General features: G+C 70.3%; 54 protein-coding genes and 1 tRNA gene (1 of these 55 cut by a window edge). 35 read left to right on the top strand and 20 right to left on the bottom strand.

From position 1 onward, the window contains the following. The 6 genes from H149_RS0110130 to H149_RS0110105 all read left to right on the top strand — a co-directional run. Window positions 1–911, top strand: partial view of an efflux RND transporter periplasmic adaptor subunit gene (locus tag H149_RS0110130; protein WP_020649639.1) — the 3' portion only. It extends 286 nt beyond the left edge of the window; 911 of the gene's 1,197 nt are visible here — the last part of the coding sequence; its start codon lies beyond the left edge, outside the window; it ends in the stop codon at window positions 909–911. A 168-nt stretch (window positions 912–1,079) separates the two neighbouring features. After that, window positions 1,080–1,508, top strand: coding sequence for an alkaline phosphatase D family protein (locus H149_RS0110125; protein WP_020649638.1), 429 nt, complete (start codon window positions 1,080–1,082; stop codon window positions 1,506–1,508). A 64-nt stretch (window positions 1,509–1,572) separates the two neighbouring features. Further along, window positions 1,573–2,259: an ABC transporter ATP-binding protein gene (locus tag H149_RS0110120; RefSeq protein ID WP_020649637.1), complete on the top strand. Its 687-nt coding sequence runs from the start codon at window positions 1,573–1,575 to the stop codon at window positions 2,257–2,259. A 70-nt stretch (window positions 2,260–2,329) separates the two neighbouring features. Then, window positions 2,330–3,478, top strand: coding sequence for an ABC transporter permease (locus tag H149_RS0110115; RefSeq protein ID WP_020649636.1), 1,149 nt, complete (start codon window positions 2,330–2,332; stop codon window positions 3,476–3,478). Window positions 3,479–3,488: 10 nt separating this feature from the next. Beyond that, a complete protein-coding gene (locus H149_RS0110110) occupies window positions 3,489–4,667 on the top strand; it encodes an ABC transporter permease (RefSeq protein ID WP_020649635.1) in 1,179 nt (392 codons plus the stop codon). Further along, window positions 4,664–5,614 carry a 2-oxoadipate dioxygenase/decarboxylase family protein gene (locus tag H149_RS0110105; RefSeq protein WP_020649634.1) on the top strand — a complete coding sequence of 317 codons (951 nt, stop codon included), beginning with the start codon at window positions 4,664–4,666 and terminating at the stop codon, window positions 5,612–5,614. Before H149_RS0110110 ends, H149_RS0110105 begins: the two co-directional genes overlap by 4 nt. Window positions 5,615–5,885: 271 nt before the next feature. On the opposite strand, the gene H149_RS0110100 is transcribed toward H149_RS0110105, so the two are convergent. Continuing rightward, a complete protein-coding gene (locus tag H149_RS0110100; RefSeq protein ID WP_154654733.1) occupies window positions 5,886–6,377 on the bottom strand; it encodes a hypothetical protein in 492 nt (163 codons plus the stop codon). Between the two features lie 166 nt (window positions 6,378–6,543). Here H149_RS0110100 and rpoZ point away from each other — a divergent pair, with 166 nt between their 5' ends. The 3 genes from rpoZ (at window position 6,544) to H149_RS22150 (ending at window position 7,891) form a co-directional block, all read left to right on the top strand. Beyond that, window positions 6,544–6,795: a DNA-directed RNA polymerase subunit omega gene (gene rpoZ, locus H149_RS0110095; protein ID WP_020649632.1), complete on the top strand. Its 252-nt coding sequence runs from the start codon at window positions 6,544–6,546 to the stop codon at window positions 6,793–6,795. A 295-nt stretch (window positions 6,796–7,090) separates the two neighbouring features. Then, entirely contained in the window at window positions 7,091–7,306 is a 216-nt protein-coding gene (locus H149_RS0110090) for a cold-shock protein (RefSeq protein ID WP_020649631.1), read from the top strand. Between the two features lie 180 nt (window positions 7,307–7,486). Next, window positions 7,487–7,891, top strand: coding sequence for a hypothetical protein (locus H149_RS22150; protein ID WP_083930917.1), 405 nt, complete (start codon window positions 7,487–7,489; stop codon window positions 7,889–7,891). 248 nt (window positions 7,892–8,139) lie between these two features. Here H149_RS22150 and hmuQ read toward each other — a convergent pair whose 3' ends face one another. From hmuQ to H149_RS22145, 4 genes are all read right to left on the bottom strand, one after another. Beyond that, window positions 8,140–8,442 (bottom strand): heme-degrading protein HmuQ, encoded by a 303-nt coding sequence (gene hmuQ / locus H149_RS0110080; RefSeq protein WP_020649629.1) that lies wholly within the window; start codon window positions 8,440–8,442, stop codon window positions 8,140–8,142. A gap of 354 nt (window positions 8,443–8,796) precedes the next feature. After that, window positions 8,797–10,680, bottom strand: a complete 1,884-nt coding sequence (locus tag H149_RS0110075; RefSeq protein WP_169518337.1) for an esterase/lipase family protein — start codon at window positions 10,678–10,680, stop codon at window positions 8,797–8,799. A 174-nt stretch (window positions 10,681–10,854) separates the two neighbouring features. Beyond that, entirely contained in the window at window positions 10,855–11,085 is a 231-nt protein-coding gene (locus H149_RS0110070; RefSeq protein ID WP_245540497.1) for a hypothetical protein, read from the bottom strand. Between the two features lie 88 nt (window positions 11,086–11,173). Continuing rightward, window positions 11,174–11,668, bottom strand: coding sequence for a DUF2127 domain-containing protein (locus H149_RS22145; RefSeq protein WP_020649626.1), 495 nt, complete (start codon window positions 11,666–11,668; stop codon window positions 11,174–11,176). Between the two features lie 142 nt (window positions 11,669–11,810). Here H149_RS22145 and H149_RS0110060 point away from each other — a divergent pair, with 142 nt between their 5' ends. The 3 genes from H149_RS0110060 (at window position 11,811) to H149_RS20535 (ending at window position 14,926) form a co-directional block, all read left to right on the top strand. After that, window positions 11,811–12,788, top strand: a complete 978-nt coding sequence (locus H149_RS0110060; protein WP_026353059.1) for a ribose-phosphate diphosphokinase — start codon at window positions 11,811–11,813, stop codon at window positions 12,786–12,788. After that, entirely contained in the window at window positions 12,785–13,828 is a 1,044-nt protein-coding gene (locus H149_RS0110055) for an NAD-dependent epimerase/dehydratase family protein (RefSeq protein ID WP_020649624.1), read from the top strand. Before H149_RS0110060 ends, H149_RS0110055 begins: the two co-directional genes overlap by 4 nt. A gap of 150 nt (window positions 13,829–13,978) precedes the next feature. Further along, a complete protein-coding gene (locus H149_RS20535; RefSeq protein ID WP_020649623.1) occupies window positions 13,979–14,926 on the top strand; it encodes a hypothetical protein in 948 nt (315 codons plus the stop codon). Window positions 14,927–15,041: 115 nt separating this feature from the next. Here H149_RS20535 and ytfE read toward each other — a convergent pair whose 3' ends face one another. Further along, window positions 15,042–15,737: an iron-sulfur cluster repair protein YtfE gene (gene ytfE, locus H149_RS0110045; RefSeq protein ID WP_020649622.1), complete on the bottom strand. Its 696-nt coding sequence runs from the start codon at window positions 15,735–15,737 to the stop codon at window positions 15,042–15,044. Between the two features lie 88 nt (window positions 15,738–15,825). Next, window positions 15,826–16,323 (bottom strand): RrF2 family transcriptional regulator, encoded by a 498-nt coding sequence (locus H149_RS0110040; protein ID WP_026353058.1) that lies wholly within the window; start codon window positions 16,321–16,323, stop codon window positions 15,826–15,828. 144 nt (window positions 16,324–16,467) lie between these two features. Here H149_RS0110040 and H149_RS0110035 point away from each other — a divergent pair, with 144 nt between their 5' ends. From H149_RS0110035 to H149_RS0110015, 5 genes are read left to right on the top strand one after another with little or no spacing between them, the layout of a single operon-like run. Continuing rightward, window positions 16,468–18,744 (top strand): nitric-oxide reductase large subunit, encoded by a 2,277-nt coding sequence (locus tag H149_RS0110035; protein WP_039748680.1) that lies wholly within the window; start codon window positions 16,468–16,470, stop codon window positions 18,742–18,744. A gap of 15 nt (window positions 18,745–18,759) precedes the next feature. Then, window positions 18,760–20,262: a copper-containing nitrite reductase gene (gene nirK / locus H149_RS0110030; protein ID WP_020649619.1), complete on the top strand. Its 1,503-nt coding sequence runs from the start codon at window positions 18,760–18,762 to the stop codon at window positions 20,260–20,262. A gap of 10 nt (window positions 20,263–20,272) precedes the next feature. Next, the gene (locus H149_RS0110025; protein ID WP_020649618.1) at window positions 20,273–21,082 is read left to right on the top strand and encodes a formylglycine-generating enzyme family protein; all 810 of its coding nucleotides are present in this window, start codon (window positions 20,273–20,275) and stop codon (window positions 21,080–21,082) included. Then, window positions 21,079–21,633, top strand: coding sequence for an SCO family protein (locus H149_RS0110020; RefSeq protein ID WP_020649617.1), 555 nt, complete (start codon window positions 21,079–21,081; stop codon window positions 21,631–21,633). Before H149_RS0110025 ends, H149_RS0110020 begins: the two co-directional genes overlap by 4 nt. Before the next feature lie 58 nt (window positions 21,634–21,691). Further along, entirely contained in the window at window positions 21,692–22,099 is a 408-nt protein-coding gene (locus H149_RS0110015) for a SirB2 family protein (RefSeq protein ID WP_020649616.1), read from the top strand. A gap of 36 nt (window positions 22,100–22,135) precedes the next feature. On the opposite strand, the gene H149_RS0110010 is transcribed toward H149_RS0110015, so the two are convergent. Genes H149_RS0110010 through H149_RS20525 form a run of 3 tightly spaced genes read right to left on the bottom strand, consistent with a single transcriptional unit; the run spans window position 22,136 to window position 26,318 of the window. After that, window positions 22,136–23,140: an SUMF1/EgtB/PvdO family nonheme iron enzyme gene (locus H149_RS0110010; protein ID WP_026353057.1), complete on the bottom strand. Its 1,005-nt coding sequence runs from the start codon at window positions 23,138–23,140 to the stop codon at window positions 22,136–22,138. Next, window positions 23,137–24,882: a hypothetical protein gene (locus H149_RS20530; RefSeq protein ID WP_020649615.1), complete on the bottom strand. Its 1,746-nt coding sequence runs from the start codon at window positions 24,880–24,882 to the stop codon at window positions 23,137–23,139. Before H149_RS20530 ends, H149_RS0110010 begins: the two co-directional genes overlap by 4 nt. After that, complete coding sequence (locus H149_RS20525; RefSeq protein WP_039748701.1) at window positions 24,879–26,318, bottom strand: UbiA family prenyltransferase; 1,440 nt, start codon at window positions 26,316–26,318, stop codon at window positions 24,879–24,881. Before H149_RS20525 ends, H149_RS20530 begins: the two co-directional genes overlap by 4 nt. 147 nt (window positions 26,319–26,465) lie before the next feature. Here H149_RS20525 and H149_RS0109995 point away from each other — a divergent pair, with 147 nt between their 5' ends. Together H149_RS0109995 and H149_RS0109990 are read left to right on the top strand one after the other, a co-directional pair. Then, window positions 26,466–26,891: a CoA-binding protein gene (locus H149_RS0109995; RefSeq protein WP_020649613.1), complete on the top strand. Its 426-nt coding sequence runs from the start codon at window positions 26,466–26,468 to the stop codon at window positions 26,889–26,891. Then, window positions 26,882–27,409: an AtaL-like protein gene (locus H149_RS0109990; protein WP_051101837.1), complete on the top strand. Its 528-nt coding sequence runs from the start codon at window positions 26,882–26,884 to the stop codon at window positions 27,407–27,409. The genes H149_RS0109995 and H149_RS0109990 overlap by 10 nt, the downstream gene beginning before the upstream one ends. Window positions 27,410–27,524: 115 nt before the next feature. On the opposite strand, the gene H149_RS0109985 is transcribed toward H149_RS0109990, so the two are convergent. Continuing rightward, complete coding sequence (locus H149_RS0109985) at window positions 27,525–27,791, bottom strand: hypothetical protein (RefSeq protein WP_020649611.1); 267 nt, start codon at window positions 27,789–27,791, stop codon at window positions 27,525–27,527. A gap of 94 nt (window positions 27,792–27,885) precedes the next feature. Next, window positions 27,886–28,101: a hypothetical protein gene (locus H149_RS0109980; RefSeq protein ID WP_020649610.1), complete on the bottom strand. Its 216-nt coding sequence runs from the start codon at window positions 28,099–28,101 to the stop codon at window positions 27,886–27,888. A 289-nt stretch (window positions 28,102–28,390) separates the two neighbouring features. Here H149_RS0109980 and H149_RS0109975 point away from each other — a divergent pair, with 289 nt between their 5' ends. After that, entirely contained in the window at window positions 28,391–28,600 is a 210-nt protein-coding gene (locus H149_RS0109975) for a hypothetical protein (RefSeq protein WP_020649609.1), read from the top strand. A gap of 76 nt (window positions 28,601–28,676) precedes the next feature. Here the strand turns inward: H149_RS0109975 and H149_RS0109970 are convergent, their stop codons facing one another. Together H149_RS0109970 and H149_RS0109960 are read right to left on the bottom strand one after the other, a co-directional pair. After that, on the bottom strand, window positions 28,677–29,966 hold the full coding sequence (locus tag H149_RS0109970; RefSeq protein WP_020649608.1) for an O-acetylhomoserine aminocarboxypropyltransferase/cysteine synthase family protein: 1,290 nt from the start codon (window positions 29,964–29,966) through the stop codon (window positions 28,677–28,679). A 250-nt stretch (window positions 29,967–30,216) separates the two neighbouring features. Next, window positions 30,217–30,291, bottom strand: a tRNA-Val gene (locus H149_RS0109960). Window positions 30,292–30,442: 151 nt separating this feature from the next. Here H149_RS0109960 and H149_RS20520 point away from each other — a divergent pair. The 5 genes from H149_RS20520 (at window position 30,443) to H149_RS0109935 (ending at window position 36,583) form a co-directional block, all read left to right on the top strand. Next, the gene (locus H149_RS20520) at window positions 30,443–31,105 is read left to right on the top strand and encodes an ankyrin repeat domain-containing protein (RefSeq protein ID WP_020649607.1); all 663 of its coding nucleotides are present in this window, start codon (window positions 30,443–30,445) and stop codon (window positions 31,103–31,105) included. Window positions 31,106–31,297: 192 nt separating this feature from the next. Beyond that, on the top strand, window positions 31,298–31,840 hold the full coding sequence (gene tadA, locus H149_RS0109950; RefSeq protein ID WP_020649605.1) for a tRNA adenosine(34) deaminase TadA: 543 nt from the start codon (window positions 31,298–31,300) through the stop codon (window positions 31,838–31,840). A 76-nt stretch (window positions 31,841–31,916) separates the two neighbouring features. Then, window positions 31,917–33,059, top strand: coding sequence for a metallophosphoesterase (locus H149_RS0109945; RefSeq protein ID WP_026353055.1), 1,143 nt, complete (start codon window positions 31,917–31,919; stop codon window positions 33,057–33,059). Window positions 33,060–33,431: 372 nt separating this feature from the next. Next, window positions 33,432–36,008 carry a CehA/McbA family metallohydrolase gene (locus H149_RS0109940; RefSeq protein WP_154654732.1) on the top strand — a complete coding sequence of 859 codons (2,577 nt, stop codon included), beginning with the start codon at window positions 33,432–33,434 and terminating at the stop codon, window positions 36,006–36,008. Window positions 36,009–36,052: 44 nt separating this feature from the next. Then, the gene (locus H149_RS0109935; protein WP_083930914.1) at window positions 36,053–36,583 is read left to right on the top strand and encodes a MaoC/PaaZ C-terminal domain-containing protein; all 531 of its coding nucleotides are present in this window, start codon (window positions 36,053–36,055) and stop codon (window positions 36,581–36,583) included. A 173-nt stretch (window positions 36,584–36,756) separates the two neighbouring features. On the opposite strand, the gene H149_RS20515 is transcribed toward H149_RS0109935, so the two are convergent. The 3 genes from H149_RS20515 to H149_RS0109920 all read right to left on the bottom strand — a co-directional run bounded on the left by H149_RS20515 (window position 36,757) and on the right by H149_RS0109920 (window position 40,719). Further along, window positions 36,757–37,410: a thiol:disulfide interchange protein DsbA/DsbL gene (locus H149_RS20515; protein ID WP_020649601.1), complete on the bottom strand. Its 654-nt coding sequence runs from the start codon at window positions 37,408–37,410 to the stop codon at window positions 36,757–36,759. A 202-nt stretch (window positions 37,411–37,612) separates the two neighbouring features. Further along, window positions 37,613–38,965, bottom strand: a complete 1,353-nt coding sequence (locus tag H149_RS0109925; protein WP_020649600.1) for a sigma-54-dependent transcriptional regulator — start codon at window positions 38,963–38,965, stop codon at window positions 37,613–37,615. Further along, window positions 38,962–40,719, bottom strand: coding sequence for a sensor histidine kinase (locus H149_RS0109920; protein ID WP_020649599.1), 1,758 nt, complete (start codon window positions 40,717–40,719; stop codon window positions 38,962–38,964). The genes H149_RS0109925 and H149_RS0109920 overlap by 4 nt, the downstream gene beginning before the upstream one ends. A 67-nt stretch (window positions 40,720–40,786) precedes the next feature. Between H149_RS0109920 and H149_RS0109915 the strand changes: the two genes are divergently transcribed. The 7 genes from H149_RS0109915 to H149_RS0109885 all read left to right on the top strand — a co-directional run bounded on the left by H149_RS0109915 (window position 40,787) and on the right by H149_RS0109885 (window position 46,856). Beyond that, window positions 40,787–41,845: a putative porin gene (locus tag H149_RS0109915; protein ID WP_020649598.1), complete on the top strand. Its 1,059-nt coding sequence runs from the start codon at window positions 40,787–40,789 to the stop codon at window positions 41,843–41,845. Beyond that, on the top strand, window positions 41,845–42,330 hold the full coding sequence (locus tag H149_RS0109910) for a type 2 periplasmic-binding domain-containing protein (protein ID WP_020649597.1): 486 nt from the start codon (window positions 41,845–41,847) through the stop codon (window positions 42,328–42,330). Before H149_RS0109915 ends, H149_RS0109910 begins: the two co-directional genes overlap by 1 nt. A 245-nt stretch (window positions 42,331–42,575) precedes the next feature. After that, window positions 42,576–43,229, top strand: coding sequence for a thermostable hemolysin (locus H149_RS20510; protein ID WP_020649596.1), 654 nt, complete (start codon window positions 42,576–42,578; stop codon window positions 43,227–43,229). Further along, window positions 43,226–44,722, top strand: a complete 1,497-nt coding sequence (locus tag H149_RS0109900) for an AMP-binding protein (RefSeq protein WP_020649595.1) — start codon at window positions 43,226–43,228, stop codon at window positions 44,720–44,722. Before H149_RS20510 ends, H149_RS0109900 begins: the two co-directional genes overlap by 4 nt. Next, complete coding sequence (locus tag H149_RS0109895; protein WP_020649594.1) at window positions 44,719–45,381, top strand: iron-containing redox enzyme family protein; 663 nt, start codon at window positions 44,719–44,721, stop codon at window positions 45,379–45,381. Before H149_RS0109900 ends, H149_RS0109895 begins: the two co-directional genes overlap by 4 nt. Then, window positions 45,378–46,196 (top strand): SDR family oxidoreductase, encoded by an 819-nt coding sequence (locus H149_RS0109890; RefSeq protein ID WP_020649593.1) that lies wholly within the window; start codon window positions 45,378–45,380, stop codon window positions 46,194–46,196. Before H149_RS0109895 ends, H149_RS0109890 begins: the two co-directional genes overlap by 4 nt. 18 nt (window positions 46,197–46,214) lie before the next feature. Further along, on the top strand, window positions 46,215–46,856 hold the full coding sequence (locus H149_RS0109885) for a tetratricopeptide repeat protein (protein WP_020649592.1): 642 nt from the start codon (window positions 46,215–46,217) through the stop codon (window positions 46,854–46,856). A 60-nt stretch (window positions 46,857–46,916) separates the two neighbouring features. On the opposite strand, the gene H149_RS0109880 is transcribed toward H149_RS0109885, so the two are convergent. From H149_RS0109880 to H149_RS0109875, 3 genes are all read right to left on the bottom strand, one after another. Next, the gene (locus H149_RS0109880; protein WP_020649591.1) at window positions 46,917–47,438 is read right to left on the bottom strand and encodes a Dps family protein; all 522 of its coding nucleotides are present in this window, start codon (window positions 47,436–47,438) and stop codon (window positions 46,917–46,919) included. Window position 47,439: 1 nt separating this feature from the next. Continuing rightward, complete coding sequence (locus tag H149_RS23170; protein ID WP_154654731.1) at window positions 47,440–47,616, bottom strand: hypothetical protein; 177 nt, start codon at window positions 47,614–47,616, stop codon at window positions 47,440–47,442. 191 nt (window positions 47,617–47,807) lie between these two features. Continuing rightward, window positions 47,808–50,045 carry an NADP-dependent isocitrate dehydrogenase gene (locus H149_RS0109875; protein ID WP_020649590.1) on the bottom strand — a complete coding sequence of 746 codons (2,238 nt, stop codon included), beginning with the start codon at window positions 50,043–50,045 and terminating at the stop codon, window positions 47,808–47,810. 340 nt (window positions 50,046–50,385) lie between these two features. Between H149_RS0109875 and H149_RS0109870 the strand changes: the two genes are divergently transcribed. The 3 genes from H149_RS0109870 (at window position 50,386) to H149_RS0109860 (ending at window position 55,628) form a co-directional block, all read left to right on the top strand. Next, the gene (locus H149_RS0109870) at window positions 50,386–51,720 is read left to right on the top strand and encodes a ferredoxin reductase family protein (protein WP_020649589.1); all 1,335 of its coding nucleotides are present in this window, start codon (window positions 50,386–50,388) and stop codon (window positions 51,718–51,720) included. Window positions 51,721–51,942: 222 nt separating this feature from the next. Further along, window positions 51,943–53,751, top strand: a complete 1,809-nt coding sequence (locus H149_RS0109865) for an ABC transporter ATP-binding protein (protein WP_020649588.1) — start codon at window positions 51,943–51,945, stop codon at window positions 53,749–53,751. Beyond that, window positions 53,748–55,628 carry an ABC transporter ATP-binding protein gene (locus tag H149_RS0109860; RefSeq protein ID WP_020649587.1) on the top strand — a complete coding sequence of 627 codons (1,881 nt, stop codon included), beginning with the start codon at window positions 53,748–53,750 and terminating at the stop codon, window positions 55,626–55,628. The genes H149_RS0109865 and H149_RS0109860 overlap by 4 nt, the downstream gene beginning before the upstream one ends. Window positions 55,629–55,849: the final 221 nt, after the last annotated feature.

Raw genomic sequence — 55,849 nt, 5'->3', positions numbered from 1 at the left:
AGCTGTACATCGAGGAAGGCCAGCGCGTCGCCGAAGGCGAAATCATGGCGCGCCTCGACGATTCCAACGCCCAGGCGCGGCTGCTGCAGGCGCGCGCCAATCTGGCCGCGGCGCGCGCCGCCGCCGACAACATCCGGCCGATCTACGAGCGCAACCGCCGGCAGGCCGCCGAGGGCTTCATCAGCACCGAGGCGCTGGAGACCAGCAAGGCCAGTTACGACGCGCAGCAATACGCACTGCACGTCGCCGAGGCCAATCTCACCATCGCCGAACGCGACGTCGCCGACACCGTCATCCGCGCGCCGTTCGCCGGCGTCGTCACCACCAAGGCGGCGCAGCCCGGCGAGATCGTCTCGCCGATCTCGGCCGGCGGCGGCTTCACGCGCACCGGCATCGGCACGCTGGTCGACATGGACTCGCTGGAAGTCGAGGTCGACGTCAACGAGAACTTCATCAACCGCGTGCAGGGCGGCAAGCCGGCGGTCGTGCGCCTCAATGCCTACCCGGACTGGAGCATTCCGGCCGAGGTCATCGCCGTGATCCCGACCGCCGACCGCAGCAAGGCCACGGTCAAGGTGCGGGTCGGCTTCAAGGACAAGGACCCGCGCATCCTGCCGGAGATGGGCGCGCGCGTGTCGTTCCTCTCCGAAGCACCGCCGGACGATCCGGGCACACCGCGCGGCGGACTGTCGCTGCCGGCCGCGGCCGTGCAGAGCGGCCCAGAATCCGGCACCGGCATCGTCTACGTGCTGCGCGACGACCACGTCGAGCGCCGCGCCGTGAAGCTCGGCGCCGCACTGGCCGGCGAACAGGTCACGGTGCTGTCCGGCATCAGCGCCGGCGAGCGGGTCGCGGTCGGCGACTTCGCCAAACTGCAGGACGGCGCCCAGGTCCGCATCGCTCCGCCCTGAAGGGCCGCATCGCGGCGGCGCCATCGGCGCGACATCTGCCGCCCCTAGCATCGCCGGCTTGCGAATCGAGAAGATCTCGTTCATGCGCCGGCATGCAGGCCTCGTCGGACACCGGCGTGCGCTGGCGCGTACACGCCGTACAACCCGCTGTCGGCCGCCATCACCGGCGTGCCCGGCTACAACGCGCTGACCGGCCAGGGCGCGGTCGCCGTCGAGTTCACCTGCATGAGCGTGAGCTCCGACAATCTCGCCGACCAGAGCGCGGCGACGGTCGCGCTGGCACCGCTCTACAACGCCGCGGTCGTGCTCGCCAACCCCAACGTGCGCTTCCACAACGCCGCCGCGCGCGGCTTCGTGCGGCTCGACATCACCCGCGAGCAGGTCAGCGGCGAGCACTGGAACGTCAGCACCGTGCTGGCGACGACGACGACGCCACGCTCGACGTCGCGCACGGCGCGGCCGGCGCCGCCGGCACCGACCATCTGCAGCGCCACGGCACGGCGACGGCGCCGCGCGCCGATGCGCCGCCGCCGGCGCCCTGAGGGCGGCACAGCGCTGAGGGAATCACCTGCTGCGCGGCGATCGACAACCGGCTAGATTGCCGGGGCACGGGATCACCGCGCCGGCCGTGCCGGCGTGGTCTACGCGAGGAACGGCAGGCATGGGCAACATCGTTTCGCTGCGCAAGGTCGCCAAGCGCTACACGCGCGGCAAGGAAGTCGTCGAGGTCCTGCACAGTCTCGATCTCGACATCGCCGAAGGCGACTTCGTCGCCCTGATGGGACCATCGGGGTCCGGCAAGACCACGCTGCTGAACCTGATCGGCGGCCTCGACCGGCCCACCGAGGGTGAGGTGATCGTCGCCGGCGAGCACATCGATCGCCTGTCCGGCGCCGCGCTGGCGCGCTGGCGCGCGCGGCACGTCGGCTTCGTCTTCCAGTTCTACAACCTGATGCCGATGCTGTCGGCGCAGGGCAACGTCGAACTGCCGCTGCTGCTGACGCGGCTGTCCGCCGCGCAGCGGCGCGCCAACGCGTTGACCGCGCTGACCATCGTCGGCCTCGCCGACCGCGCCCGGCACAAGCCGAGCGAGCTGTCGGGCGGCCAGCAGCAGCGCGTCGCCATCGCCCGCGCGCTGGTCGCCGATCCGACGCTGCTGGTTTGCGACGAGCCGACCGGCGACCTCGACCGCAGGACCGCCGACGAGATCCTCGGCCTGCTGCAGGTGCTCAACCGCGAGCACGGCAAGACCGTCATCATGGTCACGCACGATCCGAAGGCCGCCGAGTACGCGCGACGGCAGCTGCACATGGACAAGGGCGCGCTGGTCGACGGGCAGGTGTCATGAACGGCGCGGGTCCGCAGCGCGCACGCAACCGCGCCCGGGCAGGCGCCTGCGGCGCATCGAGGGGGCGGCGATGAAATACTTCCCGCTGCTCTGGGCGACGCTGTGGCGCAAGAAGACGCGCACGATCTTCACGCTGCTGTCGATCGTCATCGCCTTCCTGCTGTTCGGCATGCTGCAGGGCGTCAACGCCGCGTTCCAGCAGGGCGTCACCAACGCCAACGTCAATCGCCTGATCGTCACCAGCCGCATCTCGCTGACCGAGCCGCTGCCGATCGCGCAGAAGCCGCTGATCGAGGCGGTGCCCGGCGTCGCCGGCGTCGCCTACGCGAGCTGGTTCGGCGCCTACTATCAGGAGCAGAAGAACTTCGTGTTCGCGACGCCGGTCGACATCGACGACTACCTGAAGGTCGTGCCGGAGCTGAAGATCGCGCCGGAGCAGATCGAGGCGCTGAAGCGCACGCGCACCGGCCTCATCGTCGGCCTCGACCTGATGCAGAAGTACGGCTGGAAAGTCGGCGACCGCATCCCGCTGCATTCGACGATCTGGGTCAAGAAGGACGACGGCAATTCCGACTGGGCGTTCGACATCGTCGGCACCTACAACTTCACCACCGACCCCTCGCAGAACAACGGCGCGCTGTTCAACTACAGCTATTTCGACGAGGCGCGCACCTTCGGTGCCGGCACGATCGGCTGGTGGATTGTCTCGGTCCGCGATCCGAACCAGTCGGCGCAGATCGCGGCGGCGATCGACAAGCTGTTCGAGAACTCGCCGGACGAGACCAAGTCGCAGAGCGAAAAGGAGTTCGCGCAGTCCTTCCTCAAGCAGTTCGGCGACATCAATTTCATCGTCCAGGCCATCCTCGGCGCAGTGTTCTTCACGCTGCTGTTCCTGACCGGCAACACCATGATGCAGGCGGTGCGCGAGCGCATCCCGGAACTCGCGGTGCTCAAGACGCTGGGCTTCAGCGACGCCAAGGTGACGGTCCTCGTGCTCGCCGAGTCGCTGCTGCTGTGCCTGATCGCCGCGGCGCTCGGCCTGCTGGTGGCGTCGTTGCTGTTCCCGATGCTCAAGGACTACATCGGCGCGGTGAAGCTGCCGACCTCGGTGCTGGTCCGCGGCGCCGGCATCGCCGTGCTGCTGGCGCTGGCGACCGGCGGCCTGCCGGCCTGGCGCGCCAAGCGCCTGGTCATCGTCGACGCCCTCGCCGGACGCTGAAGGAGACGCCATGCTCAAGCAGACCCTGGCCGTGACGCTGATGAACCTGCGCGCGATTCCGCAGCGGCTCGGCACCTCGTCGGTGATCGTCATCGGCATCGCCGGCGTCGTCGCCGTGCTGGTCTCGGTGCTGGCAATGGCGACCGGCTTTCACCAGACCGTCGCCAACAGCGGCCGCGACGATCGCGCGATCGTGCTGCGCGGGGGCTCGCAGGCCGAGGTCAACAGCTCGATCGCGCGCGACAACCTGCTGACGATCCTCGACGCGCCCGGCGTGCGCAAGGACGCCGCGGGCCGGCCGATCGGCTGCGGCGAGATCGTCACGATCGTCAATCTGCCGAAGATCGACGACGGCAATCTGTCGAACGTCACGCTGCGCGGCAGCTGCGGCCAGCTCGCCGCATTGCGTCCGGAGCTGAAGCTGATCGAGGGCCGGCTGTTCGAGCCGGCGGTGCGCGAGCTGATCGTCGGCGCCGGCGCCGCCCAGCAGTTCCGCGGCGTCACGCTCGGCAGCCGCATCAGCTTCCGCGACTCGGACTGGACCGTGGTCGGCATCTTCAGCAGCGGCGGCGACGCGCACGACTCGGAGCTGATCGCCGACGTCGACACCGTGCAGTCGGCGTTCCGCCGCAGTCTCTACCAATCGGTCACCGCCCTGCTCGACGCGCCGTCCTCGTTCGCGGCCTTCAAGGACGCACTGACGACGAATCCGACGCTGACCGTCGACGTCAAGCGCGAGCCGGAGTATTACGCCGAGCAATCGAAGCAGCTGACCAAGCTGCTCAACTTCATCGCCTACTTCGTCGGCGGCATCATGGCGATCGGCGCGATGTTCGGCGCGCTCAACACCATGTACTCGGCCGTCTCCAGCCGCGCGCGCGAAATCGCCACGCTGCGCGCGATCGGCTTCGGCGCGGTGCCGGTCGTGATCTCGGTGTTCGCCGAGGCGCTGCTGCTGGCGCTGCTCGGCGGCGCGCTCGGCGCGGCGCTGGCCTGGCTGTTCTTCAACGGCAACGCGGTCAGCACGCTCGGCGCCAACTTCAGTCAGGTCGTCTTCCGGCTGACGGTGACACCCGGCATCGTCGTCTCCGGGCTCTGGCTGGCGCTGTTCATCGGTCTGCTCGGCGGCCTGTTCCCGGCCGTGCGCGCCGCGCGCCTGCCGGTCGTCGACGCGCTGAGGGCGCAATGAGCGCGCGGCTGACGCCGGCGGCGCTGCGCTCGCGCTTCGTTGCCGCGGCGACCGCCAAGTTCGCGCGCAACGTGCCGGACTTCGTCGCGCTGCAGCAGCTGGTCGCCGCCAACGGCGGCACGTTGCGCAACGACCACGGCGCGATCCGCAGCGCCGATCCGGCCGTGCGCGCGCTGTTCGTGCGCGCCGCGCGCGTCTTCGGCCTGCAGCGCGAGCGCAGCTATTTCTTCCCGGCCAAGAAGCTGAAGTCCTTCGACCTGCAGGTGATCGGCGACGACGCCAGCCAGTTCAAGATCTTCGTCTCGGAAGTCGACCTCGAAGCGTTTCCCGACGACGTCGCCGCACTGATCCGCGAGGATTGCCAGGCCCAGGCGCAGGCCGTCGACCACGGCCCGCTGCTGGCGCTGCTCGAACGCTTCGAGGGCCACGGCTATCTCGACGAGGCCGACGCCGAGGCGCTGATCGCGCATGTCGTCGAGCGCCTGATGCAGCGCAACGGTCCGCCGCTGAAGCGCGCGACGCTCGACGCCGTGGCCGGCATCTCCGGCGAGGCGGCAAGCGCGCTGGCGCTCGGCCCCGACTTCAATCACGTGACGATCGACGTGCGCGCCGCCAACTTCGCCGGCATCGACGCCATGGCCGAGGCCATGCGCGGCGCCGGCTTTCGCCTGCTGCCGGCGATCCAGGGCGCGCCCGGCACCGCGCTGCGCCAGACCGCGACGATGGCGGCGACGACGGACACGCCGGTGCGCGAAGCCGACGGCACGCTCGGCATCGCCCAGACCGAGAAGCAGTTCGTCGAAATCATCGAGCGCAGCCAGGCGCGCGACGCCGACGGCGCACCGCTGTGGGCGCAGGACGGCACGCCGCTGATCTTCCGCAACTTCCTCGCCGCCAATGCCGAGAAGATCTTCGACGCGGCCTCGACCCGAGTGCCGCACTGCTGAACGCGCGGCGGCGTCGGCCCTTCTGCCCTAGCGCGGATGCGGCAGCGGCGCAGTGAGCCGCCATCAGCGTGTCCGCACAGGCGTTGCCGAAGTGGCTGCGGAGCAGTTGACGACTTCGGCGACCTGCGCGTCTCAGATGCACCGTGCGCGTCTGCGCGACGTGGCCCTCCGGCGCACCGCACGACGGCATCGCATTACGGCCGTCGAGCACGGTGACGGCAGCGTGCTGCCAGGCCGCGAGGCGCGGATCGCCCACGGCGCATTTCCGCCCTCAGCAGTCCACGCCCTGCTGGGTGCGCAACTCGTCCTGCAGGCGGTCAGGGGGGACTTGGTATTCGCCGTTCGCGAGCAGCCTCGCGCCTTCGAGATGGTATTTGCCATCCTCGCCGAGAAAGGACGCGGCGTAGTGATAGCGCCCGTCCCGACCGCGAAAGCAGCCGCGCGGATGGTACTTGCCGTCCTGGCCCAGAAAGGCCCCCGGCGGGTGATAGCCCCCGTCATCGCCGACGAACGAGTGCGCCGGATGGTAGGCGCCGTCGGAGCCGCGGAAATGACCTTCGGGACGATAGACGCCATCCTCGAAAAGGACATGCCCTTTCGGATGATATCGGCCATCGACGCCGATGAACGAATCGGCCGGGTGGTATCGGGAATCGGTGCCCTTGAAGTATCCGCGCGGGTAGTACTGGCCATCGTCACCACGGAACGAGCCCGCCGGATAGTGGTTGCCGTCGATGCCGCGCACGCGATGAATCCGGGCCATGTCTGTTCCACTCGGGAGGCTGCGCCTCGGGATCGGCCGCTATCGCACACCTTCGCGCGCACGGCGGCCGCTTCTTCGCCAGTGCGGCTGTTGGCCAATGGCGTTCGCCGAATGCGCATACAATGATTCAACCGTGCTCTTGCGGTGAGTCCTCATGGATAACTGTATGGCACGCGTCACCATTCAGGATTGTCTCGTCCGCGTTCCCGATTCCTTTTCGCTGACCTTGATCGCGGCCAAGCGCGCCCGTCAGCTGGCCCGCGGCGCTGACTCGCAGCTGTCGTGGGGCGACCACAAGTCAACGGTCCTGGCGCTGCAGGAGATTGCCGCGGGGCTGGTCACGGCTGCCGTTCTCGGCGAACCCGATCCGCCTGCGCTGCGCCAGGAAACGATCGAGTTCATGCCGCTCGATCCCTGAGCCGCGCCGCGCGCGGCGCGCCGGCATCCCGGTCGGCGCGCGCGCCAAGCCCGCATGATTTCATCGCTGCCGGGCCCTTCTCGCCAAGGCAGGCGCGCCGCGAACCGGCACGCATCGATATGCGCTGATTCGACAATGCGGACGAATGCGCGTATGTTGGCCCCAGTAAGTATCAAGCAGTGTATTCAGCTAGTTAGTGCCGCTGTTCTGTCGCGGCACGAAATTCCCAGATGCGTTCCTTGACCATTTGCGCCTTCGCGGGCGGGTTGCCCGTTTTCTTCAAAGGAATGTATCCATGAGCAATATCTCCAGCGGCACCGTGAAGTGGTTCAACGATGCCAAGGGCTTCGGCTTCATCACGCCTTCGCAGGGCGGTGAAGACCTCTTCGCCCACTTCAAGGAAATCGACGGCAGCGGCTTCAAGTCGCTCGCCGAAGGCCAGAGAGTCGAATACGTCGCCGCCCGCGGCCCGAAGGGCATGCAGGCGACGAAGATCCGCCCGATCGGCTGATCGCGGCAACAGCAGTAGCTTCAAGATCGCGGCTCACCCCAGAGCCGCGGTTTCCTTTCGGCGGCCCTTCCGGGATTGGCCCTGTCGCCAGCGCAGTACAGCCCAGGCCCATACGCCCGCGTCGCCTCGGTTGCCGATCGCACGGCGGCATCGCCGCAGCCCCTCCAACCAGGAAATCAGATGAGACCCAAGCATTCCCGCAAGCCGCAGTACGACGCCGCCCCTCCCAAGGTGCGCCGCGCGCCCGGCACTCCCACCAAGAACCAGCTGCGCACCATCGCGCTCGCCGAAGCGCGCGCGCATGTCGCGAAATGGAAGACGCTGATCCCGACGGCCAACGCCACCTGGAACAAGCTCCACGCAGCCGACCTCGGCCGCACCGAGGGCAACGTCCACGTGCTCGCCGGCCTCGTGCAGATGCATTACCAGGTGAGCCGGCAGGAAGCCGACCGTCAGGTGAAGGCATTCTTCGACCAGTATGCGCCGGCCGCGCCCGTGGTCGTCCAGCCTGTTGCCGCCGTGGCGGCTGCCCCGGTAATCCTCGCCCCCGAGGCGGATGCCGCGCCGGTTGAGGCCGCGGTCTAAGAGCACATGTCCATCGGCACTGCCGCATCCTCGATGCGTGCGGCAGAAGCCGGTGGCGCCGGAAGCAGGCGATAGAGTTTTACGCGGCGCGGGACGATCACGTCCCCGCCTCCGCGGCAGCACGATCGCCGCCCATCGTCGATCGACGCTCCAGGCCAGAGCCCTGCGCCGCGGCAGCGCGCCCTGGCGTCACAACGCTCCGGCGCATGCCGACCGCTGCCAGCGCCGCTCTCGATGTGCGGCCATGCTCACAGCACCGCCTCGAACGTTTCCAGCTGCGGATGGCCCAGGTAGATGCCCTTGGTATCGCCGGCATGGCGATGCGCGAGACGAAAGGCCTCGGAGCGTGTCCATTCCTCGAAAGCCGCGCGCGAGTCCCAGACCGAATGCGAGGCGAACAGCGTGTGGTCGTCGACGCTCGCGCCGCGCAGCAGCCTGAACTGGCGAAAACCCGGCACACCGTCGAGATGGCTGTCGCGCTGCCTCCAGATTTCGACGAAGTCCTCCTCGCGGCCCCGAGCGATCTTGAAGCGGTTCATGGCGATGAACATGTGTAGCTCCGATTCGAGTTCGGCCGGATTCTAGGGCCTGTTAACGTCAGAGAGCGTCGCTGTGGTGCTGCCTGGCGCGCCGCCCATCCCTGGGGCAGGCGCGGGCCGTGCACCTGGGTGATTCCCGAGAAGCGCATCGCAACGCCGCATGGCGGCTTCGCTTGGCAGCTCCAGAAGGAACTACCCCCATTCATCGATGCTTGTCGCGCGCCGGCCGCTGGCTTCGCGAACGGCCTGGTCGCGCCTGTACGTCGAATACATCGCGCGCCTCGTTCCTGGCGCTGCGGCCCAACGGACTCGGCCACACCGCCGTTCTCGGCGTTGACAGGCCCTGGCCAAAGCCGCGCGGCGCGCTCAGTGCGGCGCGATCTCGCAAGCCGGCCGCGGCGACGACGGATCCGCGCCGAGTTCGGCGTCGGCATGCAGGCGCAGGATGCGGTAGACCTCGGCCAGCGGCGCCGGCTGGTCGAACTGCGAGTGGCCGACCGGCAGCGTCAGCTCGGAGGCGGCGCCGTCGAGGTGGGCGCTGGCGTAGCTGACCCAGCCGTCGCCCGGGCCGTCGCGGCCGTTCTCCTTGACGCCGATGATCGAATGGAACGGGATCGACGCGTCGACCGGCAACGCCGCGAACGCGCGCGTCACCGGCGACTGCGGCGACAGCGAATCGACGGCGCTCGGCGTCCCGCGCGACGCCAGCCAAGCCGAGAAGTCGCTGACCACGTCGCCCTGCCGGAGGCGCGTCGCCAGCGTCTGCAGCACGGTGGTCGGCAGCGAGATCAGGCGCTTGCCGAAACTGGCGAGCGTGGAATCGGCCTCCGCGGCGCCGTGCTGAGGCACGCCGAGGAAGACGATGCGGCCGATGTACGGCCGATGGCTGAAGATCAGGCTGTCGCGCAGTTCGTCGCGCTCGCGGGCGTCGAGATCGAGCCGCTCCGGTGGCACGCGCAGGGCGGCGTCCCAGAGCCTCGTGCCGGTATCGACGGCGGCGCTCTTGGCGAGCAGGCCGCCCATGCTGTGCGCGACCAGAATCAGCGGATGAATGACGCCGCCGGGCGCGACTTCGGCGACGGCGCCGTCGAGATCGGCGCGGAAGCGCCGCGCCGCCTCCCAGAACGGCACGCCGGTCGGGTACAGGTAGTGCCAGACCTGGTAGCGCTCGCGCAGCGCCGGATCGCCGAGCACATCGTTGCTCAGTTCGCGCCAGATCACCGGACTCGACCAGAAGCCGTGCACCATCAGCACCACGATCTTGTCCGGCCGATACGGCTCCAGCATGAAGATGCCGCGATGCGCTTCGCCGTGGCGGAAGTCGAGCAGCGCGTCGAGGCTCCATTGCGACAGATGCGCGCGGTTCAGCAGCGCGGCGTACGGCATCGTGAAGTCGGCCGCCAGCGGATAGCCGCGCTGCGCGACGCAGATCTGCGCATGGCGGCGCGCATCGTAGAGCGCGAGATCGGTGGCGACCGGCGCGTCCGCCGCATCGGGCGCACGAAAGCGCAGCACGCCGGTGACGGGTGCGCCGATGCCCTCGGGCGGGTAGTAGCGATCGATCGGGTACTCGTGCGCGTTGTTGCGGATGCCAACCAGCGGCACGCCGACGCCGTCACGCGTGTAGCGCGTGCGCAGCTCCGGCGCCGCCATCGACCACGCCAGCTGGTATTCGTCGTAATGGCCCGCTTCGTAGAGCTGGTAGGCGTCGACGGACACCGCGAACTGCGTGGCGCCGGCCCGCTCGACGCTCGCGGCGAAGCGTTGCTCGGGCACGCCGGTGCGCAGCATCACGTAACCGCCGGTCGCTGCGGACAGGAAGGCCTGCGCCAGATGCATGCGCAGATCGAGCGGCGACAGCCGCGCGCCCTGCGGCGTGTAGAGCAGCTGGTAGGCGCGCCAGGCGGCCAGCAGGTACCAGCCGCGCGCCGCGGCCGGATCCTTGCGCTCGGTCTGCTGTGCGCGTTCGAGCGCGAGTTCGGCGGTCGCGAACAGGCGCGCCGTCTCGTCGAGCCGCCGGCTCCGCCACAGCGCGTCGAGGCGCGCGTCCGCCGTGATATCGCCCTGTGCTGCCGGCTCCAGCGCCAGCGCCTGCTGCGTCGCACGGCTGTAGCGGCCGTCGAGGAGCACGTTGTCGATATAACCGCGGTAGGCGTCGCGCAGTTCGACGCGACGCAGGTCGAGGTCAGGCCGCGCCGCACAGCCGGCGACGATGACCGCGATGACGATGAACGGAAGCGCCCGACGCATGCCCGGACCGCCGTCGCGGTTCGGCGCGACCTGCGGCTCAATCCCCCGCGGATGCGGCAAACTGCCGCGCTCCGATCTTGCCATGCCCGGTCCGCTGCCGGCGCGGACCTGCGTGCACCGGCGCGGGCCAGCCGCAGACGCGCGACGCGTCCGCCGCGCCGCCGGGCCGAGGGCTCAAGCGGACGCCGAGTCGTCGATCACGCGCGGGCGGCTCTCGCGGGTCGCGCGCAACACCTTGTCCGGCTCGGACGCATCGACGATCTCGATGCAGTCGTCGTACACCGCATGGATCGTCGCCACGAACGGAAAACCCGTGAAGCGCGGATCGCGATAGCTCACGGTGTCGCCGCGCTTGAACGTCGCCGGCTCGAAATTGAACTCGAATGGACAATGCGCCTCGTTCATCGCGATCTCCATGCCATGGCGCGAGCCTAGCGCCGCGCCCGCCAGCCGAACTGCTGCAAACGCAGCAGACCGAGCCGCCGCCGGGCCCTCAGGCGCGCCGCCGCAGACCGCGAAACAGATAGAGAACGATCGCGACGTTGGCGGCGAGCACCATGGCCTTGACCGACGACGGGCGCCAGAACAGCTCCCAGAGCTCGAACGGCAGCAGCAGCGAGGTCTCGACCGCGGTCAGCCATTCGGCCCAGCGGCTGCGGTACCACAGCCCGACGCCTTCGAGCACGAACAGGCCGGCGTAGACGAAGCCGGCGAGGCTCAGCAGATGGATGCGCGTCGGACCGTTGGCGACCAGCCAGGTCAGCACGCCCTGCGCGAGGTCCTGCTCGGCCTGCATCGGCAGCGCCGCGATCCAGCTCTGCACGATCGGCCGTACCTCCGGCCGCACCAGCGCCAGCACGGCACTGGCGATCAGCATCGCGACCACGGCCTTGGCGATCTTGTACAGCGCGATGCCGCGCAACGACACGCTGGCCAGCACGGCGGCCGCCGGCAGCCCTTCGGCTGCTGCTTGCGTATGGCCGTTCATGCCGGCTTGCCGCGGCTCCGTCTGGGGAAGCGCCATCGTGGAGGACGCAAGCCGCCGGCTCCTTGATGCGGATCAAGAGCGGCACAAAGCAGCGGGGGCATGATCATGAGGCTGGGGCGCCGCAAGCGCCCGGAAGAACGGAATGTTCGATAACGCCTTGCAATTGTACGCCTTGGACCGCGACCGCGGCGTCGCGCTGCGCGTCGCCTCGCGCCTCGGCCTGCCGCTCGCGGCACACGAGCAGCTGCGCTTCGCCGACGGCGAGAACAAGCTGCGCGCGCTCGAAGCCGTGCAGGGCCGCGACGCCGTCGTCCTCCATTCCCTGTACGGCGAGCCCGGCGACAGCGTCAACGACAAGCTCTGCCGCCTGCTGTTCTTCTGCGCCTCGCTGAAGGACGCCGGCGCGCGCCGCGTGACCGCGGTGACGCCGTATCTCTGCTACTCGCGCGAAGACCGCCGCGCCGAGCCGAACGACCCGCTGACGCTGCGCTACCTCGCCGCCCTGTGCGAAGCGGCGCGGCTCGACGCGCTGCTGACGCTCGACGTGCACGACCTCGCCGCGTTCGAGAACGCGTTCCGCATTCCGGTGCGCAATCTCGAAGCGGCGGAACTGCTCGCCGCCCATTTCGCCGACACACTCGTCGGGCAGGAGCTGATCGCCGTCTCGCCGGACGCCGGCGGCATCAAGCGCGCCGAGCGCTTCCGGCGCGCGCTGGAACGTCGCAGCGCAGGGACGGTCGCCAGCGGCTACATGGAAAAATTCCGCGATCGCGGCGCGCTGAGCGGCCAGACGCTGACCGGTCCGGTGCAGGGTCGAACCGCGATCATCGTCGACGACCTGCTCAGCACCGGCGCGACGCTGCGCCGGGCGATCGACGCCTGCGCCGCGGCCGGTGCCGCGGCGATCCACGTCGCCGTCGCGCAAGGCCTGTTCACCGAAAGCGCGGCGACCCTGCTCGACGATCCGCGCATCGGCCAGTTCGTGCTGTGCGACAGCGTGCCGCCGTTCCGTCTCGATGCGCCGCACGCGGCGCGCGTCACGGTTCTCGATTCGAGCATGCCGGTTGCCGTCGCCATCGCCGCGCTGCATCCGGGCCTGCCCCACCAGAGCGCTTCATGAATCGACTTCGCTTTCTCGTCACCGGCGGCGCCGGCTTCCTCGGCATCAATCTGTGCCGCTACCTGCTCGCGCGCGGCCACGCGGTGCGCTCGCTCGACATCGCCCCGTTCGACTATCCGGAGCGCGACCGCGTCGACGCCCAGCTCGGCGACATCCGCGACGCGCCGGCCGTCGAACGCGCGATGCAGGATATCGACGTCGTCGTGCACTGCGCCGCGGCGCTGCCGCTGTGCAGCCGCGAAGAAATCTTCTCGACCGAGATCGAGGGCACGCAGTTGCTGCTCGACGGCGCGCAGCGGCACGGCATCGCACGCTTCATCTACATTTCGTCGACGGCCGTCTACGGCATTCCCGACCATCACCCGATCAGCGAAGGTGATCGCCTGCACGGCGTCGGCCCGTACGGCGAATCGAAGATCGAGGCCGAGAAACTGTGCTTGGCGGCGCGCGCACAGAATCGCTGCGTGCCGATCCTGCGCCCGAAGAGCTTCGTCGGACCGGAGCGCCTCGGCGCCTTCGAGCTGCTCTACGACTGGGCCTGGGAGGGCCGCAATTTCCCGGTGCTCGGCCGCGGCGACAACCGCTATCAGCTGCTCGACGTCGAGGATCTCTGCGAGGTGATCCACCGCTGCGCGACGCTCGATACGGCGACCGTCAACGACACTTTCAACGTCGGCGCCAAGGAGTTCGGCAGCATGCGCGACAACTTCCAGGCGGTGCTCGATCGCGCCGGCCACGGCGGCCGCGTGATCGGCATTCCGGTCGCCCCGGCGATCGCGATCTTGCAACTGATGGAACGCCTGCACCTGTCGCCGCTGTACCAGTGGATCTACGAGACCGCGGCCCAGGAGAGCTTCGTGTCGATCGCGCATCTGGAGGAAAAGCTCGGCTATACGCCGCAGCACTCCAACCGTGAGGCCCTGGTGCGCAACTACGACTGGTACGTCGCGCACCGTGACGAGATCGGCCGGCAGACCGGCGTCTCGCATCGCGTGCCGTGGAAGAAGGGCTTCCTGGCGCTGGCCAAATGGGTGTTCTAGCGTACACATGACGCGGCGCGCCGCGCCGGAACTTTTTACCGGCGGCGCGGTCTATCGCTGCGTTGCCCCGTTTCCTCCCGGAGCCCAGAGCCTTGACACGAACCGCTGGCGGGACGCCGTTTGCCCGCCCCAGACCAGAGGCCGTGTCGGATGCGCCGCCTTAGCCCGCGCGTCCGCGCCCTCACCGCCCTTTTCACGCTGGCCGTCGCGGCGCTTTCGTCGCCGGTGCCAGCGCGTGCGCAAGCCGCCGGCGTCTGCGATGCCGCGAGCGCGGCGCTGCCGGCACGCCCGGCTGGCGCGCCCGACGCGACGCGCTTCGTGCACGACATCGCCGGCCTCGACGATGACGCCCGCGAAGCGGCGATCCGCGCGCAGCTGCTGGCCGGCAACGTGCCCTCGTTCCTGCGCCGGCTCGTGCCGGTGCGCGTGCAGGGCGCGAACGCCGAGGTGACGCTGTGCGTGGCGCCGGACTATCTGGCGATCGGCAGCGACAGCGACTACCTGCTGGTGCCGATGCGCCTCGCCACCGCGCTCGACGTCGCCGATCGCTACGGCTTCGTGCTGCCGACGCGCAAGATGGTCGACGCGATCTACGCGCAGTCGTCGATCCGGCTCGCGCCGCAGCCGCTGCCGGCCGGCGACACCATGCGCTCGACCGCGTATTACTGGCGCCACAATGAACTGGTGCTGCGGCAACGCAGCGCGTTCGGCGCCGTGCCGGCGGCCCTGACCGCGGGCGACAAGAAGGATCTGGTGCTGACCAACCGCCTCTGGCGCAACCCGGATCGCGTCGCGATCTACGGCTGGCACCGCAGCGACGGCCGCGCGATCCAGCCGCTCAGCACCGTGCACGGCGAGCGCTACGCCGACTACAGCCACGGCGTACGCCTAGTCGGCCGGCTCGCCTGGATCGACGGCGAACCGCGCCCGGTCACCGCCCTGCTCGGCGATCCGCGACTCGCCGCCGCGCTCAGCGACGAAGGCGTGATTCCGCGCGTCGGCGAACTGATCGCGCAGCTCGAAGCGCGCGGCGCTGCGCTGCGCCTGGCGCCGCGCGCCACGCTGCCCGGCTTCCGGCTGAGCGCGACCGCGCCCTGAACCGGGCGGCGGCGGCCCGCGACGACCGTCGCGATGGCCGGCTGCCGCGCCGCTGTGCGGCAGCCGGCCATCGCCCGGGTCCTTGCGTCGCGGGGCAGCCCGGCGCGCCAACCGCTCAGTGTGTCGGTGCGGTGGTCGCGAAGCGCGGGAAGAGCACGTTGTTCTCCAGGTGGATGTGCTCCATGAGATCGTCGATCAGCTTGCGCACGCCAACGTAGAGCGCACGCCAGGTCGGGCAGGCATCGGCCGGCAGCTCGGTCTGGTGCGTCAGCGCCTCGATGTGCCGCAGGCGCTCGCCATGCTCGTCGTGCTCGTGCCGCATGACCGCGATCGGCTGCCCGAGCATCGCCGTGCCGGCGCTCATCATCGGGAACAGCACGGCCTCTTCCTTCTGCATGTGCGCTTCCAGCTCCAGCGCCATTTCCTTCAGCGCATCCGCCAGTCCGAGCGGCGCCTCGGGATGCTGACGGTGCACGGCCTCCACCCGTGTCGCCAGCCGCACCAGTTCCGGCAGCTCGCGACGATGCACCTGGTGATAGCGCTGCACGATATGCGCGATCAGCGGCTCGGTGGCGTCGGGCGGTACCGCATAGCCGGCCGGATCGATCGCCCGCAATTCGGCGGCCAGCGCGTCGAGCGGAAGGCTCTTGCGCGCCGCCGCCTCGCGCAGCGCGACATTGCCGCCGCAGCAGAAGTCGAGCTTGTACTTGCGGAATACCGCGGTGGCGCCCGGCAGCTGCGAGGCGATGTCGCCGAGCGTGCGCTGCGCCAGGGCTTCGGTCGTCGCCGGCGCCGGTTCACTGATGGTCATGACAGGAGGTCCTCCAATCTGCGGATGGACGGCGTCCACCCGGAGCCGCCAATATCATGCATTTCAGATACCTCTTTATTGATGCAGATCAATCCGCACGTCGGCGTGTCCGGGCCGCACGCGGCGGCGCCTCGACAGCGATGGGAATGTACGGCAGCAGCTGGCGCATGCGGCTGTTGCGGGCGGGCGAGTCGCACAACTGCGCCAGCGTGCGCTGATCGAGTACGGCCATGAACGCCGCCAGCGCCTCGTGCAGCGCCCCTTTCACCGCACAGCATGAGGTCACGGCGCAGGTGTTGCTCTGGCGATCGAAGCACTCCACCAGCGTGAAGTTCTCTTCGGTGGCGCGCAGCACCGAGCCCAGCGTGATCGCCGCAGCGGGCTTGGCGAGGCGCAGACCGCCGCCGCGTCCGCGCACGCTGTCCACGAAGCCGGCCTGGACCAGCGTCAGCACGATCTTCATGAGGTGATTGCGCGATATTGCATAGCGCGTGGCGACCTCTTCGATGGTATGCAGGCGGTCGGGTTCGAGCGCCAGCATCATCAGCAGGCGCAAGGCATAGTCGGTATGGGATGTGAGATGCACGGCGTTTCCTGAATCCGTCCATCGCCTTATACCACGCCGTTCGGCACCGGAGGCCGATTGATGGCGCCGCCGTTGACGCAGATCAAAGAGGTGCGCCAAATACCTCTTTAACGTACCGCTCGCATTATGCGATCAGGAGCGGTCATGAGCGGTCAGACATCGAAGCGGCTGTGGTATGGGTTGGCGATCATCTTCGTCGCGTCATTCGCGACACTGCTCTGGATCGGGCGCGAGATCTATGTGCAGAAGCCGCCGATACCGGCGCGCGTCGTCGGCATCGATGGCGACACGCTGTTCACCCAGGCGCAGATCGAGCGCGGCCAGGCCGTGTGGATGGCCGCCGGCGGCCAGGAACTCGGCTCGCTGTGGGGACACGGGAGCTATGTGGCGCCGGACTGGTCGGCGGACTGGCTGCACCGCGAGGCGATCGCCCTGCGCGATCTCTGGGCGCGTCAGGAAGGTGTCGCCGGCTACGACACGCTCGATCCGGATCGCCAGGGCGTTCTCGACGCCCGGCTGAAGACGGAGATGCGCCGCAACGGCTACGACGCCGCCAGCGACACGCTGACGCTTGCGCCAGCCCGCGCAGAAGCCGTACGCGAAGTCGCCCGGCACTACGCGGCGCTGTTCGGCGACGACGCCGCACTGACGGCGCTGCGCACGCAATACGCGATGAACGACGGCGCCGTCGCCGATGCCGGCGACCGCGAGGCGCTGGCCGCCTTCGTCTTCTGGACCGCGTGGGCGGCGACGACGAATCGTCCCGGCTCCGACATCAGCTATACCAGCAACTGGCCGCACGAGCCGCTGGTCGGCAACACGCCGACCGTCGGCACCGGCATGTGGTCGGTGGCCAGCATCATCCTGCTGATCGCCGGCATCGCCGGCATGGTGTGGTATCACGCCCGGCAGCAGGATCATGGCGCCCCCGCGGCCCCAAGCCGCGATCCGCTGCTCGGCGCCAGCGCCACGCCGTCGATGAAAGCGACCGCCAAGTACTTTCTCACCGTGATCGGCCTGTTCCTCGCGCAGATCGGCCTCGGCGCCATCACCGCCCACTATGCGGTGGAAGGCCGGGCGTTCTTCGGCATCCCGCTCGCGGACCTTCTGCCGTACACGGTCACGCGCACCTGGCACACGCAGCTCGGCATCTACTGGATCGCCACCGCCTGGCTCGGCACCGGTCTCTACATCGCGCCGCTGCTGTCCGGACACGAGCCGAAGTTCCAGCGCCTCGGCGTGAACCTGTTGTGGCTCGCGCTGCTCGTCGTGGTGGTCGGTTCCTGCTTCACGGGCTGGCTCACCGCGATGCACAAGATCGGCATCGACCGCTCGTTCTGGTTCGGCAGCCAGAACCTCGAATTCACGGCGCTCGGCCGCTTCTGGCAGATCCTGCTGTTCGCCGGCCTGCTGTTCTGGCTGTTCCTGATGGGCCGCGCGCTGTGGCCGGCGCTGACCAGGCCATCGGAAAGCCGCGGCTTGATCGCGATGGTCTTCATTTCGGCGACCTGCATCGGCCTGTTCTACGCCAGCTCGCTGACCTGGACCGCACACACGCACTACTCGATCATCGAGTACTGGCGCTGGTGGCTGGTCCATCTGTGGGTGGAAGGCTTCTTCGAAGTGTTCGCCACCGCGGTGATCGCGCTGATCTTCACCAAGCTCGGCCTGGTGCGCGCCGCGAGCGCCAATCGTGCGGTGGTGTTCTCGACCATCGTCTTCCTGTTCGGCGGCATCCTCGGCACGCTGCACCACCTGTACTTCACCGGCACGCCGACCGCGGTGATCGCCTTCGGCGCGGTGTTCTCGGCACTCGAAGTGGTGCCGCTGTCGCTGGTCGGCTTCGAGGCCTACGAAAACTACCGCATGACCAAGGCGCAGCCCTGGGTCGCGAGCTACCGCTGGACGATCCTCTGCTTCGTCGCGGTCGCCTTCTGGAATCTGGTCGGCGCCGGCCTGCTCGGCTTCGCGATCAATCCGCCGATCTCGCTGTACTACGTGCAGGGCCTCAATCTGACGCCGACGCACGGCCACGCGGCGCTGTTCGGCGTCTACGGCATGCTCGGCATCGGCCTGATGCTGTTCTGCCTGCGCGGCCTGACCGCGCGCACGGCCTGGTCGGAGGGCCTGTTGAAAACCACGTTCTGGTCGCTCAACATCGGCCTGGCAATGATGGTGTTCCTGTCGCTGCTGCCGATGGGTATCTATCAGGCTTTCGAGGCGATCGCGCATGGCTACTGGTACGCGCGCTCGCCCGCCGTCGTGCATTCGGCGCTGATGGAGCGGCTTGTCTGGCTGCGTGTACCGGGTGACATCGTCTTCGCGATCGGGGGCGTTGCGCTCGGCCTGTTCGCGCTGCGTCTCTACCTCGGCCGTCGGCAACCGCTGCCGGCCGGCACGCTCGTCGGCCAGCAGGCCTAAGTCAAGGAGAACGACATGCACAAGGCCATCATCGGGACCGCTATCGCGGTGCTCTGCGCGGCGACCGCCGCCTGCACGAAGAACGACGGCACGCCGGACGGCGCCGCCACGACAGCCGCAGCGAGCGCGCTGCACGGCGACTTCGGCCCGCCGCAGGGCGAGCCGATCCACGCGGTGCTGACCAGCCCGCCGGAAGTGCCGCCGCCGGTCAATCGCAAGTATCCGGCGAAGGTCATCGTCGACCTCGAAGTCAAGGAGCTGGAGAAGGACATCTCCGAAGGCGTGAGCTACACCTTCTGGACCTTCGGCGGCACCGTCCCCGGCAGCTTCATCCGCGTGCGCCAGGGCGACACGGTGGAGTTCCATCTGCGCAACGCGCCGGACAGCAAGATGCCGCACAACATCGACCTGCACGGCGTCACCGGCCCGGGCGGTGGCGCGGCCTCCAGCTTCACCGCACCCGGACACGAATCGCAGTTCACGTTCAAGGCGCTCAATGCCGGCATCTTCGTCTACCACTGCGCGACCGCGCCGGTCGGCATGCACGTGGCCAACGGCATGTACGGCCTGATCCTGGTCGAGCCGCCCGAGGGCCTGGCCCCTGTCGACCACGAGTACTACGTGATGCAGGGCGACTTCTACACGGTCGGCAAGTATCGCGAGCACGGCCATCAGGAATTCGACATGCAGAAGGCCATCGACGAAAAGCCGACCTACGTGCTGTTCAACGGCGCCGAGGGTTCGCTGGTCGCCGAGCATGCGCTGCAGGCCAAGGTCGGCGAGACGGTGCGGCTGTACGTCGGCAACGGCGGCCCCAACCTCGTCTCGAGCTTCCACGTCATCGGTGAGATCTTCGACAGGGTGCGCCAGGAGGGTGGCAGCATCGAGCAGCACAACGTGCAGACCACGCTCATTCCGGCCGGCGGCGCCGCCGTCGTCGAGTTCCATCTCGATGTGCCGGGCAGTTACGTGCTGGTCGACCATTCGATCTTCCGCGCCTTCAACAAGGGTGCGCTGGCCCTGCTCAAGGCCGAAGGCCCGGAGAACAAGGCGATCTACTCGGGCAAGGAGGCGGATTCCGTCTATCTCAGCGACAAGGCGGTGAGCGCGGCGCCGGTGGCCGAGGCGCGCGCCGCGGAGGCCAGCGGCAAACTGACCAAGGAACAGCAGATCAAGGCCGGTGAGGCACGCTTCAACGGCACCTGCTCGGTCTGCCACCAGAGCAACGGCCAGGGCCTGCCCGATGTGTTCCCGCCGCTCGCGGCATCCGACTTCCTGATGGCCGACAAGACGCGCGCGATCGACATCGTGCTCAACGGCCTGAGCGGCAAGGTCACCGTCAACGGCAAGACCTACGATTCCGTGATGCCGCCGATGAGTCAGCTCAACGACGACGAGATCGCCAACATCCTGACCTACGTGCGCAACAGCTGGGGCAACAGCGGCGACGCCGTCTCGTCCGAGGAAGTCAAAGCGGTCCGCGCGTCCACCAAGCGTCCGGAAGGCGCGGCGCACTGAGGTGCCGGCAATGGACGCGGTCCGCATCGGCCGGTGGCTGTTCGCAACGCTGGCGGCGCTCGTCGCCGCCAGCGCTGGCGCCGGTTCCGGCTCCGGCGCGCAGCAGAACCCCTATCTGCCGATCGCGGCCGCGCGCCTGCGTTCCGCCCTGCCCGCTGCCGACGGCGGTGATACCGTCGAGGTCGCGCGCTTCGCGATGCAGCAGCATCCGGTCACCAACGGCGAGTTCCTCGCCTTCGTGCGCACACACCCCGAATGGCAGCGTGATCGCGCGCCGGCGGCGTTCGTCGATGCCGACTACCTGAGCCATTGGCAGGCGCCGCTCGCGCTCGGCGACGGCATCGAAGCGCGCCAGCCGGTGACGCGCGTCAGCTGGTTCGCGGCCGCGGCGTACTGCGAAGCGCAGCAGGCGCGCCTGCCGCGCTGGACGGAATGGGAGCTCGCCGCCGCCGCCAGCGAACAGCAGCGCGATGCGCGCGCCGACCCGGCCTGGCGTCAGCGGATGCTCGACTGGTACGCCAAGCCCGCCAGCGGCGCCCTGTCGCGGGTCGGCCAGACGCCGGCCAACGTCTACGGCCTGCAGGACCTGCACGGCCTGGTCTGGGAATGGACCGAGGACGCGGGCAGCCTGATGCTCGGCGACGATTCAGGGCAGAACAAGGCCGATCTCGGCAAGTTCTGCGGCGCCGGCGCACTGACCTTCAAGGACCGGGACAACTACGCGGTGATGATGCGTATCGCGCTGCTCAGCAGCCTCGCCGCCCGCGACACCACCCGCACGCTCGGCTTTCGCTGCGTGCGCCACGGGAGTCAACCATGAAACGATTCGCCACTGCTGCCATCGCCATCCTGCTCGCGTTCGCGGCCTCCGCCGCCGAACCGCCGGGCGACTCGATCTACCAGCTCGACGCCGCGCTCGTCACGCAAAGCGGCGCTGCCGCGCGTCTTGACCTCGACCGCGGCGCACCGACGCTGATCGCCCTGTTCTACGCCAGCTGCCGCGCGGTCTGTCCGGCCACGATCAACGGCATCCAGAGCTATGAGCGCCGGCTCGACGCCACGGCGCGCAGCCAGTTGCGCGTGCTGATGGTCAGCCTCGATGGCGAACGCGACACGCCGCAGAATCTCGCCGCGCTGGCGCGGAAGCATCGCGTCGATCCGGACCGCTGGACCTTCGCGCGCGCCGACGACGCCGACGTACGCAAAATCGCCGCGCTGCTCGGCGTGCAGTACCGCCGCGCGCCCTCCGGCGACTACGACCACACCGCGCTCATCACGCTGCTCGACGGCGAAGGCCGCATCGTCGCGCATACGAGCCAGCTCTCCGGAGACCAAGCCTTCGCCGCACAGCTGCGCGGCGCCTTGCGCTGACTCGGGCCGCCGGGCGCGGCCGCTCTTTCGTCCGCGCCCGCGCCTTCATCCTTGCGCCATGTTGGCCGCGCATTACTTCGCGATCCTGCATCTGCACGTCGCCTGCGTGATCCTGTCCGGCACGCTGTTCGGCGCGCGCGGCCTGATGCGCCTGAATGGCCTGGCGCTGGCCCACCACCGCGCGCTGCGCATCGCGTCCTACCTGATTGACACGGTCCTGCTCGGCGCCGCGATCCTGCTCACGCTCATCATCCACCAGTATCCGCTGGTCAACGGCTGGCTGAGCATGAAGCTGGGCCTGCTGGTGCTCTACATCGTGCTCGGCTCGCTGGCGCTCAAGCGCGCGAGAGAGCCGCGCGCACGGGCGCTGGCGTTCGTCGGCGCCCTGCTCTGCTACGGCTTCATCATCAGCATCGCGCTGACCAAGCGTCCGCTCGGCGTCATCGCCCTCCTGCCGGGGCTCTGAACGGCCGTGCACGAAGCCGCTGCGCCGCTGCGCGGATCAGTCGAGATCCTTGCAGCAGCGAAAGCCGAGGTGATAGTTCTCGTGGCTGTGCGCGTCCATCACGCGCGAGCCGTGCCAGTACGGCGCGCGCCAGCGGCACCAGTCCTCGTGCGCGCGATAGGTGTCGAAGATGAACCAGCTGCCCTTCATTTCCGTGTAGCCGAGTTCGCGGCTGCCGCGGCTCGCCATCTGCGCGGGCGCGAACGGCAGATTCATGTGTTCGGCGGCGTTGCCGTTGAGATCGTAAACGCCGAGCGGACTGCGGCAGGCGGGAAAGTCGCCGGCCGGATAGGTGTTGGAGCCGCACAGGTTCCAGCCGCCGCCCGGACAGCCCGGCGTCTTGAAGCTGCCGGTCGCGCAGACGCCGCGCTCGTACTCGGGGCCGTAGCTCCAGCGCTTGTCGCCGGCGTGCACGCGGTTGTGCGCGGCACGCATGCGCGACACCGCAGCGTCCGCGCTCACGCCCTGGGCGAGGTCGAAGCGATAGTCCGGCGCGTCGAGCTCGCCCTGGCAGGCGCCCTCCCACTCGTGCGCGTCACACATGCGCTTGCCCTCGGCGGCGCAGATCTCGGCCGCTTCGCGGGCACGCACCCAGACCACCGGATACGCGCAGGGAATGTCGGGAAACTCGAACTGGTCGATGCAGACCCTGGCGTCCTCGATGCGGCCGCTCTTCGGATCGTAGAGCGGCGCCATGTACTTGCCGCCGCAGATCTTCTCGAACTGCGGATTGGCGTAGTCGACCTGCTGCTGCGCGAGCTTCTGGCTGCACTGCAGCGGCGTGTCCGGGTGCTTGGTGATCAGCGGATTGCCCTGCCCGGCGTAGCCGGAGCGCGCGAAGATGCCGCGGATGTCCTGCATCTGCCGGTCGGACAGACCGTGCACGTCCTGCAGCTGCCGGAACATCGCCTCGTTGTGTTCGGCGAGCGCGGCCTGCCCGGCGTCGCGCGCCAACGCCGGCGCGGCGAACAGGCATAGCAGCAAGGACAGCAGACGTTTCATCGCGAACTCCCGCTCGGTGCGCGGCGCAGCAGATAGAAGAAGTCGCGGTCGTCGGGAAAGCCGAGGAAGCGCGGCGCGATCTGGTCCGCGCCGCCCTTGCGGTCGACTTCCTCCATGCCCTCGACCAGATGCTGCACGAGGCGCTGGCCGTCGCGCTGGCTGTAGACCGCCAGATACGTGTGCTCCAGCGCATTCATATCGAGGTGCATCGCGTAGCGGCAACCGTAAGCGAGGAACACGCGTGCCATCGCTGCCGGCGTCGCCGTCGAGAAGTAGCCGTAGAGCAGATAGTGGCGCGCGCCGTCGTCGACCAGGCAGGCGCCGGCGCGCAAGGTGCGCAGCTTCTCGTCGGCCGAGCCGGACCAGTTGCCGGCACCCCAGGCGGTGACCAGCGCGCCGGGCGCGGATTCGTTCTTCGCGGCGTCGTATTCGACCAGCGGCACGCCGTTCTGGCGCGCGTGGCGCAGGCGCGGCAGCAGGGCGTCGTCGGCGCGCGTCCAGGTCTTCATGCCGACGCTGCCGTCGTCGAGCACGTAGAGCGTCGACAGGCCCGGTTGCAGCTTGCTGAAGATCACACCCTGCTCGATGAAACCGTAATGGCTGCCGTGCTCGACCTGCGCGAGCGCGCCCCAGCGGAACGCGCCGTGCTCGCGCTTGAAGCCGCCGGTGAAGGTCGCGACCGCGCGCGCCGCCTGCGCCGGGCTGAGCATGCCGGTGCTCGCCAGCGGCGCGATGCTGTCGATGCCGTCGGGGCCCGGCAGGCCGGGCTCGCGCACGCTGTCGAGCGCACGCTCGGACCAGCCGACGCGCGGATGATCGGTGCCGAGCGCGAAGCCGAGATCGAAGGCGGCCAGATCGAAGGCGATCAGGTAATCGAGCGCCGCGCCCTCGATGGCGTCCGGGGCTGGAATGCGGCGCCGCGCAAGCGCCGGCAGATCGCTCGCCGCGGCCTGCGGCTGCATCGCGCTGACGAACACCTCGGGCGCGCCGTTCACCGCGTACCAGCGGCCGAGCGCGAGACCGCGGCGCGGCTCGCCGGCATCGAGGCCCAGATGCTCCGGCACCACGGCCTGGCCGGCGAAGGCGGCGGCCAGCCGCGCCGGCGGCGGCGCGCCGGCCGGCGCCTTGCCGTCGCCGGCCTGTAGCACCGCGCCTTCCTTCTCGATGAAGGCGTCGCGGAAAAACTGGTCGCGCACGAAACCGACGATGCGGTCGCCGCCCCAGACGTGATCGCGCAGCAGATTGGTCATGCGCTCGATCTGCGTGTAGGTGCCGGGCACGACGTTGCGCAGATAGATGCGGCCACCGCACAGCGGCGCGTACGGCAGCTTCGAGGCGCGCGCCTGTTCGAGCGGCGCGAGCGCGTCGCGCGCCGGCAGGCAGAGCGTGTCGCGCTCGGCGCCGCGCAGGTGCAGGCCGTCGTCGGCGAGCATCGGCATCTGCGTGGCCGGCGCCGGATTCTCGAGGTGGTAGCGGCGCCGCGCACCGGCCGCGCCGGTCTCGAACACCCACCAGGCATTCACCCCGGGATTCAGCTGCGTCAGCGTCGCCGCCGGCGTACTCGTCACGGCGCGGAACGGCTGCAGTTCGATGAGCGTCTTCGGCCGCTCGGCCTCGTACTGCTGCCACTGCGCCGCCAGCCGCGCCGCGTCATCGGCGCCGGCCAACGCGCCGCCGGTGCCGAGCGCCGCCAGCCCGCAGGCGGCGAGCCCGAAGAGCCGGTACCGCAGGAGCACGCTCACAGGCCGAGCACCGCGCAGCCCGCCATCGCCAGCAGCAGCACGAGGCTGGCCGGATCGCGCAGCGCGAAGACGACCGGGTCGTGGGCCATGCGGCCGCGGTGCGCGACCAGCCACAGATAGCTGACCCAGCCGAGCAGCAGCGCGCAGATCGCCCAGCCGGCCGGCGCCGGCGCGCCCGGATGCAGGGCGTTGCTGTTGAGGTAGAGCGCCAGCACCAGCACGGCGAGATAGCCGCCGGTGATGCCGAGCACCATCAGCAGATCGCGGTCCTGCACAAGGTAGCCGTGCACCTTGGTCCGCGACACCGAGGCCATGATCACCATTTCCGCATAGCGCTTGATCAGCGCCAGACTGAAGAACAGCAGCAGGCACAGTGCCAGCAGCCACGGCGGCGGCGCCATGTCGATCGCGACCGCGCCCGCCATCACGCGCAGCATGTAGCCGGCGGCGAGCATCGCCACGTCGACGATCGGCCATTCCTTGCCGCGCAGCGAGTACGCCAGCGTGTTGACGTAGTACAGCGCGAGCACGGCGGCGAAGCCCGCCGGCAGCAGGCCGGCGATGCCGAAGGCGGCGCCGAGCAGCAGCAGCAGCGCCAGCATGGCGCCGCCGATGCCGACGCGGCCCGAGGCCAGCGCTCGCGTCTTCTTCTGCGGATGGCGGCGGTCGTAGGGCAGATCGAAAAGATCGTTGAGCAGGTAGACGCTCGACGCGCACAGGCCGAAGGCGAGGAAGCCGAGCAGCGCCGCCGGCAGATACGCGGCGAAGTGGTCCGCACCGGCCAGCAGCAGCGGCACCAGCAGCAGGGCGTTCTTGCTCCAGTGCAGCGGCCGCATCGCCTCGACGTAGGCGCCGACGGCGCAGCCGTCAGCGAAGCACCGCTCGACCGGCACCCGTTCGGCGACCCGCGCCGCCAGCCGCGGCGAGGCGCCGGCGACGACGGCGCGGCGCGCCGCGGCCCACACCGGCAGATCGCGGTGCGCGTTGCCGGCGTAGTCGTAACCGCCGACACCGTAGGCGGCGACCAGGCGCTCGCGCTTGCGTTCGCCCGACAGATTGCAGCGGCCGTCGCTGGCGTAAACCGTCTCGAACAGGCCGAGCGTGTCGGCGACGGCCTGCGCCGGCGCGGCGTCGGCGGCCGTCGCCAGCACCAGATGCCGTCCGGCGGCGTGCTGCGCGCGCAGATCGTCGAGCAGGTCCTGGCGATACGGCAGCGAGGCGGCGTCCGGCATCACGCGCTGCGCGATCTCGCGCTTGAAATGCGCGCGTCCGCGCAGCAGCCACAACGGCAGGCGCAGCAGATCGAGCGGCCGGCGGCGCGCGAGCAGGAACAGCGATTCGTACAGCAGGTCACTGCGCAGCAGCGTGCCGTCGAGATCGACCACCAGCGGTGGCGCCTCGGCGACTGCGTGCTTGTCCGATCCGGATTCCGTCACCGCGCATCCCATGCCGCCATCGGCGGCCGACCCTGGAGTGGAGAAAGCGTAGCGTGCCGCAGCGGCCCGGCGCACGCGCTGACCCAGGTCAAGCGCGCAGCGGCGCCGGCCCTTGCCGAGGTCGCGACAAAAGAGGAAGGTTCGAACATGAGCGAAGAAGACGATATCCGCCGGATCCTGGCGCAGACGCGGCACATCGCCGTGCTCGGCATCAAGACCGAAGCGCAGGCCGGGCAGCCGGCGTTCTATGTCCCGCAGTACCTCGTCGAAGCCGGCTTCGACGTCATTCCAGTGCCGGTCTATTACCCGGAGGTGCGCAGCATCCTCGGCCAGCCGGTCTACCGGCGGCTCGCCGACGTGCCGGGCCGGATCGATCTGGTCGACGTCTTCCGCCGCGCCGACGACATTCCGCAGCATCTCGACGACCTGCTCGCGGCGCGGCCCAGAGCCGTCTGGTTCCAGCTCGGCATCCGCCACGACGCGGTCGCGGCGCAGCTGCGCGCGGCCGGCATCGACGTCGTCCAGGACCGCTGTCTGATGGTCGAGCACCGGCGCTACGCGGCATGCGCGTGATGGCGCAGCGCGTGCCGGAAGCCGTCGCCGCCGACGCCGGCGACACGCCGCTACGCTTCGAGCATCTGGTACAGATCAACGATCCTCGCGACGAACGGCTCGAAGCGCTGAGCCGCCTGCAGCTGTGGCGCGGCCTGCTGCTGCGCGCACAGACGCCGCAGCTGTTCATTCCGTGGCTCGACAGCGCCGCGATCGACAGCGACGCCGACGGCACGCTGACGCGCACGCTGCGTTTCGGTGACTACGAAGTCCGCGACCGCGTCTCGTTCGCCGAGCCGGCCGTGCATTACGAAATCGTCGGGCCGCATGCCGACAGCCGCTTTTCGCTGACGATGCGCATCGAGGAGCCGGCGCCGGGCATGCTGTTCGTGCGCTTCACCTACGAGGCGCTGTCGATCGACCACCACGCGCAAAGCCCGCTCGGCGACATGGTCAAGGGCGCCTACCGCATGGCCGACGAGGACACCGTGTTCCGCATCCGCCAGCTCGCCGCCAGCGGCGTGCTCGAGGAGCACTGAACGCCGCGCTGCGCAGGCCGCCGGCGCCGTCGCCAATGGGCGGCGGGTACGGCGCGGGACCGGCGTCGGCGTCGCGCGCTGGTCGGCGCGGGCGCGCGCTCGGCCGTTGCGGCCCTCAGTCGCCCTCGGGGCTGAAGCGTCGCGCCGCCAGATCGGCGCCGAACTGCTCGACCCAGCGGCGTCCGCTGCCGCCGGCGTACGCCGCCAGCTTCACGCCGCGCCGGCGCGTCGTCACCTCGACGTCGTAGCCGTTGAGGCAATGGCCGTCCGCGCACAGCACCGCCGGGCGGTCCTTCTTGCGAAACGAAAAATCGCTGGCCCGCTCATGACGCTGCGCCAGCAGCTGCTGCGCCGCCTCGACCTCTGCGTCGAATCCGCTCATCAGGCTTTCTCCTCCGGACGCCGACGCCATGCTGAGCGAGGCCGCAGCGACGATCAAGCCGGGCGGCGCCAGGTGGTCGGTGTAGCGACCCGAGCTAGGCGTACGAGCGCTGACGGCGCCCCGGCTTGGCCGCTCGCGACGCCGGCAGCAGGCTGCCCGGCCGCCGGCAACCGCCTTCGTCGGGCGGGCGACGCGCGGCGACGAAATATGCGCCGACCTCGTCGGTGACTTCGAGCATGCCCTCGTCGTTGCGACGCAGCCAGCCGGCGCGCATCAGCTCCAGCTCGTCCTCGCGGAACAGCGGGCTCACGGCCTCGCCTCGGGCCAGTTTCTTCAGAAACAGAAAGTGGTGGTCGCCACATCCTTGCGGAAAGGCCACGGTCGGCTCCTTGGTCTGCGGATTCCGCGCCGAAGCGCGCCCCCGGATTCTGGAGCGCCAAGCTGCACCGCTCCTGAACGGGCCTTCACCGCATTGTCATGTTTCGTCCGCGACCGCCGCGGCGCGCCTGCGTGGTGGCGCATCCGCTTTCGTGACGCAGATCGAGCCGCGCGCGGCGATATTTGTCTAGGATCGCGCCATCACCCCGGAGGCCTGGTCCATGGATGCGGATGTCGGCGAACAACCCCTGTCGCGCGTCGAAGCCATCGAGACGGCGACCGCCTGGGGCACCGTGCTCATCAGCCTGAAGACCGACGCCGGTGAATCGGTGGCCTACATGCTGACGCCGGAGCTGGCCTCGTCGCTGATGCACGGCCTCGCCGACCTGCTCGCCTATCTCGGCCAACGGCGCGAGCCGGACGCGGACTGAAGCCTGGCGCCGGCAGCCATGAAAAAGGGCCGCGCGAGCGGCCCTCTTCCGATGGTCACGATCCCGCCGGCGTCGATCAGGCGGCTGCTTTCAGCGCCTGTTCGAGATCGCGGATCAGGTCATCGATGTGCTCGATGCCGATGCACAGGCGCACGGTGTCCTCGGTGACGCCGGCCTTGACGAGTTCTTCCGGCGACAGCTGGCGATGCGTGGTCGTCGCCGGATGCGTGGCCAGGGACTTGGCGTCGCCGATGTTGACCAGCCGCGTGAACAGCTGCAGCGCGTCCTGGAACTTGGCACCCGCCTCGCGTCCGCCCTTGAGTCCGAAGGTCAGCACACCGGATGCGGCGCCACCCATGTAGCGCCGCGCGAGCGCGTGATCCGGATGGTCTTCGAGGCCGGCGTAGTTGACCCACAACACCTGCGGCTGCGCCTTCAGGTACCGGGCGACCGCCAGCGTGTTGGCGTTGATGCGATCCATGCGCAGCGCCAGCGTCTCGATGCCCTGCAGGATCAGGAAGGCGTTGAACGGCGACAGCGCGGCGCCCATGTTGCGCAGCGGCACCACGCGCGCGCGGCCGATGTACGCCGCAGCGCCGAGCGCCTCGGTATAGACGACGCCGTGATAGCTGACGTCCGGCTCGTTGAGGCGCGGGAAGCGCTGCTTGTGCTGGGCCCAGGGGAACTTGCCCGAATCGACGATGGCGCCGCCGATCGTCGTGCCGTGGCCGCCGAGATACTTGGTCAGCGAGTGCACGACGATGTCGGCGCCGTGCTCGAACGGCCGCACCAGATACGGCGTCGCGACGGTGTTGTCGACGATCAGCGGCACGCCGGCAGCGTGCGCGATGCGGGCCAGCGCCGCGATGTCGGTGACGTTGCCGAGCGGATTGCCGATCGTCTCGCAGTACAGCGCCTTGGTGCGTTCGTCGATCAGCGCCGCGAAGCTCTCCGGCTTGCGCGGATCGGCGAAGCGCGTCTCGATGCCGAACTGCGGCAGGGTGTGCGCGAACAGGTTGTAGGTGCCGCCGTATAGCGTGCTCGCCGACACGATGTTGTCGCCCATGCCGGCGATCGTCTGCACCGCGTAGGTGATCGCGGCCTGCCCGGACGCCAGCGCCAGCGCGCCGATGCCGCCTTCGAGCGCGGCCAGGCGCTCTTCGAGGACGGCATTGGTCGGGTTCATGATGCGCGAATAGATGTTGCCGGCGACCTTCAGGTCGAACAGGTCGGCGCCGTGCTGCGTGTTATCGAACGCGTAGGCCACGGTCTGGTAGATCGGCACGGCGACGGCGCGCGTCACGGGGTCGGGCTGATAACCGGAGTGAACCGCGCGGGTTTCGAACTTCCAGAGTTCTTCGGACATGCGTCTTCCTCGATGTCGTTCTGCTTGTGTCGGTGGGATCGATCGGCACCGTGCGGGCCTGCGGGGCGCCGCCGGCGCTTCTTCTGCCGGAATGCCAGCTGCGGAATATTACTCAGACCGCGGGTGCCGGGTCGAAGGCCTGAGGGCTATATCGGCAGTTCCGGCGGGACTAAGTACCGTCGCCGGTCGGCGCCGCGGGCAGCAAAAAGCCCCGGATGTCGGCGGACATCCGGGGCTCTCGTGCAAATCCTGGTGGACGGTGAGGGTTTCGAACCCCCGACCCCCGCCGTGTGAAGGCGATGCTCTACCGCTGAGCTAACCGTCCAAGGGGGCGGGATGATAGAGGGGCGGCCCGGCAGCGTCAAACCGCCGCAGCGCGCGCGGCGCCGCTCGGGGCGGGCCGGCATTGAGCGATCGGCGCCGCGCCGCTAGGCTGCGCGTCCCGATTCGAACCGCTTTCGCGCAGGATTCCCCCGATGAGCACCGTGCGCCCGCTGATGCTGGCCATTCAGAACCGCGATCTCGACGCCGCCCGTGCGGCGCTCGAACGCGACGCCACGCAGGCGACCGATCCGCTGCCCGGCGGCCTGTCGCCGCTGATGTTCGCGCTCTACAACGGCGCGCGCGACATCGCCGCGCTGCTCGCCGGTTTCCGGCCGCTGGACCTGCACGAGGCCGCCGCCTACGACGACGCCCGCCGCGTCGCCGAGCTGACGCTGGCGGCGCCGGAGCAGCTCGCGACGCACAGCGTCGACGGCTGGACGCCGCTGCACCTCGCCGCGTTCATGGGCGCGCGCCAGACGACGCTGACGCTGATCGGTCTCGGGGCGCCGCTCGATGCACCGTCGACCAACCCGATGCAGAACACGCCGATGCACGCGGCGATCGCCGGCGCCGCCGGCGAAAGCCTGGCGCCGCTGCTGATCGCGCTCGGCGCCGACGTGCACCACGTCGGCGGCAGCCAGGTCAACGCCCTGCACCTGGCCGCCTCGCGCGGCTTCGACGGCCTCGTCAAGCTGCTGCTGGCGCGCGGCGTCGACCGCGCGGCGCAGACCGAGGACGGCAAGACCGCCGCCGAGATCGCGCGCGAGCGCGGCCATCTCGGCACCGCGGCGCTGATCGAGCTGGCGTCGAACTGAGCCGGCGATGCGCCGCCTGCGTGCGCTGCCCATGCTGACCGCGTTGCGCATGACTGCGCCGGCGTTTGCGCGGCGTTTCGCTCCGATCACTCCGGAGGCCCGCGCCGGCGCGGGCCTGAGGCCCGTCGAATTTCGCCCGGGCGCTCGGCTCATGCTGCGCGAGCGGGATCGGTTCTGCGCGGCGCCGCCGCCATGAATACTCCGCGCATCGCAAAGCAAAGCGAATCGGCGCCCGCCGCGCCGACGCCGCTCGCCGCGCACGACGAAGTCTTCATGCGCCACGCGCTGCTGCTGGCGCGGCGCGCGAAGCTGGCCGGCGAGGTGCCGGTCGGCGCCGTCGTGGTCCGCGACGGGCGCATCGTCGGCGAAGGCTGGAACCGGCCGATCGGCACGCACGACCCGAGTGCGCACGCCGAGATGGTAGCGATGCGCGACGCCGCGCGGCGCCTCGGCAACTACCGGCTCGGCGGCACCACGCTGTACGTGACGCTCGAACCCTGCGTGATGTGCGCCGGCGCGATCGTCCACGCACGCGTCGGCCGCCTGGTGTTCGGCGCCTGGGACCCGAAGGCCGGCGCCGTCTCCTCGGTCTACGATGTGATCGCGACGCCGCGCCTCAATCATCGCCTCGACTGGCAGGGCGGCGTGCTCGAAGCATCCTGCGCCGAGCTGCTGCGCGGCTTCTTCCGCGAACGCCGCGCCGCGCAGGCACGGCGGCCGGCCGGCGGCCCTTGAAAACGCCGGCGGCGCCCACCAGAGAACGGGTTCCCGCGCCGCGCTGACGGCCGCGCTTTGCCCAGGACGGCCGCCGATGCCCTCTCGCCTCTTGATCCTCGTCACGCTCGGCCTGCTGGCGTTGCTGCATGCCTACATCGGCCTGCGCCTGCTGCCGGCGCTGCCGCTCGGCGTTGCCGGCCAGCTTGCCGGCGCGCTGCTGCTGGCGCTGTCCTGCGTGCTGATGCCGCTGAGCCTCGCCGCGCCGCGCCTGCGCCGGCCGTGGCTCGGCGATCGCCTCGCCGCCGCCGGTCTGGTCGCGATGGGCCTGTTCTCGTCGCTGCTCGTGTTCACGCTGCTGCGCGACGTGGCGCTGGAGCTCGCCGCACTGATGACGCTCGGCGGCGCGACGCTGACGCGCGATTCGGCGATCGCAGTCGTGGCGCTGGCCTTGCTGGCGACCGGCGTCGGTTACGTCAACGCCCGCCGCCGCGCGCGCGTCGTCGACGTCGAGGTGCCGATCGCCGGCCTCGATCCGGCGCTGCACGGCTTCACCATCGCGCAGATCAGCGACATCCACGTCGGCCCGACCATCAAGCGCGGCTACCTCGACGCCATCGTCGACGCCGTCAACGCGCTGCAGGCCGATCTGGTCGCCGTCACCGGCGATCTGGTCGACGGCAGCGTCGCGCAGCTGGCACCCCACACCGCGCCGCTGGCGCGGCTGCAGGCGCGCCACGGCAGCTACTTCGTCACCGGCAACCACGAGTACTACTCGGGCGCGCGCGCCTGGAGCACCGAGGTCGCGCGGCTCGGCCTGCGCGTGCTCGCCAACGAGCATGTCGTGCTCGAACACGACGGCGCCTCGCTGCTGCTCGCCGGCGTCACCGACTACAGCGCGCATCGCTTCGATCCGGCGCAGCGCAGCGACCCGGCCGCGGCACTGGCCGGCGCGCCGCCGGTCGACGGCCCGCGGATCCTGCTGGCCCACCAACCGCGCAGCGCGCCGGCCGCCGCCGCGGCCGGCTTCGACCTGCAGCTGTCCGGCCACACGCACGGCGGCCAGTTCTGGCCGTGGAATCACTTCGTGCGCCTGCAGCAGCCGTACACCGCCGGCCTGCACCGGCTGCAGGCGCTGTGGGTCTACACCAGCCGCGGCACCGGCTACTGGGGTCCGCCGAAGCGGCTCGGCGCGCCGTCCGAGATCACGCGGCTGCGCCTCGTCGTCGCGCCGGACTGAGGCGGCGCGGCCCGAGGCAGACCCTTGGGCCAAATTTCCCATACGCCGCGCGAAGCGCGTCGGCGCAGGCTTTGCGGCATCCGTCCGCCGCGCCGACCCGGCGCATGCCCGCCTCGTCACAAAAGTGACTTCGATCGCCGCTAGCGTCGCCCGACCGTCCGCCGCTGCGCTGCCGCGCCGCGGACGCACGCGTTCGCCGCACTCCGGGGTCCGGGCATCATGCGCAGTTCCAACACGGCCGCCACGCTGCGGCCCGCTCACACGTGGGCACGGCCGCTCACTTCCCTCTTCCTGCTGCTGCTCGTCGCCTGCGGCGGGTCAGGCGGCGGTCACGACGATGACAGCCATCCGCCACCGACGACGGAGGCGCGCTTGAGCCTCGCCGTGCAGGGCGACGGCGACGTCGAGTCGATGCCGTCCGGCATCGCCGACTGCCGCGCCACCTGTTCGGCGGTCTATGCCGCCGGCCGCGTCGTCACGCTGCTGGCGACACCGGCCGGCAACCAGCGCTTCGCCGGCTGGAGCGGCGACTGCGGCGGCAGCGACGCGTGCACGCTGACGATGGATCGGGCGCGCTCGGTCGTCGCCCGCTTCGTCGCCGCCGAAGCGGCGGCGCCGGCCGGCAGCTGGCTGCAGGGCGACCTGCACGTGCACGACGATCACTCGTCGGACGGCAGCCTGCCGCGGCAGATCAGCCAGAGCCTGCCCGGCAACAATCCGGTCAGCGCGCAGATCGGCCAGGCCGAACGCGTCGGGCTCGACTTCCTGATGCTGACCGACCACCGCACCTACGACCAGCACTACGACCCGCTGTGGCGCTCGGACGCGCTGCTGCTGATCCCGGGCGAAGAAGCCAACGGCAGCCCGCACGCGACCGTGCACGGCGCCGTCGACACCATCGTGCAGGGTGCCAATCCACCGGGCGCGCCGGACTTCGTCAACCTGCAGCAGTCGATCTGGGACGCGCACAGCCAGGACGCGGCCTGGGTCACCGCGCATCCGGACGACGGCGAGACCAACAACGACGGCACGCCGAACGTGCGCGCCAACGCGCAGGGCGTCGATCTGGTCGAGGCCTGGAACCGCGCCAGCAACCCCGACGCCGAGCTCGACTACTGCGAGAATCGCTGGAACGCCGGCTTCCGCTTCGGCGTCGCCGGCGCCAGCGACAACCATTTCGTCGAGCTGTGGCTGATCGCCGGCCCCGGCAGTCCGCGCACCCAGGCCTTCGTCGCCGACGCCAGCGAACGCGGCGTGCTCGACGCGCTGCGCGACGGCCGCGTGCGCATCACCCCGGACGCGCGCGCGCCGATCGTCACGCTCGATGCCGACGCCGACGGCGACGGCGTCTACGAGGCGATCGCCGGCGACGAGATCAGCGCCGCGGCCGGCACCGCGCTCCGCCTGCGCGTGCGCGTGCAGAACGGCCTCGGCGACACCGTGCTGCTGTACGCCAGCCCGGGCCGCAGCGCCGGGCCGCTGCAGTCGCTGAAGGCGACGCAGAACGATCAGAGCTGGACCTTCGACGTGCCGGCCGGCGACGCGCCGCAGTGGTATCGCGCCGAGGTGCGCGGCTTCGGCCTGTCGGCCGGCATCGACACCAGCAATCTGACCGACCCGGCGGCGCTGACCGCGTCGCTGAAGCTGTTCGACCAGCTGCGCGCGATCGCCTCGCCGGTGTTCGTCGCGCCGGGCCCAGTCGAGGCGCAGGCCGAGATCGCGGTGCCGGCCGACCTCGGCGGCGACGACGGCGCGCGGCGCGTCGCCGGCGCGCGCGGCCGCTATGCCGGCTTCCCGGATCTCGCGCGCAGCGCCGACGGCACCGCGCATCTGGTGCTGGAAACGCACGAGCCGGGCGCGACGCGCATCGTCTACCGCGCGCGCGGCGGCGACGGCGAATGGCGCGACGCGCCACGCGTGCTCAGCGGCGATTCGAAGAGCGCGCGCTTCCCGCGCGTCGCCGCGCGCGGCGCCGCCGTGTTCGTGGTCTGGCAGGACGAAGCCGACGGCCAGCTGCCGCGCCGCCCGCAGATCCGCCTGCGCCGCTCGCTGGACGGCGGCGCCAGCTGGAGCGCGATCGAGACCGTGCGCGCGTTCGACGGCCGCGCCGAGCGGCCGGTCGTCGCCGTGCTGCCGGACGGCCTGCCGGTCGTCGCCTGGCAGGAGATCGCGCCCGGCACGCCGTTCGACGTGATGCTGCAGGTGCTCGGCCGCGACGCCGCGCCGCAGAACCTCTCGGGCGACGGCAAGACGCTCGACGCCGGCAGCGCCCTCGATGCCCGCGCCGCGCGCTGGCCGGCATCGGTGTGGCCAGCACTCGCGGTGCGCGACGACGGTCGCATCGCCATCGCCTGGCAGGACAACCGCCACGATGCCGATCCGCTGTGGACCGGCACGACCGGCAGCGGCAACGGTACCAATCCCGACGACTGGCAGATCGCGGTGCGCACGCGCGGCGCCGGCGACGCCGGCTGGAGCGCGCTGCAAATGATCGGCGACACGCAGCAGGCGGACCGCCATCCGGCGCTCGTCTACGCCGGCGACGGCGCGCTGTTCGTCGCCTGGGACCGCAAGGCGCTGTCCTCGTCCGGCGCCAACCTCGCGGTGCAGGCGGCGCGCTCGGGCGACGGCGGCGCGAATTTCGAAACCGCCGTCACGCTCGCCGAGAACGCCGCGGCGATGAGCCAGTATCCGCGCCTCGGCCGCGACGGCGACGGCCGCGTGCGCGCCGTATGGACCGACTCGCGCGCCGCCGACTGGCGCTGGCGCGTGATGACCGCGGTCCACGGCAGCGGCGGCTGGGACGGCGGCCAGCTGCTGCTCGCGCGCGGCCTCAACACCTGGCCGGCGACCGCCGGCGGCGACATCGTCTTCGCCAGCACGCGCAACGCCGCGCGTCTGCAGCGTGACCGCACCCAGCAGATCTATGTGCTGGGCCCGATCCACTGAGGCCGGGCGATAGCCGACCGGCCACCGACAGGACAAAGCCGTCCATGCTGCTCGAACGCACTCCAGACACGACGTCAACGCCGGCGACACCTTCGCTCGGCGTGCTGAGCACGCTGTCCTGCGCACAGCTGACGCAGCTGGTCGGCCGCGAGCTCGGCGTCGGCGTGCCGGTCATCGTCACGCAGGAGCAGATCGACGCCTTCGCCGGCTGCACCGGCGACCGCCAGTGGATGCACGTCGACGTCGAGCGCAGCCGCCGCGAGAGCCCCTACGGCGGCACGGTCGCGCACGGCTTCCTGCTGCTGGCGCTGCTGGCGCGCCTGCTCGACGAGCTGGCCGGCGTGCCGGAAGACGCCGCCGGCGTCATCAACACCGGCCTCAACAACGTGCGCTTCCGCGCACCGGTGCGGGCCGGCAGCCGCGTGCGCGTGCGCGCACGGCTGGCCGGCGTCGCGCCGCTCGGCGACGGCCGCAATCTGGTGACGACCAGCGTCGCGCTCGAAGTCGCCGACGACGCCGGCGCGACCGACGCGGTCGCCGTCACCGCCGACCTGTTCGTGCTGGTGTTCCGCTAGGAGAGGTCTGAAAGCCCCGTCATCGCGAGGCCGCGCAGCGGCCGCGGCGATGCAGGGACACCACGGGTTTCATGCATCGCCGGATGGCCGTCGCCTGCGGCTCCTCGCGATGACGGAACAGCGCTTATTCAGACCTTCTTTAGACACGTCGGCGGCGACGGCGCGCCGCGGCCTCAGCGGCGGCGTTCCTCGGCGATCAGCTGGTCGGCGTGGCGCAGCAGGTCTTCCCAGGTCTTGCCCTTGACGAGGTAGCGGCCGTTGATGATCAGCGACGGCGTCGACCGCACCTGGCTCTGCTGCGCGAACTGGCGCGCCTTGGTGATGCGCGCGTTGACGGTGAAGCTGTCCATCGTCGCGCGGAACACCGCCGGATCGGCGCCGTAGCCGGCATAGAACGCTGCGATCCTGCCTTCGTCGGGCTTCTGGCCCTCGCCGGGCAGCGTGTGCTTGTCGTGAATCGCGGCGTAGACCGCGTCGTGCGTCTTGTCGACCAGGCCCAGCGTCGCCGCCGCGTAATAGGCGCGCGCGTACTGCACGAAGTCGGCGCGGAAATCGAGCGGCGCGTAGACCACGTTGACGTCGGCCGGCAGCTTCTTCTTCCACTCCTGGAACGGCGCATTGAACGCGGCGCAGGCCGGGCAGGCGTAGTTGAAGGCCTCGACGACCTCGACCTTGCCGGGCTGCGGATCGAGCGGCGCGCCGTTGGCGATCAGCACGTAGTCCTCGCCGGCCTTGAGTCCGGCCGGCGCGGCGAGTGCCGGCGCCTGCACGCCGAGCAGCAGGGAGGACAGCAGGGCGCCAGCGGCCCAGAACGCGCGCAGCTTCATGCGAAACACTCCAGTTTTTCTCGCCAAGGAGAAGTTCGTTGGGAAACGGATTCGGGAACGCGATCGGGACCGGCTTGGCGCGGGCCCCGCCCGGCTAGCTTACGCGGCGCGTCGCCGCGCCGGCAGCCCGCCGGACCGCGGTCGCCGGGACTTGGACCGCCCGGACGAGCGAACGTTCGGCCGCAGCCGCGGCGCGCGCGCGTCAGTCGTCGATGCCGTAGCGCTTGATCTTGTTCCAGACGGTCCGCTCGCTGACGTTGAGCAGCGCCGCCGCGCGCGTCTTGTTGTTGCCGCTGCGGCGCAGCGCCTCGCGGATGTAGCGCGCCTCGACGGCGCCGACGGCACGGTCGAGATCGAGATCGGCGAGCGCGCTTTCCGCCGCCGCCGCGGCCGGCCGTTCGCCGGCCGCGGCGAGCGGAAAATGGCCGACGTCGAGCGCGGCGCCGCCGGACAGCACCAGCGCGCGTTCGACGAGGTTGCGCAGCTCGCGCACGTTGCCCGGCCAGTCGTAGGCGCGCAGCCGTGCGAGCGCGGCCGGCGTGACCGGCACCGGCCGCGCGCTGCCGGCGATCTCGGCGATGAAGTGCCGCACCAGCAGCTCGATGTCGTCGCGCCGTTCGCGCAGCGGCGGCAGCTCGATCGCGAAGACGTTGAGGCGGTAGTAGAGGTCCTCGCGCAGGCGCTGCTCGCGGATCGCTTCGTCCGGCCGGCGGTTGGTCGCGGCGATCACGCGCAGGTCGAGCTCGATCGTGCGGTTGGAGCCGACGCGCTCGACCGTGCCCTCCTGCAGCACGCGCAGCAGCTTGGCCTGCAACGGCGCCGGCATCTCGGTGATCTCGTCGAGGAAGATGGTGCCGCCGTCGGCCAGTTCGAACTTGCCGACGCGCTCGCGCAGCGCCCCGGTGAACGCCCCCTTCTCATGGCCGAACAGCTCGCTCTCGAGGATATCGGCCGGAATCGCCGCGCAGTTGATCGGCACGAACAGCGCGTCGCGGCGCGGCGAGGCGCGATGAATGGCGCGGGCGACGACTTCCTTGCCGGTGCCGGTCTCGCCGGTGATCAGCACCGTGGCCTGCGTCGGCGCGACCTGGGCGATCTGCTGGCGCACCGCGCGCGTCGCGGCGCTGTCGCCGACGAAGCCCTCGCCGTCGGCCTGCTCGGCGAGGAAGGCATTGCGGCGCAGCAGGTCGCTCTGCGCGAACACGCGGCGGATCGCCAGCTCCAGCGTCTCGACGTCGAACGGCCGCAGCAGATAGTCGCAGGCGCCGAGCCGCATCGCCTCGATCGCCGATTCGATGCTGCCGTGCGCGGTCATCATGATGACCGGCAGCGCCAGGCCGGCCTCGCGCAGCTTGCGCAGCAGCTCGATGCCGTCCATGCCCGGCATGCGCAGATCGGTGACGACGAGATCGAAGGCCTGCTCCTGCAGCAGACGGAAAGCCTCGACGCCGTCGGCCGCGGCCGCGGTCTTGAAGTTCATGCGCGCGAGCATGATCTCCAGCACGCGGCGCATGCTGGCCTCGTCGTCGACGATCAGGACGCTGCGCGCGTTCACGGCGCGGCCCGGCGCGGCAGGCGGATGCGGAAGCTGGCGCCGCCGAGGTCGGCGGCGTCGACGACGATCTCGCCGCCGTGTGCGTTGACGATCTGCTTGACGATGGCCAGGCCCAATCCCAGTCCTCCCTCGCGGCGGTAGACGAACGGCTCGAACAGGCGCTGCCGGTCGGCGGCGGCGATGCCCGGACCATTATCGGCGACCTCGATCGTCGCCGTGTCGGCGTCGCCGCCGACGGTGACGCGGATGCGCCCGCCCTGCGGCAGGATGTGCAGGGCGTTGAGCAGCAGGTTCAGCAGCACCTGCGTCATCTGCTCGGCGTCGACGTCGGCGACCGGATCGAGCGCCGGAATCTGCTCGATCGTCACGCCCTGCCGCGCCGCCTGCGCGCCGAGCATCGCCAGACAGCGGCCGACCAGCGCATCGAGATTCTCCGGCGAACGCTGCGGCTCGCGCACGCGGGCGCGGTCGAGCAGATTGGTGACCAGGCGGTTGAGGCGCTGCGTCTCGGTGTCGATGAAGCCGATCAGCTCGCGCGATTCGCCGCTGACGCCGGCGTCGCGCTCCAGCATCTGCGCCGACGAGCGCAGGATGCCGAGCGGCGTGCGGATCTCGTGCGCCATCATCGCCGCGAACTCGCCGATCGCGGCGAGCTGCGAGGCGCGCACCAGCGTCTGCCGCGAGGCGTCGAGATCGTCGACCATCTGCGTGAAGGCGCGCGTCAGCTCGCCGACCTCGCCGGACGCCGGCGGCGGCGGCACCGGCTGCTGCTTGCGCATGAAGCTGCGCACGTAGTCGGTCAGCGCCACGATCGGCCGCGCAATGCGGCCCGACACCGCGAAGGCGAGCACGACAATGCCCGCCGCGGCGAAGGCCAGCAGGCCGAGGAAGCTCAGCGCCATGCGCCGCACCGGTGCCAGCGCCGCGTCGCTCGATTCGAGCACCAGCGTGGTCCAGCCGAAGCCGCCGAACGGGCCGTGGCCGGGCGCGGCGACGGCGCTGACGATGACCTTGCCGGCGCCCAGCGGCGCGCCGTCGCGCTCGGTGGCGATGCTGCGCCGCGCCGCCAGCCAGTCCTGGCCGACGCGCGTGACGCCGGCGGCGACGCGCGCGCGCAGGTTCTGCGAGACGGCGACGATGCGGCCGTCGCGATCGACGACGGCGACCGCACGCTGCTCGCGCGCGCCGGCGTCGAGCTCGCGCGCCGCCTGCGCCCAGTCGATGACCAGCACCAGCTGGCCGAGATCGCCGTCGGTGAACTGCGAGGCGATCGGCAGGCGCATCGTCAGCACCTCGGTGCCGTCATCGAGGCGCCGCGGCGCTTCGACGGTGACGAGGTCGCCCGGCAGCTCGGCGAGCTGCCAGGCCGGCGCCAGCGTCAGCGTCTGGCCGATCGCCGCGGCGCGGCTGCTGGCGACGATGCGGTGCTGCGCGTCGATCGCGTGGAGATCGACGTAGACGCCGCCGTAGCGCAGCTTCATCTCCGACAGGAACGCCGACAGGCGCTTGTCGATGTCGCCGACGTGCAGATCCTGCATCACTTCGAGGTGTGCCCAGGTCACCGCGTTCTGCAGGCGCTCGAAAACCTGCTTGTCGAGGTCGGACGCGGCGGCGGCGGCCTGCGTCGACAGGCTCTGCTCGATCTCGGCGCGCATCGCCGCCTGCGTGCGCGTGAACGACAGGGCGGTCAGCACGACGGCCGGCAGCAGGCCGACGGCGAGAAAGGCGGAAAGCAGGATGCTGCGGATCGTCACGCGGCGGATTCGATGCAAGAATGCGCGCCATTATTCGCATTTGCCGCGTTCGGGGAAATCTGCCGGCATGACATCGCATCTACGCATTGCGCGCGGCCTGCTGCTCGCCGCGGCGCTGGCGGCCGCCGGCGCGGCGCGCGCGCAGGCGCCGGCCGGGGTCGACAGTTCGATCGCGCCGGTCGCCGACCGCCACGGCTACACGCTCGGCGACAGCGGCGTCACGCTCGGCGGCTACGCCAATGCCGAGGCCGCCGACTATCTCGGCGAGAATCCGGCCGCCAGCCTGCGCAACCTGAGCCTGCTGCTGTCCTGGGAGGACGGCCGCCACTGGAGCTTCTTCAGCGAGATCGAGCTGGAGAATCTGCTGACGGTCAATGCCGACGCCTTCGGCGCCGACAACGAGACCGAACTGGTGCTGGAGCGCCTGCACCTCGACTACGCCTGGAGCGACGCGCTGCAGCTGCGCGTCGGCAAGTTCCTGACGCCGATCGGCCGCTGGAACGTGATTCACGCCGCGCCGCTGACCTGGACGACGTCGCGACCGCTGATCACCGAGAGCACCTTCCCGACCAACGCCACCGGCGCGATGCTGCACGGCGTGCTGCCGGTCGGCGGCCGCGCGCTGGAATGGGCGGTCTACGCCTCGCCCGGCGAGGAGCTGCTGCCCGAGGACGACAGCGATCCGTTCAAGGAAGCCTACGGCCTGCGCCTCGACTACGACCTCGGCAACGGCCTGCAGCTCGGCGCCTCGCTGGTCGAGTTCGAGCAGAAGCACGAGGACGGCGAGCACCGCACGCTGTACGCGGTCGACTTCCTCTGGCAGCACGCCGGCTGGGAGCTGAGCGGCGAATGGGCCTACCGCGTGCGCGTGCGCGGCGACTCCAGCGCCGACGAGCGCGGCGCCTATCTGCAGGCGGTCGCGCCGATCGTGCGGCAGCTGTACGGCGTGGCGCGCTACGAATCGTTCGATCCGACCGGTGCCGGCGAGGGTCTGCACCTCTACATCGGCGGCCTCGCCTGGCGCTTCCAGCCCGGCTGGGTCGCCAAGCTCGAGTACCGCTTCGCCACCGACAACGGCGTCGGCGAGCCGGAAGGCTGGCTCGGTTCGCTGGCGGTGCTGTTCTGATGCCGGGGCTGCGCGAGGGCCTGCGGCGCGCGCTGCTCGCGCTGCTGCTCGCGGCGCTGCCGTGGGCGGCGGCCCGCGCCGAGGGCGCGATCGCCGTGATCGCCGCGCCGGCGCGGGCCGAAGCGCGACTGGACCTGGACACGCTGGCGCTGATCTACCAGCGCAAGCGCCAGTACTGGCCGGACGGCTCGCGCATCCAGCCGGTCAATCTCGCCGCCGACCATCCGCTGCGCCTGGCGTTCTCGCGCGCCGTGCTCGGCATGGATGCGGCGGCGCTGGAGAGCTACTGGAACGAGCAGTACTTCCGCGGCGTGCGGCCGCCGTACGTGGTCGCGTCCAGCGAGGCGATGCTGCGCTTCGTCGCCGAGACGCCCGGCGCGATCGGCTATGTCGACGCCTGCCTGGCCGGCGAAGGCGTCGCCGTGATCGGCTGGCTCGACGACGCCGGCCGCTGGCATCACGGCCGCGGCCTGCCGCCCTGCTGACGCAAACCCTGCAAATTCTTGCAGACAGAAGCTGCAGGCCTGCAGCCGGATGCAGCCGCGGCGCGCTGCCGACCGCGGCCGTAGCCGCTTCCTAAATCTCTTTTCAATCAGATTCTTGACGGCGCCCGAGCGAGCCGGGCGCGGCTTGGCATCGCGGCTGCACGGCAATCCGGCGTAGGCCCTTCACCGAGGGGCCAAGGGAGTCCCGGATGACTGCTCGCCTCGCCTTACAGCCCCCTGCCGACATGCCAGCCCTGCCCGCGCGCCGCGCCGATGCGTCCGCCGCCCCGTACCGCCTGATCGAGGCCGAGGCCGCCGATACGCGGCGCACGCTCGAAGCCTTCATCGCCGAGCGCTACGCCAGCGCCTACGGCGCCCGCATCCGCAGCTTCCTGCCGCGCCTGTACGCGCTGCTCGGACACGACGAGCGTCCGCTCGCCGCGTTCGGCCTGCGCGACGCGGCGAGCGGGCCGCTGTTCCTCGAAACCTATCTCGACCAGCCGATCGAGCAGGCGATCGGCGAGCGCCGCGAGGTCGAGATCGCGCGGCATCAGATCGTCGAAGTCGGCAATCTCGCCGGCCGCCATCCGGGCGCGCTGCGCGTGCTGATCGTGCAGCTCGGCATGCTGCTGCAGACGATGGGTTACCGCTGGCTGTGCTTCACCGGCAACGCCCAGCTCATCAACGGCTTCTCGCGGCTCGGCATCGATCTGGTCGCGCTGGCGCCGGCACCGATCGAGCGCCTGCCGGAAGCGGCCCGCGCCGACTGGGGCCGCTATTACGAGGCCGGCCCGGTCGTGGTCTGCGGCGACATCGTCGCCGGCCGCTCGCACCTGACTGCCCACCCGGAGCTGCTGCGCCGGGCGCTGCCGCCGACCGTGACCGGAGACGCGACGTGAACGCCCTGTTCGAAGCCCTGCAGCGACACGCGCGCGAGAATCCGCAGCGCGTCGCGCTCGACGACGGCAGCCGCCAGCTGCGCTACGGCCAATTGGCCGCCGAGGTCGACAAGCTCGCCGCGCAGCTCGAGTTCCTCTGCGTCGATACGCTGGCGCTGTATGCCGACAACGGCATCGGCTGGATCATCACCGACCTGGCGGCGATGTCCGCCGGCGTCCGCTGCGTGCCACTACCACGCTTCTTCTCGGACGCCCAGCTGCGCCACGTGCTGCGCGACAGCGGCGCCGATACGCTGCTCGCCGACGACGACCGCCTCGCCGAGCTGCCCGGCTGGCAGCGCGAGCCACAGGCCGTCTGCGGCTGCGGCTGGCGCCTGTCGCGGCGCCAGGAGGCGAGCAGCGTGCAGCTGCCGCGCGGCACGCAGAAGATCACCTACACCTCGGGCACGACCGGCGAGCCCAAGGGCGTGTGCCTGAGCGCGGCGAGCCAGCTCGCGGTCGCCGCGTCGCTGGCGCGTGCCAGCGACGCGCGCGCCGACGACCGCCATCTGTGCGTGCTGCCGCTGTCGACGCTGCTCGAGAACATCGGCGGCGTCTACGCGCCGCTGCTCGCCGGCGCGACGATCTGCGTGCCGCGCCAGGCCGAGGTCGGCATGGGCGGCGCCGCGCAACTCGACGTGCAGCGCCTGCTCGGCGCCCTGCACGCGACGCGCGCGAGCAGCGCGATCCTCGTCCCGCAGCTGCTGCTGGCGCTGGTCGCGGCCGGCGAGATGGGCGCGCCGCGGCCGCCGCAGCTGCGCTTCGTCGCGGTCGGCGGCGCACCGGTCTCGCAGCGCCTGCTCGAACGCGCGCAGCGGCTCGGCCTGCCGGTCCACGAAGGCTACGGCCTGTCCGAATCGGCGTCGGTGGTGGCGCTCAACACGCCGGACGCGACGCGGGCCGGCAGCGTCGGCAAGCCCTTGCCGCACCTGTCGCTGCGCTTCGCCGACGACGGCGAGATCCTGGTCCGCGGCAGCGGCTTCCTCGGCTACTGCGGCCAGCCGGCGCCGGCGCAGAACGACGGCTGGATCGCGACCGGCGATCTCGGCCATCTCGACGACGACGGCTATCTGCATCTCGACGGCCGCAAGAAAAGCATCTTCATCACCGCCTTCGGCCGCAACGTCGCGCCCGAGTGGGTCGAGCGCGAGCTGACGCAGCACCTGGCGATCGCCAATGCCGCGGTGTTCGGCGAAGGCAGGCCGTGGAACGTCGCCGTGATCGTGCCGCGCGCGCTGCCCGGCGTCGACGCCCAGACCGCGGTGGCCGCAGCGGTCGCCGCCGCCAACCGCGAGCTGCCGGACTACGCGCGCGTGCAGCGCTGGCTGATCGCCGGCGAGGCGTTCACGCCCGACAACGGCCTGCTCACCAGCAACGGCCGCGTGCGCCGCGCCGCCGTCGCCGCGCGCTACGGCGAGCGGCTCGACACTCTTTACCTGGAGACTTCGACATGAGCTTCTTCGAGCGCCTGCAACGCGAAACCGCGGCAGACCGCCAGTACCTCTACGGCGCGCCGCTGATCCGCGCCGCGTTCGCCGGCCAGGTCGGCCGCGACGACTACATCGCCTTCCTGAGCCAGGCCTATCACCACGTGCGCCACACCGTGCCGCTGCTGATGGCCTGCGGCGCGCGCCTCGGTGCCGAGGACGAATGGCTGCGCGAGAAGATCGCGCACTACATCGAGGAGGAGATCGGCCATCAAGAGTGGATTCTCGACGACATCCGCGAGGCCGGCGGCGACGCCGAGGCGGTGCGCCAGGCGCGCCCGCATCCGGCCACCGAGCTGATGGTCGCCTACGCCTACGACACCATCATGCGCGGCAATCCGGTCGGCTTCTTCGGCATGGTCTTCGTGCTCGAAAGCACCAGCACCGAGCTGGCCACCGGCGCCGCCTCGACCCTGCAGGGCGCGCTCGGCCTGCCGAAGAAGGCGTTCACCTATCTCACCACGCACGGCGCCGTCGACGTCGGCCACGTCGACTTCTTCCGCGCGCTGATCGAACAGCTGCGCCGCGACGAGGACCGCGAGGCGGTGCTGCACGCCGCGCGCATGTTCTTCCGCCTGTACGGCGATGTGTTCCGTTCGATCGAACCGATGAGGAAAGCGGCATGAAACTGCAATCGAGCACGGTCCTGCTGACCGGCGCCAGCGGCGGCATCGGCAACGCCCTGGCCCGCGAGCTCGCGGCGCGCGGCGCGCGCCTGCTGATCAGCGGCCGCGACACCGCCAAGCTGGCGACGCTGAGCGCCGAGCTGCGCAGCCGCGGCGCCGAAGTCAGCGTGCTGCCGGCCGATCTGTCGACCGCCGAGGGCGCCGAGCGCCTGGCCCACGCTGCGCTGTCCGGCGGCGTGCCCGATCTGGTCGTGCACTGCGCCGGCGGCATGAGCTTCGGCCGCCTCGACGCGGTGCCGGCCGAGGCGATCACGCGCCTGTGGCAGACCAACGTCATCGCGCCGAGCCTGCTGACGCGCGCGCTGCTGCCGGCGCTGCGCAAGCAGGGCCGCGGCCGCCTGGTGTTCGTCGGCTCGATCTTCGGCTCGCTGGCGTTCCCGATGTACGCGAGCTATTCGGCGACCAAGTTCGCGCTGCGCGGCTTCGCCGAGGCCCTGCGCCGCGAGCTCGACGGCAGCGGCATCGGCGTCACCTACGTCGCGCCGCGCTACACGCGCACGGCGCTGAACGACGGCGCGCCGGCGCGCATCGCCCAGGCGCTGGCGATGCACCAGGACGAGCCGGCCGCCGTCGCGGCGCGCATCGCCGACGCCGTCGAGCGCGACCGCCGCGAGGTCTACTTCGGTTTCGCCGAACGCATTTTCGTGAAGCTCAATGCCTGGTTCCCGTGGCTGGTCGACCGCGGTCTGCGCGCACAGACGCAGCGCATGCGCGAGCTCGAACCGGCCACCGCCGGCCTGCCCCGTCAGGCCTGATTCCCCCCGGAGACGACGATGAACAAATTCCTGAGCCGCGCCGGCCTTGCGCTGGCGCTCCTGTTCGGCGCCACCGCGAGCTACGCGGCGACGCTCGACGATGCGGTGCTCGCGGTCCAGCACGGCTGGGCGCAGGCCTACTATCAGGCGCCGAAGAGCCAGAAGGACGCCGCCTTCGCCAAGCTGATCGGCGAGGCCGACGCCATGGTGCAGACCTACCCGGACCGCGCCGAAGCGCTGACCTGGCACGCGATCGTGCTGTCGAGCGCCGCCAAGTTCGGCGGCGGCCTCGGCGCGCTCAAGCAGGTCAAGCAGGCGCGCGAGGATCTGCTGAAGGCCGAACAGATCGACCCGCGCGCGCTCAACGGCTCGGTCTACACCTCGCTCGGCAGCCTCTACGCGAACGTGCCGGGCTGGCCGCTCGCGTTCGGCGACAAGAAGCAGGCCGAGGCCTATCTGAAGAAGGCGCTGACGATCAACCCGACCGGCATCGATCCGAACTTTTTCTACGGTGAACTGCTCGCCACGCGCGGCGACGCCGCCGGGGCGCGCGGCTACTACGAAAAAGCGCTGGCCGCGCCGCCACGTCCGGGTCGCGAGGATGCCGACGCGGGCCGCCGTGCGGAGATCAACGCCGCGCTCGCCAAACTCGCGCCGTAAGCGCCGCGCGCGCGACCGCCGAACGCCCGCCGGCCGCGATGGCCGGCGGGCGTTCGCGCTTCAGGACTCGGCGCTGCGCGTCGACTCGAACAGGAACCACACGCGCTGCTCGGCTTCCTCGATCCAGTTCTCGACCACACTCGCGGTGGCGACATCGCGGTACTCGTCGCACAGGTCATGAACGGCGCGCAGGCTCGCGAGCAGCGCCGCGTTGTCCTCGCGCAGTTCCGACAGCATGTCGCGCGGCGTGACGTAGTCGGCGTCGTTGTCCGGAATGCGCTGTAGCCGCGCGATATGGCCGATCGAGCGCAGCGTGGTGCCGCCGAGCTTGCGCACACGCTCGGCGATCGGATCGGTCATCGCGAAGATCTGCGTCGCTTCCTCGTCGAGCAGCAGGTGGTAGTCGCGGAAGTTCGGCCCCGAGACGTGCCAGTGGAAGTTCTTCGTCTTCAGGTACAGCGCAAAGGTGTCGGCCAGCAGCGCGTTGAGCGCGCCGGCAAGATCGCGCGTCGCCTTCTCGCCCAGCCCGGTCGGGGTCGCCAGCGGTGCCTTGCGCAGCGCCTTCGCATCCTTCTTCGCCATATCACGTCTCCTGCACGGTCACGTTGAGGGAAACCTCGGGCGCGAGCCGGCGGCTGCGCCGATTCCCTCTTTTAATCGCCACGCGGCGGCCGGCGCAAGTGCGTGCCGCCGCGGCAACACGCGCATGGCACGGCGCTATCCCGCGCGCCGCGCAGATGCCGGCCTCGTTTTCGTTCATGCAGGGCCGCCGGGCATTGCCGGGAGGCGATACCCGGGGAAGATCCGAATGGCGCCGTCCTCGCGAGGCCGCGCCACGGCCGTGTCGAGCCGGAGACGCCATGACGATGCATGAACGCTTGCAGAGCTTTTCCCAAGAAAAAACCGCCCCGGCTCGCGCCGGGGCGGTTTTGAGGGTACCGCGTCCGGATCTCAGACCTGCGCCGCCGCCAGCGCCGTATTGAAGGTCTTGCTCGGCCGCATCACCGCTTCGAGCTTGGCGGCGTCCGGCAGGTAGTAGCCGCCGATGTCGGCCGCCTTGCCCTGCACGTCGGCGAACTCGCCGACGATGGTCTTCTCGTTGTCGGCGAGCGTCTTCGCCAGCGTCGTGAAATGGCTCGCCAGCACCGGGTCGTCGGTCTGCGCCGCCAGCTCCTGCGCCCAGTACAGCGCCAGGTAGAACTGGCTGCCGCGGTTGTCGAGCTGGCCGGTCTTCGGCGACGGGCTCTTGTTGTTCTCGAGCAGCTTGCCGGTCGCCGCGTCGAGCGTGCGCGACAGGATCTTCGCCTGCTCGTTGCCGGTCTTCAGGCCGAGGTCTTCGAGGCTGACGGCGAGCGCCAGGAATTCGCCGAGCGAATCCCAGCGCAGGTGATTCTCCTCGACCAGCTGCTTGACGTGCTTCGGCGCCGAGCCGCCGGCACCGGTCTCGTACATGCCGCCGCCGGCCATCAGCGGCACGATCGACAGCATCTTGGCGCTGGTGCCCAGCTCCATGATCGGGAACAGGTCGGTGAGGTAGTCGCGCAGGATGTTGCCGGTCACCGAGATCGTGTCGAGGCCGCGGATCACGCGCTCCAGCGTGTAACGCATGGCGCGGACCTGCGACATGATGTGGATGTCGAGGCCGCTGGTGTCGTGTTCCTTGAGGTAGGTCTTGACCTTCTTGATCAGCTCGGCCTCGTGCGGACGGTAGGAATCGAGCCAGAACACCGCCGGCATGCCGGAGGCGCGCGCGCGCGTGACGGCGAGCTTGACCCAGTCGCGGATCGGCGCGTCCTTGACCTGGCACATGCGCCAGATGTCGCCGGCCTCGACGTTCTGCGTCATCAGCACTTCGCCGGTCGCCAGGTCGGTGATGTTGGCGACGCCGGCCTCCGGAATCTCGAAGGTCTTGTCGTGAGAGCCGTACTCTTCGGCCTTCTGCGCCATCAGGCCGACGTTCGGCACCGTGCCCATGGTCTTCGGGTCGAAGGCGCCGTGCCATTTGCAGAAGTTGATCATCTCCTGGTAGATGCGGGCGAAGGTGCTCTCCGGCATCACCGCCTTGACGTCCTTGAGCTGGCCGTCGGCGCCCCACATCTTGCCGCCGTTGCGGATCATTGCCGGCATCGAGGCGTCGACAATGACGTCGTTCGGCGAATGGAAATTGGTGATGCCCTTGGCCGAGTCGACCATCGCCAGCGCCGGGCGGTGCTCGTGGCAGGCATGCAGGTCGCGGACGATCTCTTCGTACTGCGACTCGGGCAGCGTCTTGATCTTCTCGTAGAGGTCGGCCATGCCGTTGTTGACGTTGATGCCGAGCTCGTCGAACAGCTTGCCGTGCTTCTCGAACGCGTCCTTGTAGTAGATCTTGACGCAGTGGCCGAAGACGATCGGGTGCGAGACCTTCATCATCGTCGCCTTGACGTGCAGCGAGAACAGGATGCCGGCCTCGCGGCAGTCCTTGAGCTGCTGCTCGTAGAACTCGAGCAGGGCCTTCTTGCTCATGAACATCGAGTCGATGACTTCGCCGGCCAGCAGCGCAACCTTCGGCTTGAGCACCACGGTCTTGCCGCGCTTGGTGATCAGCTCCATCTTGACGTCGCGGGCGCGGTCGAGCGTCATCGACTTCTCGCCGTGATAGAAGTCGCCGTGCTCCATGTGCGAGACGTGCGACTTCGACCACTGCTTCCATTCCGCCATCGAGTGCGGATGCTTGCGCGCGTAGTTCTTGACGGCGGCCGGCGCGCGGCGGTCGGAGTTGCCTTCGCGCAGCACCGGGTTCACGGCGCTGCCGAGGATCTTGGAGTAGCGCCGGTTGATCTCCTGCTCCTGCTCGCCTTCCGGATTCTCCGGGTAGTCCGGAATCTTGTAACCCTTGGCCTGCAGTTCCTTGACGGCGCGGATCAGCTGGTTCACCGAGGCGCTGATGTTCGGCAGCTTGATGATGTTGGCGTCCGGCTGCTGCGTCAGCTTGCCGAGCACGGCGAGATTGTCCGGCACGCGCTGCTCTTCGCTCAGGTAATCGGAAAACTCGGCGAGGATGCGCGCGGCGACCGAGATGTCGCTGGTTTCGACGTTGATGCCGGCCGGCTTGGTGAACGTGCGGATGATCGGCAGAAAGGACGCGGTGGCCAGCAGGGGCGCCTCATCGGTCCACGTGTAGATGATGGTCGGCTGCGAACTGCTCATATTGGGGAGGTCTCCTGGACATGCGGCGGCCCGCGTCGCGGAAAGAGATCTCGCCGGATCTGGCCAGCGAGTGCTTCCGTCAGGGCGGGGGCAGGCAGAATTCTGTTGATGGCTTGCCGTCACGAAACCACGGCGGCGGATGGCGCTTTCGACACGCCGCAGCCATGGGAAGCCGGCCGCTATGCTACGCGCTTCGCCGTCCCGACGGAAATCACGCTGCAGCGCACAATCGCCGGCCGGACAGCAGCGGCGTGTTGCCGGAGCCAGCCCGCGGCGAGCGCGCGGCGCCGGCTTGACGGCCATCAACGGCGCGGCGCGCGCCAGCCCTTAAGATGTGCGCATGGATACTCGGCGACTGAAGCTGGTCTATGGCGCGATCGTGCTGGGCCTCACGCTCGTCTGGTGGGCCGGCGTGCCGTCGGACACCTGGAGCCAAGGCTTCTGGGCGGTTCGCAGGGGCTTGCTGTACTACAGCGGCCTGATGGCGATCGGCCTGATGTCGGTCGCCGTCGTGCTCGCCGCGCGCCCGGTGCAGATCGAGCGCGCGCTCGGCGGTCTCGACAAGTTCTACCGCCTGCACAAATGGCTGGCGATCACCGCCACGCTGTTCGGCGTCTGCCACTGGCTGATCGAGATCACGCCGCGTTCGATGGTGCGGCGCGGCTGGATCGAGGCGCAGGTGCGCACGCCGCGCGCCGCCGAGGTCGCCACCGGCTTCGATCCGTTCCGCGATCTGCACGAGGCCGCTGCCGGCGTCGGCGAGTGGTCGCTGTATCTGCTGCTGGCGCTGGTCGCGATCGCGCTGTGGAAGCGCTTTCCGTACCGCCGCTTCTTCCAGGCGCACCGCTTGCTTGCGGCGCTGTATCTGGTGCTGGTCTTCCATTCGGCGATCCTGATGGGGCCGACCTACTGGTCGCAGCCGATCGGGCCGCTGCTCGGCGTGCTGATGGCGGCCGGGAGCATCGCCGCGCTGCTGTCGCTGTTCCGCCGCATCGGCAAGGCGCACCGCGCGGTCGGCACGATCGAGTCCCTGACGCACCACGCCGACAACGGCGTGCTCGAAGTCGTGCTGCGCCTCAGTACCGCCTGGCCCGGCCACCGCGCTGGCCAGTTCGCGTTCATCGACTTCGGCGGCGCCGAAGGCGCGCATCCGTTCACGATCGCCTCGGCCTGGCAGGCGGACGGCCGGCTGACCTTCGGCATCAAGGCGCTCGGTGACTACACGCGCGCCCTGCCCGGGCAGCTGTTCGTCGGCCAGACCGTCAACGTCGAGGGACCGTACGGCCGCTTCGACTTCCACGCCCTGCAGGGCCGCCAGATCTGGGTCGCCGGCGGCATCGGCATCACGCCGTTCATCGCCGGCCTCGAAGCGCTCGCCGCCGGCGGCGGCAAGGCCACGGTCGACCTCGTCTATTCGACACGCGCCGCCAACGCCGCGCTGCTCGAGCGTCTGCACCGCCTCGCCGACGCCGGCGGCGCCCGCCTGCATCTGCTCGAAACGCCGAAGGACGGCGTACTCGATGCCGAGCGCCTGGCCACGCTGATCCCCGACTGGAAGGACGCGAACCTCTGGTTCTGCGGCCCGTCCGGCTTCGGCCGCAGCCTGCGCCGCGCCTTGGAGGCACGCGGCTTGCCGGCCGCGAACTTCCATCAGGAACTGTTCGAGATGCGCTAGAGCGGCGGCCGGCATGGCCCGGCCGCGCGACCTGCGCCCCGTTGCCGCGCGCCGTCGCCGCTGGCGAGAATGGCAGCGCACATCGGAGACCCTTCTCATGTCCGTGGCCCGCTGCAGGGGCGCCGTCGCGCCTTCGTTGCCGCCGGCGATCGCCGCTCCTCCCTGCGCCGATGCAGCCCCGACCGTAGCGGGCTCGCCCGCACACGCCGGCGGGAGCGGGCCATGAGCGCGATCCCGGCCGCGACGATCGCAGCCGATGACGGATCGCGCGCAGCCGCCGCCGCGCCGGGCCGCTGGACGATCTGGCGGCGCATCTGGCGGCCGTACCGCGGCGCGATCGCCCTGCTGCTGCTGTGCCAGGGTGCGCAGTCGCTGTCGGCGCTCCTGCTGCCGGCACTCAGCGCCGAGATCGTCGATGCCGGCATCCTGCGCAACGATCCGGGCGCGATCGCGCGCACCGGCGCCGCCATGCTCGTCGCCGCGCTCGGCCAATTGCTGTTCTCGATCGCCGTCGCCTGGCTCGGCGCGCGCGTCGCGATGGGTATCGGCCGCGACCTGCGCGCCGCGGTGTTCGCGCGCGTGCAGGATTTCTCGCTGCACGAGATGCGCCGCTTCGGCGCGCCGTCGCTGATCACGCGCAGCACCAATGATGTCCTGCAGGTGCAGACCTTCCTGGTGATGGTGCTGACGATGATCGTCGCGGCGCCGATCATGGGGCTCGGCGGCGTGGCGATGGCGATCCGCCAGGACGCCGGCTTGTCGGCGCTGCTCGCCGTCAGCGTGCCGCTGCTGGCCGTGCTGGTCGGCATCCTGGTCGGCCTGGCGCTGCCGCAGTTCTCGCGCATGCAGGAGCAGATCGACCGCCTCAACCAGATCCTGCGCGAGCAGATCAACGGCCTGCGCGTGATCCGCGCCTTCGTGCGCGACGCCGACGAACGTCGCCGTTTCGGCGCCGCCAACGAGGCGATGACCGCGACCGCCCTGAAGGTCGGCCGGATCATGTCGCTCAACATGCCGCTCGCCCACCTGATCATGCAGCTGTCGGCGATCGCGATGGTCTGGGTCGCCGCGCACCGCATCGCCGCCGGGACGCTCGGCGTCGGCGCGCTGGTCGCCTTCCTCGCCTACATCATGCAGATCCTGATCTCGGTGATGATCGCCTCGATGCTGTTCGTCATGGCGCCGCGCGCGCTGGTCAGCGCGCGACGCATTCGCGAGGTGCTGCAGACGCAGCCGTCGGTCGCCGAACCCGGCGCGCCGGTGCCGCTGCCGGCACGGCCACGGGGCGGCGTCGAGATCGAGTTCCGCGAGGTGTCCTTCGCCTACCCGGGCGCCGAGCGGCCGATCCTGCACGGCATCAGTTTCCGCCTCGCGCCCGGACAGACCGTGGCGATCATCGGCGCCACCGGCTCCGGCAAGAGCACGATCGTCCATCTCGTCGCCCGGCTGTTCGACGTCAGCGCCGGCTGCATCTTCGTCAACGGCGTCGACGTCCGCGCACTCGCCCTCGAAACGCTGTGGTCGCAACTCGGCCTCGTGCCGCAGGAGAGCTATCTGTTCTCCGGCTCGGTCGCCGACACCCTGCGCTACGGCAAGGCCGACGCCAGCGAGGCCGAACTGTGGGAAGCGCTCGAGATCGCCCAGGCCCGCGACTTCGTCGCGGCGTTGCCCGGACAGCTCGACGCGCCAGTGGCGCAGGGCGGCGGCAATTTCTCCGGCGGACAGCGCCAGCGTCTGGCGATCGCCCGCGCACTCGTGCGGCGCCCGGCCGTCTACCTGCTCGACGACAGCTTCTCGGCGCTCGACTACGCGACCGACGCCCGCCTGCGCGCCGCGCTCGCAGTGCGCGCCCGCGACGCCGCCACGCTGATCGTCGGCCAGCGCGTCAGCTCGGTGCGCGGCGCCGACACCATCCTCGTGCTCGAACGCGGCACGATCGTCGCCGCCGGCCCGCACGACACCCTGATGGCACAAAGCCCGGTCTACCGCGAGATCGTCGCCTCGCAGCACGCCGGCGAGGACGTCCCGTGAGCGAGCGCGACCTGTCGAGCGCACCGGCGCACGCCGCCGGCACGCCGATGCCGATGCATGGGCCGCGCATGGGGCCGCCGGGACTCGGCACCATCGTCCGCGCCCGCGATCCCGGCGGCACGCTGCGGCGCCTGGCGCGACGCGTCGGCGCGCAATGGCCGACCGCGGCGGTGGTACTGGCCTGCACCGTCGGCAGCGTCCTGCTCGGCAGCCTCGTGCCCTGGCAGCTCGGCCGCGCCACCGATCTCGTCGTCGCCGCCGTGCGCGCGACCCGGCCGGTCGATTTCACCGGGCTCGTGCGGGGGCTCGTCGTCGCCGCGGCGCTGCAGGGTCTGGCCGTGCTGCTGCACGCGGCGCAGGCCTGGCTGAGCGCGGCACTGGTGCAGGACCTGAGCCGTACCCTGCGCCGGCAGGCGGAGGAAAAGCTCGGTCGCCTGCCGCTGGTCTGGTTCGATCGCCAGCCGCACGGCGAGGTGCTGAGCCGCATCAGCAACGACATCGACAACGTCAGCCAGAGCCTGCAGCAGCTGCTGAGCCAGCTGCTGATGTCGATCCTGCAGCTGCTCGCCGTGCTGGCGATGATGCTGTGGCTGTCGCCGCTGCTCGCCGCCATCGCGCTGCTCGGCCTGCTCGCCTCGCTGCTGGTTTCACGCGTGCTGGCGCAGCGCTCGCGACCGCACTTCGTCGACCAGTGGCGCTGGACCGGCGTCCTCAACGGCAATGTCGAGGAAAACTACACCGGCCAGACGCTGATGAAGGTGTTCGGCCACCAGCGCCGCGCCCGCGAACGCTTCGAGGCCGACAACGTGGGGCTGCGCGACAGCGCGTTCGACGCGCAGTTCGTGTCCGGCGCGATCCAGCCGGCGATGATGTTCGTCGGGCAGCTCGGCTTCATCGGCGTCGTCGCCGGCGGCGCGCTGCGCGTGCTGGCGGGGGCGATGACGATCGGCGCGCTGCAGTCCTTCGTGCAGTACATCCGCCAGATCAACCAGCCGATCGGACAGATCGCCGGCGCGGCGTCGGTGCTGCAATCCGCCTCGGCGTCCGCCGAGCGCGTGTTCGAGCTGCTCGATGCGCCGGAACTGGCGCCGGACCCCGAGGCGCCGGCCGACGTCGCGGCCCCGCGCGGCCACGTCGTCTTCGAACACGTGACGTTCCGCTACGACCCGACGCGGCCGCTGTTCGAGGACGTCAGCCTCGAAGCGCTGCCGGGCCAGACGGTCGCCATCGTCGGGCCCACCGGCGCCGGCAAGACCACGCTCGTCAATCTGCTGATGCGCTTCTACGAAATCGGCGGCGGCGCGATCCGCCTCGACGGCGTCGACACGCGCCGCTTCGCGCGCGAGGCGCTGCGCCGGCATTTCGGGATGGTGCTGCAGGACACCTGGCTGTTCAGCGGCACGATCCGCGACAACATCGCCTACGGCAAGGACGGCGCCACCGAAGACGAGATCGTCGCCGCCGCCCGCGCCTGCCATGTCGACGACTTCGTGCGCACGCTGCCGCGCGGCTACGACACGCCGATCGACGAGAACGGCGGTGGCCTGAGCACCGGACAGAAGCAGCTGCTGACGATCACGCGCGCCTTCATCGCCCGTCCCGCCGTGCTGATCCTCGACGAAGCGACCAGCTCGGTCGACACCCGCACCGAGCTGCTTGTGCAACGCGCGATGGCGAAGCTGCGTGCCGGCCGCACCAGCTTCGTCATCGCCCACCGCCTGTCGACGATCCGCGACGCCGACACCATCGTCTACATGGAAAACGGCAATGTTCTGGAGCGCGGCAGCCACATCGAACTGATGGCGCAGCAGGGCCGCTACTGGCAGCTCTACCAGTCGCAATTCGCCGGCGCGGCGCCGGAGCACGCCGCCGCCTGACCCTGCTTCACGACCCCGGTATTCCCGAAGGCGCCCGCGCATGCCGACATCGGGACACTGAACGCATCAGTCGATACGCATTCGCGACCCGAACTTCACGACCTGATCGCAGCCCTCGCGACGCTGGCATCCCCGGCTTCGCCGGGGCCCCTGCACGCTGACGGCCGGAAAATCGGCGCGGCGGAAAACGCTTGCCGCCTCACCTGATCGCAGCCCTCGCG

This window comes from Solimonas variicoloris DSM 15731 (genome assembly GCF_000382285.1).
Taxonomy (GTDB): domain Bacteria; phylum Pseudomonadota; class Gammaproteobacteria; order Nevskiales; family Nevskiaceae; genus Solimonas; species Solimonas variicoloris.
Note: the sequence above shows the minus strand (reverse complement) of the source record. Positions and strands in the feature narration are given on the sequence as shown.

Bases quoted from the DNA above. Each gene is read 5' to 3' on its own strand.
- H149_RS0109970 (WP_020649608.1), bottom strand. From the start codon at position 29,966: ATGTCCGAAGAACTCTGGAAGTTCGAAACCCGCGCGGTTCACTCCGGT.
- H149_RS23170 (WP_154654731.1), bottom strand. From the start codon at position 47,616: ATGAACGAAAACGAGGCCGGCATCTGCGCGGCGCGCGGGATAGCGCCG.
- H149_RS0110015 (WP_020649616.1), top strand. From the start codon at position 21,692: ATGTTGGCCGCGCATTACTTCGCGATCCTGCATCTGCACGTCGCCTGC.
- H149_RS0110075 (WP_169518337.1), bottom strand. From the start codon at position 10,680: ATGCGTCGGGCGCTTCCGTTCATCGTCATCGCGGTCATCGTCGCCGGC.
- H149_RS0110035 (WP_039748680.1), top strand. From the start codon at position 16,468: ATGAGCGGTCAGACATCGAAGCGGCTGTGGTATGGGTTGGCGATCATC.
- H149_RS0109945 (WP_026353055.1), top strand. From the start codon at position 31,917: ATGCCCTCTCGCCTCTTGATCCTCGTCACGCTCGGCCTGCTGGCGTTG.
- H149_RS0109885 (WP_020649592.1), top strand. From the start codon at position 46,215: ATGAACAAATTCCTGAGCCGCGCCGGCCTTGCGCTGGCGCTCCTGTTC.
- H149_RS0110055 (WP_020649624.1), top strand. From the start codon at position 12,785: ATGAATCGACTTCGCTTTCTCGTCACCGGCGGCGCCGGCTTCCTCGGC.
- H149_RS0110100 (WP_154654733.1), bottom strand. From the start codon at position 6,377: ATGGCCCGGATTCATCGCGTGCGCGGCATCGACGGCAACCACTATCCG.
- tadA (WP_020649605.1), top strand. From the start codon at position 31,298: ATGAATACTCCGCGCATCGCAAAGCAAAGCGAATCGGCGCCCGCCGCG.
- H149_RS0110020 (WP_020649617.1), top strand. From the start codon at position 21,079: ATGAAACGATTCGCCACTGCTGCCATCGCCATCCTGCTCGCGTTCGCG.
- H149_RS20515 (WP_020649601.1), bottom strand. From the start codon at position 37,410: ATGAAGCTGCGCGCGTTCTGGGCCGCTGGCGCCCTGCTGTCCTCCCTG.
- H149_RS0110090 (WP_020649631.1), top strand. From the start codon at position 7,091: ATGAGCAATATCTCCAGCGGCACCGTGAAGTGGTTCAACGATGCCAAG.
- H149_RS0109895 (WP_020649594.1), top strand. From the start codon at position 44,719: ATGAGCTTCTTCGAGCGCCTGCAACGCGAAACCGCGGCAGACCGCCAG.
- H149_RS0109870 (WP_020649589.1), top strand. From the start codon at position 50,386: ATGGATACTCGGCGACTGAAGCTGGTCTATGGCGCGATCGTGCTGGGC.
- H149_RS0110115 (WP_020649636.1), top strand. From the start codon at position 2,330: ATGAAATACTTCCCGCTGCTCTGGGCGACGCTGTGGCGCAAGAAGACG.
- nirK (WP_020649619.1), top strand. From the start codon at position 18,760: ATGCACAAGGCCATCATCGGGACCGCTATCGCGGTGCTCTGCGCGGCG.
- H149_RS0109935 (WP_083930914.1), top strand. From the start codon at position 36,053: ATGCTGCTCGAACGCACTCCAGACACGACGTCAACGCCGGCGACACCT.
- H149_RS22150 (WP_083930917.1), top strand. From the start codon at position 7,487: ATGAGACCCAAGCATTCCCGCAAGCCGCAGTACGACGCCGCCCCTCCC.
- H149_RS0109875 (WP_020649590.1), bottom strand. From the start codon at position 50,045: ATGAGCAGTTCGCAGCCGACCATCATCTACACGTGGACCGATGAGGCG.
- H149_RS0109890 (WP_020649593.1), top strand. From the start codon at position 45,378: ATGAAACTGCAATCGAGCACGGTCCTGCTGACCGGCGCCAGCGGCGGC.
- H149_RS20535 (WP_020649623.1), top strand. From the start codon at position 13,979: ATGCGCCGCCTTAGCCCGCGCGTCCGCGCCCTCACCGCCCTTTTCACG.
- H149_RS0109880 (WP_020649591.1), bottom strand. From the start codon at position 47,438: ATGGCGAAGAAGGATGCGAAGGCGCTGCGCAAGGCACCGCTGGCGACC.
- H149_RS0109990 (WP_051101837.1), top strand. From the start codon at position 26,882: ATGCGCGTGATGGCGCAGCGCGTGCCGGAAGCCGTCGCCGCCGACGCC.
- H149_RS0109975 (WP_020649609.1), top strand. From the start codon at position 28,391: ATGGATGCGGATGTCGGCGAACAACCCCTGTCGCGCGTCGAAGCCATC.
- H149_RS0110110 (WP_020649635.1), top strand. From the start codon at position 3,489: ATGCTCAAGCAGACCCTGGCCGTGACGCTGATGAACCTGCGCGCGATT.
- rpoZ (WP_020649632.1), top strand. From the start codon at position 6,544: ATGGCACGCGTCACCATTCAGGATTGTCTCGTCCGCGTTCCCGATTCC.
- H149_RS0109915 (WP_020649598.1), top strand. From the start codon at position 40,787: ATGACATCGCATCTACGCATTGCGCGCGGCCTGCTGCTCGCCGCGGCG.
- H149_RS0110010 (WP_026353057.1), bottom strand. From the start codon at position 23,140: ATGAAACGTCTGCTGTCCTTGCTGCTATGCCTGTTCGCCGCGCCGGCG.
- H149_RS0109910 (WP_020649597.1), top strand. From the start codon at position 41,845: ATGCCGGGGCTGCGCGAGGGCCTGCGGCGCGCGCTGCTCGCGCTGCTG.
- H149_RS22145 (WP_020649626.1), bottom strand. From the start codon at position 11,668: ATGAACGGCCATACGCAAGCAGCAGCCGAAGGGCTGCCGGCGGCCGCC.
- H149_RS0110070 (WP_245540497.1), bottom strand. From the start codon at position 11,085: ATGAACGAGGCGCATTGTCCATTCGAGTTCAATTTCGAGCCGGCGACG.
- H149_RS0110025 (WP_020649618.1), top strand. From the start codon at position 20,273: ATGGACGCGGTCCGCATCGGCCGGTGGCTGTTCGCAACGCTGGCGGCG.
- H149_RS0110120 (WP_020649637.1), top strand. From the start codon at position 1,573: ATGGGCAACATCGTTTCGCTGCGCAAGGTCGCCAAGCGCTACACGCGC.
- H149_RS0110060 (WP_026353059.1), top strand. From the start codon at position 11,811: ATGTTCGATAACGCCTTGCAATTGTACGCCTTGGACCGCGACCGCGGC.
- H149_RS0110105 (WP_020649634.1), top strand. From the start codon at position 4,664: ATGAGCGCGCGGCTGACGCCGGCGGCGCTGCGCTCGCGCTTCGTTGCC.
- H149_RS20510 (WP_020649596.1), top strand. From the start codon at position 42,576: ATGCCAGCCCTGCCCGCGCGCCGCGCCGATGCGTCCGCCGCCCCGTAC.
- H149_RS0109865 (WP_020649588.1), top strand. From the start codon at position 51,943: ATGAGCGCGATCCCGGCCGCGACGATCGCAGCCGATGACGGATCGCGC.
- ytfE (WP_020649622.1), bottom strand. From the start codon at position 15,737: ATGACCATCAGTGAACCGGCGCCGGCGACGACCGAAGCCCTGGCGCAG.
- H149_RS20520 (WP_020649607.1), top strand. From the start codon at position 30,443: ATGAGCACCGTGCGCCCGCTGATGCTGGCCATTCAGAACCGCGATCTC.
- H149_RS0109995 (WP_020649613.1), top strand. From the start codon at position 26,466: ATGAGCGAAGAAGACGATATCCGCCGGATCCTGGCGCAGACGCGGCAC.
- hmuQ (WP_020649629.1), bottom strand. From the start codon at position 8,442: ATGTTCATCGCCATGAACCGCTTCAAGATCGCTCGGGGCCGCGAGGAG.
- H149_RS0109985 (WP_020649611.1), bottom strand. From the start codon at position 27,791: ATGAGCGGATTCGACGCAGAGGTCGAGGCGGCGCAGCAGCTGCTGGCG.